Annotated in this window: 38 protein-coding genes; 17 read left to right on the plus strand and 21 right to left on the minus strand. The window is 64.5% G+C overall.

Features of this window, described 5'->3' with window-relative positions; genetic code table 11:
* Positions 1–212 precede the first annotated feature (212 nt).
* Positions 213–599 (minus strand): rhodanese-like domain-containing protein, encoded by a 387-nt coding sequence (locus ACLL97_RS05505; protein ID WP_411279477.1) that lies wholly within the window; start codon positions 597–599, stop codon positions 213–215.
* 138 nt (positions 600–737) lie between these two features.
* On the opposite strand from ACLL97_RS05505, the gene ACLL97_RS05510 reads away from it, so the two are divergent.
* The 3 genes from ACLL97_RS05510 to ACLL97_RS05520 are packed head-to-tail and all read left to right on the plus strand — an operon-like array spanning position 738 to position 4,304.
* Positions 738–1,961 carry a nucleoside permease gene (locus tag ACLL97_RS05510; RefSeq protein WP_411279513.1) on the plus strand — a complete coding sequence of 408 codons (1,224 nt, stop codon included), beginning with the start codon at positions 738–740 and terminating at the stop codon, positions 1,959–1,961.
* Between the two features lie 9 nt (positions 1,962–1,970).
* Entirely contained in the window at positions 1,971–2,645 is a 675-nt protein-coding gene (locus ACLL97_RS05515) for a copper homeostasis protein CutC (RefSeq protein WP_411279478.1), read from the plus strand.
* A gap of 36 nt (positions 2,646–2,681) precedes the next feature.
* Complete coding sequence (locus ACLL97_RS05520; RefSeq protein WP_411279479.1) at positions 2,682–4,304, plus strand: beta-N-acetylhexosaminidase; 1,623 nt, start codon at positions 2,682–2,684, stop codon at positions 4,302–4,304.
* A gap of 1 nt (position 4,305) precedes the next feature.
* On the opposite strand, the gene ACLL97_RS05525 is transcribed toward ACLL97_RS05520, so the two are convergent.
* Genes ACLL97_RS05525 through ACLL97_RS05555 form a run of 7 tightly spaced genes read right to left on the minus strand, consistent with a single transcriptional unit; the run spans position 4,306 to position 11,375 of the window.
* The gene (locus tag ACLL97_RS05525) at positions 4,306–5,544 is read right to left on the minus strand and encodes a Gfo/Idh/MocA family protein (RefSeq protein WP_411279480.1); all 1,239 of its coding nucleotides are present in this window, start codon (positions 5,542–5,544) and stop codon (positions 4,306–4,308) included.
* On the minus strand, positions 5,544–7,160 hold the full coding sequence (locus ACLL97_RS05530; protein ID WP_411279481.1) for an AMP-binding protein: 1,617 nt from the start codon (positions 7,158–7,160) through the stop codon (positions 5,544–5,546). Before ACLL97_RS05530 ends, ACLL97_RS05525 begins: the two co-directional genes overlap by 1 nt.
* A 60-nt stretch (positions 7,161–7,220) precedes the next feature.
* Positions 7,221–8,669 carry an amidohydrolase family protein gene (locus ACLL97_RS05535; RefSeq protein ID WP_411279482.1) on the minus strand — a complete coding sequence of 483 codons (1,449 nt, stop codon included), beginning with the start codon at positions 8,667–8,669 and terminating at the stop codon, positions 7,221–7,223.
* A gap of 3 nt (positions 8,670–8,672) precedes the next feature.
* Positions 8,673–9,551: a sugar phosphate isomerase/epimerase family protein gene (locus ACLL97_RS05540; RefSeq protein ID WP_411279483.1), complete on the minus strand. Its 879-nt coding sequence runs from the start codon at positions 9,549–9,551 to the stop codon at positions 8,673–8,675.
* A 2-nt stretch (positions 9,552–9,553) separates the two neighbouring features.
* Positions 9,554–10,039: a GNAT family N-acetyltransferase gene (locus tag ACLL97_RS05545; protein WP_411279484.1), complete on the minus strand. Its 486-nt coding sequence runs from the start codon at positions 10,037–10,039 to the stop codon at positions 9,554–9,556.
* Between the two features lie 14 nt (positions 10,040–10,053).
* Positions 10,054–10,503 carry a DUF1499 domain-containing protein gene (locus ACLL97_RS05550; protein WP_411279485.1) on the minus strand — a complete coding sequence of 150 codons (450 nt, stop codon included), beginning with the start codon at positions 10,501–10,503 and terminating at the stop codon, positions 10,054–10,056.
* Positions 10,500–11,375, minus strand: a complete 876-nt coding sequence (locus ACLL97_RS05555) for a hypothetical protein (protein WP_411279486.1) — start codon at positions 11,373–11,375, stop codon at positions 10,500–10,502. Before ACLL97_RS05555 ends, ACLL97_RS05550 begins: the two co-directional genes overlap by 4 nt.
* A gap of 130 nt (positions 11,376–11,505) precedes the next feature.
* Between ACLL97_RS05555 and ACLL97_RS05560 the strand changes: the two genes are divergently transcribed.
* Positions 11,506–13,860, plus strand: a complete 2,355-nt coding sequence (locus ACLL97_RS05560; protein ID WP_411279487.1) for a protein kinase domain-containing protein — start codon at positions 11,506–11,508, stop codon at positions 13,858–13,860.
* Here ACLL97_RS05560 and ACLL97_RS05565 read toward each other — a convergent pair.
* The 3 genes from ACLL97_RS05565 to ACLL97_RS05575 are packed head-to-tail and all read right to left on the minus strand — an operon-like array spanning position 13,815 to position 14,811.
* On the minus strand, positions 13,815–14,387 hold the full coding sequence (locus ACLL97_RS05565; RefSeq protein WP_411279488.1) for a hypothetical protein: 573 nt from the start codon (positions 14,385–14,387) through the stop codon (positions 13,815–13,817). The genes ACLL97_RS05560 and ACLL97_RS05565 overlap by 46 nt on opposite strands.
* A complete protein-coding gene (locus ACLL97_RS05570; RefSeq protein WP_411279489.1) occupies positions 14,321–14,629 on the minus strand; it encodes an AAA family ATPase in 309 nt (102 codons plus the stop codon). Before ACLL97_RS05570 ends, ACLL97_RS05565 begins: the two co-directional genes overlap by 67 nt.
* Positions 14,626–14,811 carry a hypothetical protein gene (locus tag ACLL97_RS05575; protein ID WP_411279490.1) on the minus strand — a complete coding sequence of 62 codons (186 nt, stop codon included), beginning with the start codon at positions 14,809–14,811 and terminating at the stop codon, positions 14,626–14,628. The genes ACLL97_RS05570 and ACLL97_RS05575 overlap by 4 nt, the downstream gene beginning before the upstream one ends.
* A 505-nt stretch (positions 14,812–15,316) precedes the next feature.
* On the opposite strand from ACLL97_RS05575, the gene ACLL97_RS05580 reads away from it, so the two are divergent.
* Complete coding sequence (locus tag ACLL97_RS05580) at positions 15,317–16,429, plus strand: AI-2E family transporter (RefSeq protein WP_411279491.1); 1,113 nt, start codon at positions 15,317–15,319, stop codon at positions 16,427–16,429.
* Between the two features lie 111 nt (positions 16,430–16,540).
* Here the strand turns inward: ACLL97_RS05580 and ACLL97_RS05585 are convergent, their stop codons facing one another.
* The 3 genes from ACLL97_RS05585 to ACLL97_RS05595 form a co-directional block, all read right to left on the minus strand.
* The gene (locus ACLL97_RS05585; protein WP_411279492.1) at positions 16,541–17,713 is read right to left on the minus strand and encodes an NAD(P)/FAD-dependent oxidoreductase; all 1,173 of its coding nucleotides are present in this window, start codon (positions 17,711–17,713) and stop codon (positions 16,541–16,543) included.
* 44 nt (positions 17,714–17,757) lie between these two features.
* A complete protein-coding gene (locus tag ACLL97_RS05590; protein WP_411279493.1) occupies positions 17,758–18,753 on the minus strand; it encodes a S41 family peptidase in 996 nt (331 codons plus the stop codon).
* A 236-nt stretch (positions 18,754–18,989) separates the two neighbouring features.
* Positions 18,990–19,466: a hypothetical protein gene (locus tag ACLL97_RS05595; protein WP_411279494.1), complete on the minus strand. Its 477-nt coding sequence runs from the start codon at positions 19,464–19,466 to the stop codon at positions 18,990–18,992.
* Positions 19,467–19,650: 184 nt separating this feature from the next.
* Here ACLL97_RS05595 and ACLL97_RS05600 point away from each other — a divergent pair, with 184 nt between their 5' ends.
* The 4 genes from ACLL97_RS05600 (at position 19,651) to ACLL97_RS05615 (ending at position 25,321) form a co-directional block, all read left to right on the plus strand.
* Positions 19,651–20,406, plus strand: a complete 756-nt coding sequence (locus ACLL97_RS05600; RefSeq protein ID WP_411279495.1) for a DUF2490 domain-containing protein — start codon at positions 19,651–19,653, stop codon at positions 20,404–20,406.
* Between the two features lie 204 nt (positions 20,407–20,610).
* Positions 20,611–21,099, plus strand: coding sequence for a hypothetical protein (locus ACLL97_RS05605; RefSeq protein WP_411279496.1), 489 nt, complete (start codon positions 20,611–20,613; stop codon positions 21,097–21,099).
* Between the two features lie 303 nt (positions 21,100–21,402).
* Entirely contained in the window at positions 21,403–24,522 is a 3,120-nt protein-coding gene (locus ACLL97_RS05610) for a prolyl oligopeptidase family serine peptidase (protein WP_411279497.1), read from the plus strand.
* 37 nt (positions 24,523–24,559) lie between these two features.
* Complete coding sequence (locus ACLL97_RS05615; protein ID WP_411279498.1) at positions 24,560–25,321, plus strand: nucleotide-binding protein; 762 nt, start codon at positions 24,560–24,562, stop codon at positions 25,319–25,321.
* Positions 25,322–25,397: 76 nt separating this feature from the next.
* On the opposite strand, the gene ACLL97_RS05620 is transcribed toward ACLL97_RS05615, so the two are convergent.
* On the minus strand, positions 25,398–27,233 hold the full coding sequence (locus tag ACLL97_RS05620) for a M28 family peptidase (RefSeq protein ID WP_411279499.1): 1,836 nt from the start codon (positions 27,231–27,233) through the stop codon (positions 25,398–25,400).
* A gap of 146 nt (positions 27,234–27,379) precedes the next feature.
* Here ACLL97_RS05620 and ACLL97_RS05625 point away from each other — a divergent pair, with 146 nt between their 5' ends.
* Positions 27,380–29,311, plus strand: coding sequence for a peptidylprolyl isomerase (locus tag ACLL97_RS05625; protein WP_411279500.1), 1,932 nt, complete (start codon positions 27,380–27,382; stop codon positions 29,309–29,311).
* A complete protein-coding gene (locus ACLL97_RS05630; protein WP_411279514.1) occupies positions 29,311–32,253 on the plus strand; it encodes a gamma-glutamyltransferase in 2,943 nt (980 codons plus the stop codon). Before ACLL97_RS05625 ends, ACLL97_RS05630 begins: the two co-directional genes overlap by 1 nt.
* Before the next feature lie 21 nt (positions 32,254–32,274).
* Here the strand turns inward: ACLL97_RS05630 and ACLL97_RS05635 are convergent, their stop codons facing one another.
* From ACLL97_RS05635 to ACLL97_RS05650, 4 genes are all read right to left on the minus strand, one after another.
* Complete coding sequence (locus tag ACLL97_RS05635) at positions 32,275–34,614, minus strand: S9 family peptidase (protein ID WP_411279501.1); 2,340 nt, start codon at positions 34,612–34,614, stop codon at positions 32,275–32,277.
* A 29-nt stretch (positions 34,615–34,643) separates the two neighbouring features.
* Positions 34,644–35,678, minus strand: a complete 1,035-nt coding sequence (locus tag ACLL97_RS05640; protein ID WP_411279502.1) for a hypothetical protein — start codon at positions 35,676–35,678, stop codon at positions 34,644–34,646.
* A gap of 126 nt (positions 35,679–35,804) precedes the next feature.
* Positions 35,805–37,373: a hypothetical protein gene (locus ACLL97_RS05645; protein WP_411279503.1), complete on the minus strand. Its 1,569-nt coding sequence runs from the start codon at positions 37,371–37,373 to the stop codon at positions 35,805–35,807.
* A gap of 26 nt (positions 37,374–37,399) precedes the next feature.
* Positions 37,400–40,525, minus strand: coding sequence for a SusC/RagA family TonB-linked outer membrane protein (locus ACLL97_RS05650; protein ID WP_411279504.1), 3,126 nt, complete (start codon positions 40,523–40,525; stop codon positions 37,400–37,402).
* A 248-nt stretch (positions 40,526–40,773) separates the two neighbouring features.
* Here ACLL97_RS05650 and ACLL97_RS05655 point away from each other — a divergent pair, with 248 nt between their 5' ends.
* From ACLL97_RS05655 to ACLL97_RS05665, 3 genes are all read left to right on the plus strand, one after another.
* Positions 40,774–41,532: a carboxypeptidase regulatory-like domain-containing protein gene (locus tag ACLL97_RS05655; protein WP_411279505.1), complete on the plus strand. Its 759-nt coding sequence runs from the start codon at positions 40,774–40,776 to the stop codon at positions 41,530–41,532.
* Positions 41,533–41,581: 49 nt separating this feature from the next.
* Positions 41,582–42,721: a hypothetical protein gene (locus tag ACLL97_RS05660; RefSeq protein WP_411279506.1), complete on the plus strand. Its 1,140-nt coding sequence runs from the start codon at positions 41,582–41,584 to the stop codon at positions 42,719–42,721.
* Between the two features lie 316 nt (positions 42,722–43,037).
* Positions 43,038–43,688: a hypothetical protein gene (locus ACLL97_RS05665; RefSeq protein ID WP_411279507.1), complete on the plus strand. Its 651-nt coding sequence runs from the start codon at positions 43,038–43,040 to the stop codon at positions 43,686–43,688.
* 157 nt (positions 43,689–43,845) lie between these two features.
* Here ACLL97_RS05665 and ACLL97_RS05670 read toward each other — a convergent pair whose 3' ends face one another.
* Both ACLL97_RS05670 and ACLL97_RS05675 read right to left on the minus strand, forming a co-directional pair.
* Entirely contained in the window at positions 43,846–45,468 is a 1,623-nt protein-coding gene (locus ACLL97_RS05670; RefSeq protein WP_411279508.1) for an ABC-F family ATP-binding cassette domain-containing protein, read from the minus strand.
* A 155-nt stretch (positions 45,469–45,623) separates the two neighbouring features.
* Entirely contained in the window at positions 45,624–46,316 is a 693-nt protein-coding gene (locus tag ACLL97_RS05675) for an SIMPL domain-containing protein (protein WP_411279509.1), read from the minus strand.
* A gap of 206 nt (positions 46,317–46,522) precedes the next feature.
* On the opposite strand from ACLL97_RS05675, the gene ACLL97_RS05680 reads away from it, so the two are divergent.
* The 3 genes from ACLL97_RS05680 to ACLL97_RS05690 form a co-directional block, all read left to right on the plus strand.
* Positions 46,523–46,864, plus strand: a complete 342-nt coding sequence (locus ACLL97_RS05680) for an ArsR/SmtB family transcription factor (protein WP_411279510.1) — start codon at positions 46,523–46,525, stop codon at positions 46,862–46,864.
* Entirely contained in the window at positions 46,861–47,349 is a 489-nt protein-coding gene (locus tag ACLL97_RS05685) for an SRPBCC family protein (RefSeq protein WP_411279511.1), read from the plus strand. Before ACLL97_RS05680 ends, ACLL97_RS05685 begins: the two co-directional genes overlap by 4 nt.
* An 85-nt stretch (positions 47,350–47,434) precedes the next feature.
* The coding region (locus tag ACLL97_RS05690) for a hypothetical protein (protein WP_411279512.1) at positions 47,435–47,635 on the plus strand (201 nt) is incomplete at its 3' end.

Below are 47,635 nucleotides of genomic sequence, written 5' to 3' on the forward strand. Positions count from 1 at the left end.
GCGCCGGCCACGCCGAGGAGCATGGTGATGATGAGGCCGCCCGGATCACGGCCCGGCATGATCGCCTTGGCGAGTGCGCCAGCAATCAGCCCGATGATAGCAGTCCACAACAGTGACATAGCGTTGGCTCCGAAACAGGATTCGTAGTGCGACGCGCGAGCGCGCCGCGTGTGATTCTTCCTCTTGCATGTCCGGTGCCACGGCCATCCAGACTACGGCGTGGCGAGGCCCGGCATCGTTACTGGTGCGCCCGCTTCCTGCCATCCGCGCCATCCACCGATCACTGAATGGACGTTGGTGTAGCCCATCTGCTGCAACGAGTCGGCTGACAGGATGGAGCGAAAACCGCCACCGCAGTACAGGTACAGCGGTGTGGCGGGGTCCGGGACGAGCTTTTCTATATCACGCTCGATCACGCCGCGCGCCACATGAATAGCCGCCGTTGCATGTCCGGCATTCCATTCGCGATCTTCACGCACATCGATCAACACGGCGGCGGTGTCGGACTGTAGCGTGGCCAGTGTCTCGGGAATCGACACTTCATGCACGTTCGGGCGACGGCCCTCGACGTGGGCGAGAAATCCGGGGGAGTGGTCCATGCCTCAAGGTGGCCTCGTACCTTCCGCATATCCAGCACCGGCCATACCATTGGGTCGCGATTGTCGCGTCTGGTCCCAGCCGGTGGACTATGGCGGCCGCGTCGCATTCCGACACACCCGCCTCCGGGAGCTGCAGTGATGGGAACGAAGGGACGCCTGTCGATCATGATGTTCCTCCAGTACTTCGTCTGGGGATCATGGTTTGTGACCATGGGCACGTATCTCGGGCAGACGCTGCACTTCACCGACACCCAAATCGGTGCCGCCTACGGCGCCACGGCAATCGCCGCCATTGTGTCGCCGTTCTTCATGGGCATCGTGGCCGATCGGTTCTTTGCCAGCGAAAAGCTGCTGGCGGCGTTGCATCTCATCGGCGCCGTGTTCATGTACCTGATGTCGCAGCAAACCGAATGGAGCGGCTTCTATCCGCTGCTCTTGGCGTACGCGTTCTGCTACATGCCCACGCTGTCACTCACGAACTCGATCTCGCTGCACAATGTGAAGGACTCGACGCGCGATTTCCCCATCATTCGCGTGTTTGGCACGATCGGCTGGATTGTGGCCTCCGGCATTCTGGTGGGCTTTGTGTTGCACGCCGACAAGCTGGCGGTGCCGATGCAGATCTCGGCCGCCGGCTCGATCGCATTAGGCCTGTTCTCGTTCCTGCTGCCGCACACCCCGCCCCGCGCTGCCGGCGCGCCATTCAGCCTGCGCGATGCCATCGGCCTTGATGCCCTGCAGCTCCTGAAGCGTCCCGACTTCGTGGTCTTCATACTCGGCTCGTTCCTGCTCTGCATCCCGCTGCAGTTCTACTACGCGTTCGCCAACCCCTTCATGAACGAGATCGGCGTGCCGAATGCGGCGGGCATCATGTCCTTCGGCCAAGCGTCGGAGGTGGGCTTCATGCTCCTCCTGCCCTTCGCGCTGCGCAAGCTCGGCATCAAGTGGATCATGCTGGTCGGCATGCTGGCGTGGGGTCTGCGGTACTTCGCCTTCAGCCGCGGCGACGCGGGCACGGGCATGTGGCTCATCTATGCGGGCATTCTGTTGCACGGCGTGTCCTACGATTTCTTCTTCGTGGCGGGGCAGATTTACACCGACGAAGTGGCCGGACCGAAAGTGCGCGCCGCCGCGCAGGGTTTCCTGAACCTCGTCACGAACGGCTTGGGCTACTTCGTCGGCGCAGCGGTGTCGGGCCGTGTCGTGAACCGCTACGCGAGCAGCACCACGGGCGTCACCTCGCACGACTGGCTGCAGGTATGGCAAGTAGCGGCAATCGGCGCCGTCGTGGTGTTCGTCATGTTCTTGCTCCTCTTCCGTCCGTCTGCCAGCGTCGAGCGCTCGGCGGCGGCGGCGTCCTGACGCCAACGCATGACTCCGCCAGCGTCCGTGCCGCCATTGGTGGAAGCCTGCTGTGATTCCGTATATACCGCACGCGCCGCCCAGCAATATGGTGCCGGCCGAGTGGAACTCTGCGGTCCTGGCACCGGTGGCACCACGCCGTCGCTCGGCCTGATCGTCCGCTGCCGGGATGAACTCCGCATCCCGTTGCACGTGATGATCCGGCCGCACACGAACAGTTTTCGGTACGACGACGACGACGTGGTCGTGATGTGCAGCGACATCGTGGCCGCGAAGTCGCTCGGGGTCGACGGCATCGTGCTCGGTCCGCTGCACAGCGACAACACGGTTGATGCGCAACAGCTCGCCGAGTTCGTGGCGGTGGCCCGCCCGATGAAGGTGGCTTTTCATCGGGCGTTTGATCATACGCCCGATGCTTTCGACGCCCTCGACCACCTACTGATGCACGGCGTCGATTACGTCCTCACGTCGGGGCATAGTCGCACAGCACTACACGGGACATCGAACCTGAAGGCGCTTCAGGCGCGGGCCGGCAGTCAGCTGGTCGTGTTGGCCGGCGGCGGCGTCCGCGCCGACAACGTGCATCGCATTATTGAACAGAGCGACGTGCGTGAGGTTCACGCACGCGCCACCGATCCCGCAATTATCCGGGACCTCGTGCGGGCGTGGGAGACAGCGAAGTAAAAGGTGAGAAGCAACTTGATCCGAGGGAACGACTCCATGCGCTTGCTGATCTTAGCCGTCCTGCTGATACGGCCCGCGACCGCGCGCGCCATGCCGGTAGACAGCAGTACGTACGCGATCATCCCGCGGCCGGTGGTGCTCACGCCGAAGCGAGGCGCGTTCACGCTGACCGCGCGAACCGTCGTGCACACCGACGCGGCATTCACGGGCGTCGCGCGACGGTTTGCGCGCGACGTAGCAAATCCAACCGGCTTCGATCTCATGGTCGTGCGCCGCGCGACGGCGGGGAGCGCGGCGGCTGGCGGAATCGCGCTCGTTCGCACACCAGCGCTTGGCCCCGAGGCCTATTCGCTCGATGTGTCACCTAGCGGGGTGGTGATCAAGGCGAGCGCGCCGGCCGGTGCGTTCTACGGGCTCGAAACACTCAAACAATTGCTGCCGGCGGCGATTTATCGCGATGCGCCACTGGGCACCACGGTGTGGCGCGCCGCGGCCGTCCATGTGGAAGACGCACCGCGCTTTTCGTGGCGGGGGTCGCACCTCGATGTGGCGCGGCATTTCGAATCGAAGGAGTTCGTCAAGAAGTACATCGACCTGCTGGCGCGTCACAAAATGAATCGCTTTCACTGGCACCTCACGGAAGATCAGGGATGGCGCCTTGAGATCAAGAAGTATCCGCTGCTAACGGCGATCGGATCCTGTCGCGAGCAGACGCTCGTTGGCCCGTATGTGTCGGACCCGACGCAGCGCGTGTTCGATGGCAAGCGCCACTGCGGCTTTTACACGCAGGACGACGTGCGCGAGGTCGTGGCGTATGCGGCCGAGCGTATGATCACGGTCGTTCCGGAGATCGAGATGCCGGGGCATGCGCAGGCGGCGATTCACGCGTACCCGCAGCTGTCGAGCAGGCCAGACTCCAGCCCTGGCGTCCTGCAGCTGTGGGGCGTCAGCGACTTCATCCTCAACCCCACCGAGAGCACGGTGACGTTCATGCAGGATGTGCTCACCGAAGTGCTGGCGCTCTTCCCTGGGCCGTTCATCCACATTGGCGGCGACGAAGCGGGCAAGGCACAGTGGAAAGCGAATCCGCAGATTCAAGCCCGAATCAAAGCACTCGGTCTCAAGGACGAGCACGAGATGCAGAGCTGGTTCATCCGGCAGATGGACACGTTCCTCACGGCGCGCGGCCGACGCCTGATCGGCTGGGATGAGATCCTCGAAGGCGGACTGGCCGAGAACGCGACGGTGATGTCCTGGCGCGGCATGGACGGCGGCATTGCCGCGGCGAAAGCCAATCACGATGTCGTGATGGCGCCGGGCAGTCATACGTACTTCGATCATTACCAGTCGCGCGACAAAACGAAGGAGCCGCTGGCGATCGGCGGCTTCACACCGATCGACAGTGTCTATGCCTTCGAGCCCGTGCCTCCGCAACTGTCGGCACGCGAGGCCAAACACATCCTTGGCGCGCAGGCGCAGCTGTGGACCGAGTACATGCCCAACGCCAAGCAGGTGGAGTACATGGCCTACCCCCGCATGGTGGCCCTGTCGGAAGTGCTGTGGAGCGCGAAGGTGCGGCGGGACTTCGCAGACTTCAGCGGGCGCCTGCCCACGCATCTCGCGCGGCTGGACGCCCTTGATGTGAATTATCGGAAGTGATTTACCGCGGCTTCCACGTGCCCTGCGCCACCTGCGGCACAAATTTGTCGATGTTGCGGGGCGGGAATGCGATGGTCTTGCCCTGCTCCGCACTCATGTAGGCCGTCATAAGCAGCTTGACGACGTCGAGTCCGTCGTGCCACGTGAGGGCTGGCTTCTCCTTGCCCAGGAAGGCGCGCACAAAGTGGCGGTCTTCTGCTTCGTAACCGTAGGCGATGGCTTCGTTCACCACCACGGGCATCTGGCCCGTTTCCGCCATCTGCTTCTCGACGATATCCTCGCCCGTCTTCCCCTTTACGGCGCGCGAGAAGAACAGGTCGAGCCCTGATTCGAGCGAGTTCCACTTCATCGAGTATTCCGGTCCAAGCAGCTCGGCGCTGAGTCGCAGACCGGGTCCGACGAAGCTCCAGCTGGTGGTGGCTTCGCCGATCGCCATCCCGCCGTCGGGCGTTTCGAATTCGATCGTCACACTGGCAAAGTCTTCGGATGGTTTCTTGAGATAATCGACGCCCATCGTCTTCTTGAGCTGCGCCGCATACTCCTTGCGCGACCATTTGAGTGACGCAATGTGGCCCGTGACGCGCTTCGGCACGAGCGTCGTGAGCGACTCGCCTGGGGGCGTGAGCAGCTGTCGCACCACGAGCACCGAATGACACATCATGTCGTTCAACACGCCGCCGCCCTGCTGCTGGCCATTCCAGAACCACGGGCCGTGCGGACCGCTATGCTCCTCGGCCGCGCGCGCGAGATACGGGCGACCCGTGTTCGCGGCCCCACGCTTCCAGATCAGGTTGTGGCCGACGCTGACCTGTGGCGAGAAGTACTGATTCTCGAGATACCCGTGCATGATGCCGGCCTTCTCCACCAACTTGAGAATGTGCTTCGCTTCGGCCACCGTGCGACCGAGCGGCTTCTCGCAGGCAATGCCCTTGAGCGTCGCCTTACCCGACGTCACGGCCGCACAGACTTCTTCGACGTTCTCGATGCGCGCGTGATTGGGTCCGTTCAACCAGATCGCGTCGATCGCGGGATCGCACACCATTTCGGTGATCGACCGGTAGGCCTTGCATTCGCCGATATCGAGTTCGCGGGCGTACTTCGCGGCTGAGGCGGCGTTCTTCGCGTTGGGACTCCACACGCCGAGCACGTCGGCATCACGCACCTGCCGAAAGCCCTGCATGTGAAAGCGCGCGTTGAATCCGGATCCGATGAAACCGATGCCAAGGCGAGGAGAAGACATTACTTGTGCGAGGGGTGAGAGGAGGGAGAAATAGCGGCCACGCGCTTGCGCTCTTGCTCTACCAGCAGCCGCCGCAGAATCTTGCCCGATGGCGACTTGGGAATCACATCGACGAACTCGACCTGGCGCACCTTCTTATACGACGACACGCGCTCGGCGATAAACACCATGACTTGGTCGGCGGTGAGCGGTGCGCGCAACACGACGAATGCCTTCGGGATCTCGCCAGCATCGGCATCCGGCACGGGAATCACTGCCGCATCCGCGATCGACGGATGCCCCAGCAGCAGCGCCTCGAGTTCGGCCGGCGCGACCTGCAGTCCCTTATACTTGATGAGTTCCTTCACGCGATCGACAATCTGATACCATCCCTGCTCATCGACCACCGCGATATCGCCGGTCTTGAACCAACCATCGCTCGTCATGCAGGCGGCCGTAGCTTCGGGCTTGTTGAAGTACCCCTTCATCACCTGCGGACCACGCATCCACAGCTCACCGGGCTCGCCGGGTGCGCAGTCGTGACCGGTGGCAGGATCGACCAACCGACATTCGGTGTTCGGCGCCGACGGGCCGACTGACTCCAGCACGACGCGGTGGTCGTCCATTGGATGGAAGTGCGTGACCGGACTGGTCTCGGTCAGACCGTACCCCTGACGTACCGTCAGTCCCAACCGCTCTTGGCACGCCGACGCGAGCTCCGCACCGAGTGGCGCCGCGCCACTGAACAGGTACTTGAGATGCGACAGGTCGTAGTTCGCCACGATTGGATGCTTGGCCAACGCCAACAGGATCGGCGGCACGATGTTCGCCATGCGGACCTTGTGGTCTTGCAGCACGCTGAGCACCTGCTCGAGATCAAAGCGCGGCAGTGAGACGATGCACGCGCCCTGTCGCAGCGCGCCGCCCATGACCACGACCATGCCGTAAATGTGAAAGAATGGCAGGACGCCGAGCACGCGACTGTCGCTGCCGATCACCTCGGTGATGGCCTGCATCTGAAGCAGATTGGCGACGATGTTCCGATGCGTCAGCATCACGCCTTTCGGGATGCCTGACGTGCCGCTGGAGTACGGCAGTGCGGCCACATCCGTCGCGGGATCGATCTCGACCACAGGAGGCGTGCGGCCGTGCGCAAACAGCTCGCGATAGGGTGTCGCGCCCTCGGCTTCACCGAACACGACGATTTCGCGGACGGTGCTGGCGAGTCGCGCCGCAGCCGAGCACTTCTCGAACAAGTCGGGTATCGTGACGATCATCAGCGCTTCACTGTCGGCAAACTGCGCACCAATTTCTTCCGCCGTCGCGATCGGATTCACCGTGGAGCAGATCGCGCCAATCGAAGCGGCCGCATAGAATACGACAGGGAAATCCGGGAGGTTCGGACTCACGAGCCCGACGACATCGCCCTTCCGGATGCCGTGCGCGTACAGACCGGCCGCCACATGATGTACCGCATCGGCCAGCTGCGCATAGGTGTAGCTCTGTCCCGTGACAGCGCACACGATCGCGAGGTGGTCGGGGAACTCCGACACACGCTCGAGCACGAAAGGCACGAGCGGCGTGTCGGGAATATCGAGGTCGGGATACGGACTGCGAATGATCGTTGCTTCGCCCATGAACGGCTCCGGCAAGCGGGGGGACGGAGGTGCGTCTGGCGAAGCTACAGCGCTACGCGACTACCACAAGCCGACCTTTCCTTTCACCGATTCGATCAGGACCGCGGGGTCATAGCCCACACCCTGGCGAAACACCAGCTGCACCTTTCGGATATCGCCGATGTTAGCGGCCGGATTTCCGTCGATGACCACGAGATCGGCCAGCTTGCCCGCCACGATCGATCCCGTCAGTGCACCGCGGCCCAAGTAGTTCGCACCGTTCAGCGTGCCGATGCGGATCGCTTCCAGCGGCGAGAATCCGGCTTCCACCAGGAGTTCGAGCGCGCGCTGATTGGAGTAGCCGGCAATCACGCCCCCACCACCGGTGGGATCGGTGCCCACGATGAGCGTACCGCCGGCTTTGGCGAACGCGCGCTCCATCGCCATCCCTTTGGGAAACGCCTTCGTATACACCGACTGCGCGTTGCGCTGCGTCGCCGCATAGCGCTGCGCAAACTGCTCACGCAGCGGCTCGATGAGCACGTCGGTGCCTGGCGGCATGGGCCGGCCCGGCGTAAACGTCTCGAAGATCGTGAGCGTACTCGTGACCGCGATGTTCTTGTGGATGAGATACGTGAACAGCGCCTGCACCTCGGCGCTCTCCGGGTCGGCCTGCGCCAGCATGCTTTGCGCGGCGCCGCCGCGACCGCTGCAGGTATCGAGCTTCTTGCCGGGCACGAAATCATTCATGGCGAAGAAGCCGTGCTCGAGATCATCGATACCGGCGTCGGCCGCTTCCCGATAGGTCACCGAACAAAGATGCCCTGTGATCTTGAGACCGCGCTGGTGCGCGGCATCAGCCGCCGCCTTGAGCTGGTCGCGCGTGATGTTCATGTACGCTTTGAACGACGTCGCGCCTTGATCGGCCCAGTACTCCACCAGCTTCCGGGCGTCGCTCGAGTCTCGCAGGATGGTGACCTGATTAAAGCCCATTCCGGGCCCTTCGAGATACGGCGCGGTGGCGTCGATCCATGGCCCCGGCTTCTCGCCCCGCGCGATCGCCTTGGCAATCAGCAGCTCGGCAAAGCCATTCATGTTGCCGCCGGTGCGCATGCTGGTGACACCGCCGGCGAGATACAGGCGCGAGAAACTCTCGGTGAGATTGCCGTAGGTGCCGGCGCCGACGGGATAGTAGAGGTGCTCGTGAACCATCACCAGACCCGGTATCACGCTCTTGCCCATGAGATCCATCACTTGCGCGCCCGCTGGCACGGCCACGGTGCCCGCCGCACCGACGGCCGCAATACGCCCATCGCGCACGATGATCGTCTGCCCGTCGCGTGCCGCGGCCCCGGTGCCGTCGATCACCCGCACGTTCGTGAGCGCCAAGACGTTCGTATCCACCTTCACGTACGAGCGCGTAGCGGGTCCCACCGGTGCGCGCTGCGCTCTCACGGGACGTGCCGCCGCGGGTTCTGCCACCGCCAAACACAACGCGGCGCACGCGATCTTCGCTGAGAACCGGGGCATTTCTCAGTACCTCAGCATCGCGGCGGCACTGGCGCGGATCGACGCCAGCGGATCGGTGGGCTGGTCGTGTTCGATGAACCAGTGCGTGAGGCCGAGCGCGCGGCCCTTCGCGAGCAGGGTCTTGAAGTCGATCGTACCGGCCCCCACGTCGAGCATCTTCCGCTCCGGCGCTGCGCTCGCGTCCTTCACGTGACAGCAGATCACGCGACCCGCGTGCTTGGTCATGATCTCCAGCGGATCGTGCCCCGCCTTCACCGCCCAGTACAGATCGAGCTCGAGTTTCACCAACGACGGATCGGTCTGCGACGTGAGGATGTCATAGCCGGTAGTGCCATCAACGGGCGCGAACTCGAAGTCGTGATTGTGATACGCGAACTGAAGCCCAGCCTCCTTGGCCTTCTGCGCGCCCGTGTTGAGCCGCTCCGTGAGACGCAGCCAATTGTCGCGTGGGCCGCGATAGTTGTTGCCGACAAAGGGCACAATCACGATGTCGTGCCCCATCCCCTTGGCGCGATCGAAGATCACCGGCCACCCGTCGTCCGTGGCGGGCAGCGCTTCGTGAGTCGCGGGGGCAATGAGTCCGTGCTGTTTCAGCAGTTCCGTCCACCACGCCGGCGATTTGTCGTAATAGCCCGCGAATTCGAGCTCGGTGATACCGGCGGCGGCAACGGCGGCTATGGTGCCTTCGATATCCTTCGACAGCGCACTGCGAACGGTATACAGCTGCAACCCGATGCGGCCGATACGACGACGATTCACGACGTCACCCGACGCCGCCTGGACCAACGCGGGCCACCCGGCGCTGCCGGCCACACCGGCGGCGAACAGCTGCAGCACCTCACGACGCGAGAGCGCCGATGGACCAGCAGAAGACGGGTGCATGATCAGACTTCTCCGTTGGCGAGATGCGTCAGGGAATCTCCCGTTACGCGGTACACGGTCCACTCATCCTGCGGACGCGCGCCGAGTTTCTCGTAGAAACCGATCGCATCCACGTTCCAGTCGAGCACCGACCACTCAAGGCGTCCGCACTCACGCGCCACGGCCTGCTGGGCGAGATACTGCAGGAGCGCTTTTCCAATGCGGTGCCCGCGAAACGCCGGACGCACAAAGAGATCCTCCAGATAGATCCCGGGGCGCGCCAGAAAAGTCGAAAAGTGGTGAAAGAACAGCGCAAAGCCCGCCGACGCGCCATCCCAGTCGGCAATGACCACTTCGGCGTAGGGGCGCGCGCCGAACAACGCGGCATCGAGCAGCGCATCCGTCGCGACGCATTCGTGGCGCAGCTTCTCGTAATCAGCCAGACCTTCAATCAGCTCGCGGATCAGGGGAACATCGGCCCGCGTGGCAGCGCGCAATACCAGCGACATCGGCGGCGTCTCCGTTATTTCGAGGTGGTCGACGGCAGCGCCTGGCGCGATGCGAGACGGGCGGCAATGCGCGCGAGGCGCTTGCGGTTCACGCCGAGATCACTCGCTCCAACACGCGACGCGGAGCGGAAGTGATACACCTGCGCAATCGGATCGACGACGATGTCGACGTCGTCGACGAAACGGAACAGAAAACTCTTGCACTCCGCGTGCAGATATCCATCGCGTTCGGCGGTGAGCGTCGTGCGAGGTTCGGCAAGGAGCGCGACTTTGGCGCGCGCCAACGCCGCCGCCGGCGCATCGGTGAAGGGCACCGTCGGCACGCGCTGCGATGCACGCGTGGCTTCACTGGAGACGCAGTTCGGCGTACTCGGACAGGGCGGCAACAACTTCTCGGCACTGATCGGCATAGGCGGTTGCCAGTAGAGCGTTGCGAGTGAGGCGATGATCAGGGAGCGGATCATCGCTTCACGAAGGTCCACTTCCTGGTGGACCGCGTAAGGATGGCATCGTACTCGCGCGTGCGCACCCGGACTTCCGGTAGCACATCGATGGCGAGGTGGGCCAACATCAGCTCCGTGAGCAGCGGCGTGGAGAGTTCACTGCTCTCGAGGGTATAGGTCGTGCCGCCCAGCGGGATGGAGACGACGCGCATTTTCGGCGTACTCGACGCGTGTCCCAGCTCGCGCAAACCGTCGGACGACATCTGAATCAGCGAGTCGCCGCCGACCACGGCGCGCTCCGGACTGTTCGCCGAGGGGACGAACCAGACCTCGGTGAAATTCTTTTGTGCCAGCGTGACCGGCACGAACTGCCCGAGACCGTTTCCGGGAGCGGTGGCGGCGAGGCCGCGCAGCAACGCGCGCGCCGTGCCGCTGGCCAACACCGTGTCCACCGGATCGCGCACCACCATGCCGCTGCGCGAGGCGGGCGTCGGGCCCGGGTTGCGGAGGGCGAACTGCACTTTCACCTGCATGCCCGGCGGTGTCTCGGTGAGTTGGCCGAAGATGCCGCGCCATTCGCTCTGCTGCTTGATGCAGGTGAGCGACCAGCCGCGGTCCACTCCGCCGAGTGCCCCGGCGCGAAGCGCATTCACGGTCGCCTCGAGACAGCGCAGGTAGCCGAGAACGTCGACCGCTCGGGAGTTTCGCTCCGCGAAGATGCCTTCGAAGGTGGTGGGCACCTTCGTGAAGTCGGGCAGCTTCTGTGCGGGCGGCGGCGGCGTGGCGGCTTTCTGCCTCGTGCTGCCAGACGCTTGCGCCGGCAACACGGAGGCCGCGGCACAAACGGCGCTCAATGCAAGCGCTTCGAACAGTCGACGGGCAACGGAGATCATGACGGCAGGCTGGAGAGTCGGCATCAACGGGGCAATCTAGCCACGTGAAGCGGTCACTGTTGTACTCCACTCGGGCCCGCGCAGCACCCGGGCCAGCCGCCGCCTACCCCGCCCCGTATATTCCCCCGCCATGCCTGTCCTCCCGGAGTTTGCCACGCGCCTTGCCGACCGCTACCGCATCGAGCGAATACTTGGTGAAGGCGGCATGGCCACGGTCTACCTCGCGGAGGACCTGCGCCACAAGCGACAGGTGGCCATCAAGGTCGTACGCCCCGAACTCGGGGCGGCCCTCGGCGCCGAGCGTTTTCTGCGCGAAATCGAGACGACCGCCAGCTTGCGGCATCCGCATATCCTTCCGCTGTTCGATTCCGGCGAGGCCGCGGGGCTGCTGTACTACGTCATGCCACTCGTCGAGGGTGAGTCACTGCGCGACCGGCTGACACGGGAACGTCAGCTGCCAATCGAGGATGCGCTCTCCATTGCGAGGGAGGTGGCGGATGCCCTCGGCTACGCCCACGCGCGTGGCGTCGTGCATCGCGACATCAAGCCCGAGAACATTCTGCTCGAGGCTGGACATGCCGTGGTTGCCGACTTCGGTATCGCGCGCGCGGTGAGTGTCGCCGGCGGCGATCGACTGACACAGACCGGTCTCGCGGTTGGCACACCGCTGTACATGAGCCCCGAACAAGCGGCGGCCGAAGGCGACCTGGACGGCCGAAGTGATTTGTACAGCCTGGGCTGCGTGTTGTTCGAGATGCTGGCCGGACAGCCACCGTTTACAGGGCCCACGGCGCACGCCATCACGCGACAGCACATGGTGGCCGACGCGCCGCTGATCACGAATTTGCGTCCGGCTGTGTCGAACGAGATTGCTGGCATTCTGCGGCGCACCTTGGCGAAAGATCCGGCCGACCGATTCAGTTCAATCGCCAGTTTTCTGCAGGCACTTACCTCGTCCACATCAGCGCCTGCGACTGAACGCCCACCGTCGCTGCGTTCACCGGCTCGCAGTGGTGGCGCGCGGTCACCGTGGCTGGTAGGTGCCGTAGTGGTTGCGCTCCTGGTCGCCGGGGCGTTCGCGGCGCGGTCGTTTTTCGGAGGCGGGGCGCGCACCTTCGAGCGCATCGCCGTGCTGCCGTTGGACAACGGAACCGGGGATACGACCCAGCTGTTCTTTGCCGACGGCATGACGCGTGAGTTGATTGGCGTGCTGAGTGATGTCGGGGTACGCGTGCTGGGACACCGCGCCGTGGCGCCGTACCGGGCTTCGACACTGTCGGGCGCCGCGATTGCCAAGGCATTGGATGTCGACGCGCTGGTGAGCGGCACCATCATGCGAGTGGGTGGCGAGGTGCAGGTGGCGGTCGAGCTCACCGACCACGCGTCAGAAAGCCTGTGGGCTCACACGTTTTCGCGGCCCGCAACGGATGTCGTCACGCTGCAACGCGAAATTGCCGGCGAGATCGCGCGTGGCATTCGCGCGCGGCTGACCCCCGATCAGGCTCAGCGGCTCGCGGCGACACGACCGGTGGAGCCACGAGCGTATGCGCAGTACTTGCTTGGTCAGGAGCAGGCGAACCTGCGCACGCCAAGCGGCTTTCAGCGCAGCTTCGGGCACTTCGAGCGGTCCATCGCCATCGATTCGACGTTCGCGCCGGCGTGGGCCGCCTTGGCCATGTCGAGTGCGTATGCCCTGATCTATCAAACCGCACCGCGTGATTCCGCCCGCGCCCTCCTCGAACGTTCGGCGGCACGGGCGATGTCGCTGGACGAACAGCTGGGGGACCCGTACTACGCGCTCGCCACGTTGCGGGCCCACGTCGACTGGCAGTTTGCCGAGGCGGATCGCCTCTTTCGTGAAGGCCGCAAGCGGACGTCGAACACGCAAGCCATGGCATTGTACGGATGGGTGGCTTGGGAGATGGGGCGTTCGGTCGAAATGGAGACCAACGCACAGGCGCTCGTGGCGCAGGAACCGACCACGTCGCAATGGCGCAGTGACATGGCGTGGGGTTACTGGTCGGCGCGCAACATGGCCAAGGCGCGGATGGCCGCGGAATCTGCGGTGGCGGTCGACTCGATGTTTTACGAAGCGCACGACGTGCTGAGTCTGATCGAAATGGACGCTCGTAACTTCGAAGCCGCCGATCGGGCGCACGCCCGCGCCACGACATTGGCCGGTGGTGACTACTGGGTTCGGCAGTTCAACACCGGCATGATCGCGGCCGCTCGCGGCGACACCGCCACCGTACGACGGATGCTTCGCGAGTTGGACGGCGATCCGCGATTGGCGCAGCGGGCGGGACTGCTCTACATGACGGGAAATACGGAGGCGATGTACACGATGTTTGATCGTGCGATAGCCGTGCGGGACCCCGACCTCCTGCAAGTGGCGAACGCGATGCCGTTCCTGTATCCGATTCGTAAGGAGCCGCGGTATCAGCGGATGCTGGAGAAGATCGGGTTACCGTCTGCGTTGCGCTGAGACGTCGTTCCCGCGTCCCGCCGTACGGCCGACGCCTCATGTCCCGTGAGCGTCTCCTGCTCGAGCAACGCGTCAGCCAGCACCTCCAGCGCTGGACGACGTTCGCGGAACATCTGCATCACGTCGTCATACCCTGACGACAGAATCGCGCCCACGTCGGTGTCCATGGGCGAGTGCATGGTCCCGCTCACCGGGCCGGAGTCCGGATCGAAAGTCATCAGCCCCGTCGATTGCCCCATCCCCAACTTGTAGACCATCTGCTTGGCGATGCGTGTGGCCTGCTGCAGGTTGCTGCTGGCCCCGCTCGTGACCGCGGCGCTGCCGTAGTTGAGTTCCTCGGCGGCGCGCCCGCCGAGTGCCTTGCGAATCTGCCCCTGGAGGTAGTGACGCGCATGAAGGTGCAACGCGGCGGCTGGCTGGAAGAACGCCACACCCATCGCAGCGCCGCGCGGCTGGATCGTCACCGCGTGCAGCGGGTCGGTGGGACAGAAGACCAGGCCGGACAGCGCGGGCTCCGCTTTGTGCAACGCAGCCTCGTTGCGCAGCCCTTCCAGATCAGCACCGCTCGCCCCCGCATGAGACGCGCCAAGCGCCCCATTTCGACATCGGCGGCGAGCGGCATTGGTCGCTGGGGGGCGTACAGCCCCGAGGTCGCACTGAAGCCGTCGAGTTCGACCAGGAACTGATTGAGCGTGCGTTCGTTCTCGGGGTGCTCGCCGGTGCGCCCACGCCGGCCGCCCAACGAGTCGATCTCGTCGATGAAGATCACCCCGCCCCCCGAGTGGTGCCCATCCCGACGCAGCGCTTCGCGCCGCGCCAGAAGTCGACGACCTCGTGCCGGTCGGTGAGCGCGGCCGTGTTGCCCGCCACATCGGCGACGGTGGTGCGCGTCCCGGAGTACTTGCCGGAGCCTAACTCGAAGTCTCCGCCGCTGCCTGGCGATTGTCGCACGTCCTACGCATAGAGGACGAAGCCGACGCCTGCCGCGACGAGGCGCGTGACGACGAGGGTCATGGCCTCGTCCCCGACGCATTCGGCGCTGCGAGCCACCCGCGCAACGCCGCACCAGACTGGATCACGATCGCATCGATCTGGTGCGCGGACAGTGCCGTCAGCAGCTCACTGTAGCGCATGGCGATCGGCCGCGGCGACCTCGACGCACGAGCGGAATACAGGCGGGCGGCACTGCCGAGGACGGCCGCCGCAACGAGCGCGGTGGCTGTCCAGCGCGTTACGGGTTAACGGAGCGAAACGCATGGGGCGACCAGCAGCGAGGAAGGGGAGAGTCAGTGGAACGACTCTCTGCTCGCGGCTCTCGCAACCGTATATTGCCAAGGCGCGTCACAAAAGCCGGAGCATTGGGTTGGTTTCGCGCGTCGCGTGGCGAAGTGCAGGAGCACCTCGTATTCATTGACGAGCCGCGAACGCGAAAAAGACTTCTCGCAGACAACGACAGATGGCCGACGACTCAGACACGCGGACAACCGGCGCCACGATTGCGATTATCGTGATTGCGTCGCTCGCGTGCGCCTACACCTTGTACTTCGCTCGATCGTTTCTCGTACCGATCGCGTTTGCGATCCTGCTTGACTTTCTGTTCAGCCCGCTGGTTCGCGGAATGCAGAAGCTGTACATCCCAGCGAGCGCAGGAGCAGCGATCATCGTCATCGGCCTGATCGCCGTTGCGGCATTTGGCTCCTACACCCTGTCGGGACCAGCACAGAAAATGCTGCGCGACGCGCCGACAACCATCGCGCGAGTGCGGAGCAAGGTCGACAAGGTCGTTCGGCCGCTTACAGAGGCGACCTCGACGGCGTCGAAGGCCGCGAAGGAAGTCGCCGTTATGAGTGATAGTACGAGTCCGGCTGAAGTCACGGTGGTGGGTCCTTCAGTCGCCTCCCAGCTGGCCGAGACGGTTCAACGCATGCTGGCCGCCGTCTTTCAGGTCGCATTTCTGTTGTTCTTCCTGCTCGCCGGCGGCGACCTGTTCCTCGAGAAGACGATTCGTGTCATTCCAGTGCTGCAGGACAAGAAAAAAGCGGTCCGCATCGCCCGCGATGTAGAATCGGCCGTCTCGGTATATCTCATCGCGAATCTCGGCATCAACTTTATGGCAGGCGTCATGGTGACGGCGGCCATGTGGTTCCTCGAGATGCCAAATCCGGTGCTGTGGGGTGTGTTGACGGTGGCGTTGGAATTCATCCCGTTTGTCGGTCCGCTGGCGCTGATGGGGTTACTCACGGTCAGCGCCCTTGGCGTGTACGACTCCGTCGGTCAAATCCTCCTCGTACCCGGCGCCTATTTCGTGGTGAATCTTATTCAGGGCAACATCGTCACCACACTCGTACTCGGCCGGCGGCTTGCTCTCAATTCTGTGGCGTTGTTCATTGGACTCGCGTTCTGGTTTTGGGTTTGGGGAGTTGCCGGTGCTTTTATCGGAGTTCCGCTCATGTCGATCATCAAGATCTGCTGCGATCACATCGAGGTATTGCATCCGATCGGCGAGTTTCTTGGTGCCCGCGACGAGCCGGCTCGCGCGGCGGCACTTCCGGATGCGTCCACGGCCTGAGTGCGCTTCGATGCGGCATCCGGAGGTAAGATGCAGGTCGTCTGGGTGCGTCACATATCGTGCGGCTGATCGTCCGATCGGTGACGGCGAAGGTTTCCATCCCCTGATCGCCTACGCGCCGGTGCCCAGCGTTACCTCCGGCGACCAGCGCTCACCAAGCAGCAGGCGCACCGCCGCGTAATTCTGATCAAGCGCCGCCGCCACCACCGCACGGCCGCTGAGCGCCCCGATCACGTTGCCAGTACCGGAGTAGCCACCCAGCGCCCACACGCCCTTACGGACCTGCTCCAGCACCGGCAAACCGCTCTCCGTGTACCCGGCGCTCGCCGCCCAGCGATGCGTGATGGGTGCTGCCACACCCAAGTGCCCGCGCACGAAGGTTTCGAGCATCTGCTGCACCGCATCGGTGGGCGTCGCATCGAGACTCCACTCGTTCGGGCCGGCCTGATCGCGGAAGCCACCAATCGCGAGCGAGCCATCCGGCAACTGTTGCCAGTACTCGTACCCTTCGCGGTAATACATCGGGCATGGCACCGTGATCTCGGTGGTCGGCGCCGTGGCCAGCATCTGCAGACGCGCGGTGCGCAGGCGGCCGACGAGTTCGGGGAGCAGCAGCTCGAGCCGGCCGTCGACGGCCACGATCACGCGATCGCAATGCACCATGCCCTGCGCGGTGTCGACCCGCGTGCCCTGCACCGCCGTGACAGGCGACCGCGAAAACAATTGCGCGCCATCGCGCACGGCCTTCTGCGCCAGCACGCGACAGCGCGCCAACGGATTGAACGACGCGTCGGAGGCGAAGGTGAGCCCGACGCCATCAGCGGCGTCGTACCATTCGCAGGCGAGGCCGTCGGCCTGCATAGCCTCCATCTGCGCCTGGCAATCGCCGATTTCCCAGGCGTCGGCCGCAATACGGCGTGAGCCCACGAAGCGCACCGTTCCGGGTGCCGCCACGGCAATCCGCTGCATTTCGACCAACGTGGCCCGATAGATCGCCAACGCACGGTCGCGACCATGCTTGCGTACCGCGTCGTGATAGAAATCGTAGGCGCCGGCCAGCAGAAACCCACCGTTTCGGCCGGCCGCCCCCGCCGCCACGTCGGCGGCGTCGAGTCCGACCACGGTCTCACCGCGAGCGAGTAATTCTTCGATCACAGTGAGTCCCGTTCCGCCGAGTCCGATCACGCAGGTGCCGGCGGTGATCTGGCCCTGCAGCGACGGGAAGGGAGTCCACGTACCGTTGTCCCAGACGGGCTGGTTCGCGGTGGGTTGGCGATCGATCACGATGACTGTGTCGGGGTACGGGAACGACAAGCTGCGTGCGGGAGCTAGCGCAGGGCGCCGCTGCCAGGCGCGCTCTCGACGCGGGCCCCGTGCGACGAGGCGGGAGCGATACGGTACAGGCCATTGCGCTCTCCCAGCAACCCCACCGCGGCATCAATGAGCGGATCACGTGTGCTGTCGTAGTTGGCTGGATCCCACGTCATTGCCAGATGCGGCGCCACACCCCGTCCCTCGATGGGGCGCCGATCGGGGCCGAACTCCAGCCAGCGCGGCACCGTGAATTGCCATCCGTTGCCCAGCGCAAACGTGGCCGGATTGCCCGATGCGCCGCCGGTCGTATCCCCCACCACCGTGACCTGCGGCAAGGTGCGCATCGCCGCCACAAAGCTTTCCGTGGCGCTCAAGCCACCGCGTCCCGACAGCACCACCACCGGTTTGGTGAACTGCCATCCCCCGCGTGGAGTGATCGTGCGCGCCAACGGCATCTCGATGCCCTTGACCATCGAGTCGGTGCGGATCTCCACGTACGACGCTGCGAAGGCGCGTGTCGTGAAGCGGCTCACGAAGGCGAGCGCGGTCTGATCGGTCCCGCCGGCGTTGGCACGCACATCGATGATCAGTCCGGGGGCGTCGCGCATTCGGGCCAGCGCCAGATCGAGCGCCTCCTGGCTCACGGGATCTTTCCAGGCGCCGATATACAGGTAGGCGTATCCCCCGACGGTGCCTTCGCCGAAGTCGCGACTGTGCGCGAGATAACTCGCGTCACGCATCGCCGACTCCCACCGCGTCCGCTCGAAGTTCGCCAGCCCCGCCGGCCGGAACGTGGGCACCACCTGCCCTCGCGGATCGACGAGCCACACGTGCAGATCACGTAACGGCGTCAGCAAGTCGACGAGCACGGCAATTAGTTCGTCCTGCGAGCGCGCCCGCTGCGCGCGAGCGCGATACGTGGCACGTTGGGCACGCCAATCGACGCGCTTGAAGGCGAACGACGGATAGACCTCATCGAATCGCGTAAAGAGCGTATCGAACTGATCCACAAACGAGCGCGTCTGTGCTGCGGAGACACTCGCATCCGCGGGCGGGCGACGCGAGGGGACAACACAGGCGACACCCGACGCGGTAGCGCCCAGCGCGAGCCACACTTTCCAGTGCCCTGCGCATCTCATACAAGGACGATGGGGTCTAGACCACTCAAGGTCCAGAGCGCCGGCGCCGTTCGTCCCTGAATTCGGAACGCATCCCGCGAGGTGGCCCCGCCGGCATTGGGCCGTCCTCAGTCCCCGGCGAGCCCTTTGGCAACCTGGCGCACCAATACCGCCAGCTCCGGCGAGCTCTGAATCGACTGGAAGAATCGCCTCTGAAAGTCGTCCCCTTCGGCATCGGCTTTGAGCAGCTTGAGCGACTGTTCAAAGAGCGCGGTGGCCTCGACGCTGCCCAGCGGCCGCTTCTTGTCGGACGTACGCTCGTCGATCAGCAGCACCATCTGACCCATTGGCCGAAGCCACTCAAACCAGGGATCGTTGATGACGATCTGCAGAAACGCGCTGTTGTTGGCGATCCGGCCGTGCTCCTTCTCGAACCGGTTTCGCTCGGCCTCGAGCAGGCCGCGATGCACCCGCAGCAGATCGTTCCGAACGCCGTCAAGGTGACGGAGTTCAGTAGCCGTGGCTACAGGCACCTCGATATGCGAGGGCGGTACAGCGAGACGCGGCCCGGCGTCAGGCGCGACCTCAGCGGTCGAATCGGTCATAAATGCCTCCGAACGCGCCCGGGGGCGCGAGTGATTCTATAGGGGTACGGCCGAAAGATATCGCGGTGCCTTCACGAACGTCGGCGCAGGTCGCGATACTTCCGGAATGCCTATCGCTTTTCCTACCCCTCCGGCGCGGCCGCGGGCCGTCGCTTGCTTATCTGTGTCACGGCGCATAGCGCTATTGAGTGCGAGCTTGACGGCGCTGTGCGCCGTATCTCCGTCGCTCGCCGTGGGGCAGACGCCCACGCCGTGGCGGACCGCGCGGCAGGAACATCTTTGGCTGGCGACCTTCGTCGATCAGCCTATTACGACGCGATGGGCGTTTCTGGGCGACGTGCAGTGGCGACGGACCAACGAAGGCGACAACCCGCAGCAGCTGCTCACGCGCGGGTCACTCACCTATCGCATCACACCGGGATTTCGACTCGGCGCCGGAATCAACTACGTCGCGACCGCCCCCTACGGCGAACTGCCGTCGGCCCGCCCGCTGCGCGATCGACAAATTTTCTACATCGCGCAGATCAACCAGAAGCTCGGTGGCGCCGACGTGATGCACCGCTATCGGTTCGAGAACCGGTGGCTGGCCGATGTGCTGGAGGATGTGTCGGGCAAAGATTCCCTGAGCGCATCACGCTTCGCTCGGCGCGCCCGCTACATGATTCGCGGATCGCGACCCGTGGGCGGACTCGCGCTGCGACGTCAGCCAGTACTTGGCATCGTGCAGAATGAACTGTTCGTCGGGCTGTCGCGAGCCGATCGCGGGGTGGCCGTGGACCAGAATCGCTTTTCGTTCGGCGCCGGATTACCGCTGTCGACCACGAAGCGGCTCGACGTGCTCTGGCTGCAGCAGTGGATCCCTGTTTCGCGCGCGCGCGCCAGCGAGAACAATGGGACGCTGTGGCTGGTGCTCAATCACACGGGCAAGGCGCGGCAGTAAACTTGGCGGGCGGGTCGTCCTACCCGGAGCGTTTCGGCGATGCGTTGCGCTTCGGATTCGGGGGCGCGTAGCATCGGCGGACTTTTGCTCGTTTGCTCTTGTCCTCTGTGTGATCAGTTCCTCGGCGGCAGCACCGCACGCCAGCAGGTAGCCGACTACCGTGTCCGTCGTTGATTCTCACCCGGTTCCAGGAGCCATTTCAGCATGTCGGAGCACGTTCGCTGCGCCACCGTAGGCGCCCGGCTCTCCGCGCTGGGCCTCACACCGGCCGCGCTCACGGCGCAGGCGTCAGCGCAGCGCCCACATGTCAGCGTCATGCTCAGCGGCGCGACCGACACCCGCACTGCGTCGCACAAAGAGCCGATCAACGGCGCGTTCCGCACCATGGCCGTTCAACTGTCGCGACCGCTGTTCACGGTTAGGGGCATGCACGTGGCATGGCTCGGTGAGATCATGCCGGCCATGCTGGTGACGGTTGGGGCGCCATCCAATCGCCTGCCCACGCCCGCCAATGACCCGGCTGAGGCGAACGACCCGCGGCGGCTCGCACGCTCTCAGGTGCGCGATGTTTTCGGCGTCGGCTTCGCACCACGGGGGGCAGAAGCCGCGTTCTCGCTGGGCGAGAAAACGCAACTGCCTGTTCAACGTCACCTCCGGCGTGGCGTGGTTCGCGCGCGTCGTGCCGTACGGTAAGGCCACGCAGGCCAACGTCACCGTGGCGCCGGGGCTCTTCCTCGAGCGTCGTATCGGACGTCGTCAGGCGCTCGCCGTGGGATAGCAACGACATCACTTGTCGAACGCGAGTATGGGCGGTGCGAACCCGGGCATGAACTCGCACATTGTTTCGATGCGTGGGTCGACGTTGCGATAACGCACGGAGGGTGTGGACACCGAAGGGCGCGATACCGCCACTCACTTCCGTCGTCACGCACTCTAGTTTGCCACGGTATGTCGATGCGCCTCCCGCCGCCCGTTCTAGCCCCGCCCGAGACTCCGATGCCGCTTCTCGCTCCGCGATCCCACTCCTCCTCCCTGCTCTTTCGCCGCGTGCTGTCGGCGGCGCTGCTGCTCGCTCTGGCACCGGTGGCCCTCGCCGCGCAGGGTGCCACACCGGCCGCGACGCCCGGAGCGAAGAAGGCGCTGACGATCGACGACTACGGCAAATGGCGCAGTATCGACGGCGCGTCGATTGCCGGCGACGGCGGCTGGGTCGTGTACGGGCTGAAGTTCGCCAATGCGCTTCCCGCTGACGGAAAGCCGGTGCTCAGACTCCGGAACCTTCGCACCAACGCGGAGATCGAACTCGCCAACGCGTCGCAGGCGCAATTCTCACCCGACTCCCGCTGGCTCGCCTACCTGGTAGAGCCGCCCGCGCCGACCCGCAGTGGCGTCCGCTCGGCCGATTCGACAGCGGCACCTGCAAGCACGCCAACTAGCACGCCACCCGTTACGCCACCCGTTACGCCACCAACCACACCGCCGCCTGGCACGCCGCCCGTCGCACCGGTGTCCATGCCGACCGGCACCCCTCCCGCGGTCCCGGCCATCACACCACCTGGAACAACACCAGCGCCACCCGCCGCCGGTGCGCACCCTGCAACGCCGCCACGCCGATATGAGCTGCGCGAACTGACCACCGGTCGGACCATCGCCTTTCAAGACATCCAGAGCGTGGCGTTCTCGCCCACCTCGACGCACGCCGTTCTCCGCCACCGTCCCGCCACGGCAGCCGGCGCTGGGGCGTCTACTTCCGCGGCCGGTGGAGCCCCTGGCGGAGGCGCTCCGGGCGGCGCGGGGGGCGCCGGCGCCGTGGCGAGCAACGCCCCTCGCGGCGTCGATGTCCTGGTGCACTCGCTCGAAACGGGCCGCACACAATTCCTCGGCAGCGTCGGTGACATCGCCTTCAACAAGACCGGCACTCTGCTCGCGTACACGGTCGACGCGAGCGTACGCGATGGCAACGGACTGTTCGTGCTCGACCTGCCGAGCGGCCGCACCGATGTGATCGACAACGATTCCCTGCGCTACACGCGCCTCACGTGGAACGATCGCGGCACCGGTGTGGCCGTCCTCAAGGGCCGCGACGTGGAGCGCCTGCGCGAGCGTGACAATCGTCTGCTGGTGGTGCCCGACGTTACCGCGCGCACGTCGGTGCTGTTCGACGCATCGAAGGCCACCGGTTTCCCGAACGGATTCATGGTGAGCGACCGCGCCCCGCTCGCCTTCAGCGACGACGGTGCCCGTGTGTTCTTCGGCACGATCGGACAATCGGCGGCGCCCGACACGGCCCGCCGTCGCAGTACCGACTCGATTGCCGACGTGGATGTGTGGCGTACACAGGACGAGCGTGTGCAGTCGCTGCAGATGAACACCGTCGACGCCGATCGCAATCGCACGTATCGGCAAGCGTTCGACGTAGCAGCGCAGCGGTTTATCCTGCTTGCCGACTCCAGCATGCGCGACCTCGAGCTCGCCGTAAACGGCCCGTGGGCCGTAGGGCGCGACGGCCGCGCGTATTTGTCGGACTACAAGCAACCCGCCTTCGACTACTATCGCGTGGACACCCGCACCGGTGCGCGCAGGCTGATGTTCAAGGGCGTGCTAGCCAACGGCGGTGGACTCACGCCGGATGGCCGTTTCTACCTGTACTGGAACAACGCGAAGTGGAACGCCTTCGACATGGCAGCGGCCACCTCGAAAATACTTGGCGGCGGTGAGGCGCCGAGCTTCGTGGACATGGAGGAAGATCATGTGGTGGTGCGTCCGGCGTACGGCATTGCCGGCTACACCACAGACAGCAGCGCCGTCGTGGTGCAGAACCGCTTCGATCTGTGGCTGCTGCCACTCGACGGCACGGCCGCGCGCAACCTCACGAACGGCGTGGGCGCGCGTGACCGGGTGGTGTATCGCTATGTGCGCACGCAGCCGCTCGACTCCACTGTCAAGCGAGGTGCCCGTGTGGCACGCGAGATCGACCTCACGCAGCCGCTCACGCTGTCGATGTACGGGGAGTTCACCAAGAAGGCCGGCTTTGCGAGGCTCTACAACGGTGCACTCAAAACGCTCGTGTATACCGACGCGGCGTACTCCAACCCCACGCGTGCTACCAACGCCGACCGCTACCTCTTCACGCGCCAGACGTTCTCCGCGTATCCCGATTTGCAGGTGGCGGGCGCGGACATGGCCGACGCAACGAAAGTCTCCAACGCCAATCCACAGCACGCCGAGTACATGTGGGGTCGCCGTGTGCTGTTCGATTACACGACGCGCCGTGGCGACAAGCTGCAGGGTATCCTTGCGCTCCCGGACGACTACGGGGCGGGGCAGAAGCGTCCGATGCTGGTCACCTTCTACGAGAAGAACTCGCAGACGATGCATCGGTATCCGATGCCGTCATACATCACGGGTATGGGTGCGATGCCGGTGGAAGCACTGAGCCGCGGGTACATCACCATGCTACCCGACGTGGCCTTCCACACGGGCTCATCGCACAGCGACATGCTCGACGCGGTGGAGGCGGCCACGAAGAAGGTGATCGCCATGGGCTATGCCGACCCCAAGCATATTGGCGTGCACGGTCACAGCTACGGTGGCGAGGGCGCGGCGTTCATCGCCACGCGTTCCAAGATGTTCGCGGCCGTGGGCATGGGTGCCGGCGTGACCGATCTGTACACCGACTTCAGCCAGAGCTGGGGCTGGACCTACCAGGTACAGGGCGGCAGCGGCGCCAACGCGCATGGCTACTACATGACCGGTCAGGGCCGCTGGGGTTTCTCGCCGTGGGACAAGCCTGACGTGTACCGTTTCGAGTCGGCGCTCACGCACGCGCCGCGCGTGTCGTCGCCGGTGCTCATCATGCATGGCACCGCCGACCCGACTGTGTCGTTTACCGAGGGTATGAACTTCTACAGCGCGCTGCGCTACCTCAAAAAGGATGCCTATATGTTGGCGTATCCGAACGAGGGGCACGGCCTGCGCGGCTTTGCGAACCGTAAGGATCTCACGACGCGGTATTTCCAGTTCTTCGATCACTATCTCAGGGGCGCCCCGGCACCGAAGTGGATGACGGATGGCGTGCCGTTTGTGGGCAAGGCGATGGCGAAGGACGCGAAGTAGCATTGATGGTTTTTCACCTCCACCCGTCACGTTGATCATGCGTTACCCCGCTCTACTGGGTTTGCTTGTTTTTTCCACCGTTGGATGCGACAAGAGCCGACCGGTCGAGGCGCCTGCGCGTGCGAACGCCACGGCAGTTTCGGCCATCACGCCGGGCGGCACGATTACCGGGACCGTGCGTGAGCAGATCCCGGTCGATCCATACGTGTATGTGCGTCTCGCGACCGCCAGCGGCGAGCGGTGGGCCGCGGTGAACCAGGCGCCGCTCACGGTGGGGTCGTCGATCACGGTGTACAACGTGCTCCCGATGGAGCAGTTCGCCTCCAAGACGCTCAACCGGACGTTTGAGCGGATCTACTTCGGGGCGCTCGAGCCCGCGCGTGGTCTTATCAGTGGGTCACCCGCCAGCGTGGGAGGCCCCAATGCGTCGGCGGCATTGCCTGAAACACCGCCGGCCCCCGACGCCAAGGTCGGCCCGATCGTGCGGGCCCGCAGCGCCGATGCGCGCACGATCAGTGAACTGTGGACGCAGAAAAGTCATCTCGCTGGAGCGACCGTGACGATCCGCGGCGTAGTCGTGAAGTACAACGCCGGCGTGATGGGCAAGAACTGGATCCACCTGCAGGACGGCAGTGGCGATGCGGCGCGCGGGACGCACGACGTGGCGGTGACAACACTGGACACCGCTGCAGTGGGCGACACCGTGACGATCACCGGCACGGTGCGCACCAACCGTGACGTTGGTGCGGGTTACACGTTTGCGGTGATCGTGGAGGAGGCGAAGGTCACGGCACGGTAGGGATTCGCGGGCATTCGTGAAATCCGTGGTCAAGCCGTTGTCGTGAGCGGGAACGTTGCGCTCCCATGCGTAGGGCTTACGGCACGATCACCCGAGGCTTCGCGGGCTTGGTCCCGTTCAGCCGCGGACGCGGGCCATTGCCCACTTCCACTACGAGGTCCTTGATGTAGTTGGCGATCTTCGCGTAGTGCGGATAGTCGATGAACTCCGGCTCGTCACTGCGCTGGTGGTAGTCGCCATGCAGCCCGGTAAAGAAGAACGCGATCGGCACGCCTTGCTGCGCGTAGTTGAAATGATCGCTGCGGCCGTAAATGTTGTTGTAGCCGCTCCACGCGATCGGCTCGTCAAACTTGTAGTCCAAGGTGAGCGGCTTCGCCTGCTTCGTGTTCACCGCCTGCACGGTCTCGCCCAGGTCTTTCGAGTCGAAAAACGAACCCACCACGCCCACGTAATCCGGTCCACCACCCGGCACGTCCTCGGCGCGGCCACGTCCGATCATGTCCACATTGAGCTGCGCCACCACGGAGTCGATCGGCACGGTGGGGTTGCGTGTGAAGAACGCTGATCCTATGAGACCGCCTTCCTCGCCGGTGTGCCAGATGAACAGCGTGGAACGCTTGGGCTTCACCGGCATGGCCATCATCGCTTCGGCGATCTCCAGCACGCCCATCGAGCCCGAGCCGTCGTCGTCGGCGCCGTTGTTGATGGAATCGAGACGCGCCTTTGGATGCACTTGGCGGATGCTGTCCATGTTGACGCGAATCGTGCTGAGGATTTCCGGGCCGAGTCCCTGCATATTGTTCGCCAGCAGCAGCTTGTTCTTCTCGATGTTGAAGGCGCGAATCGAGTCCTTGTCCACCGGTACAGTGATGCCTACGTGATCGTTGTGCGCCCCGATCGCAACGTACTGGTGCTTGAGCACGGGATCGCTGCCCGGCACCACCGCCACCACGTTGCGCGCCCATTCGGTGGGCAACTCCACGAAATCCAGCGACGCCGTGACAGTGCCGCCCTTGAGGCCGGCCGAGAGTCCGTCGATGTTACGGCGCTTGAACAGACGCGCCGCGGCATCACGCGTGAGGCGAATCGTGGCCGGCGGCTGCAGCGCGGCGAGTTGCGTCTTGAGCAACGCGATCGAGTCGACGGGAGCGGATGGACGGCTCGCTGCCGCACCAGTTGCTCCACCAACGGGCGCGCCGCGCGGGGCGGCGAGCTGCGACGCCACGATCGGCTCGTTGAGCGCCACGCGCTGCGCCGGCGTGAGGGCGTCGAGGTCGATCACCGCGATGGCCACCGCATCGTCGAACCGTGAGCGCGGGGCAGCACTACCGCCGCGCACCGCGAACGCCTGCCCCTGACCGCCACGGGCACCGTTCGGATTCGGCAGCAACACCACAAACTTGCCGACCGCATCGGCCGACGAGATCTGCGTGGTGGAGTCACCTTGCGTACCGCCAAACACCACCTCGACGCCAGCGATGGAACGCGGTGCGCGCTGTCCCGGCACCGCCACAAAGTCGGTGTTCCACTCAATCGGGTTCCCGTCGACGGTCAGCCGCGAATGGTCGGTGAACTTGCGCCGGTGATACGGCAGTGTCTGGAAATACGTGCCGTTGTCACCACCAGGCAGCAGTCCGAGGCGCTTCACCTCAGCGGCGATCATATCGGTGCCCTTCATGTTGCCGACCCGACCAACTTGGCGGCCGAGCATGGAGTCGTCGGCGAACTGGTAGAGGCGGATCTGCAGGTCGCGCACGTTGATGGCCGCCGTGGTCGGCGCCGGCTTGAGCGTGGCGGGATTGCCGTACTGGTTGGTCTTGGCAGCCCCCTGCGCGGCCAGCAGCGCGGGAAGGGTGGCCAGGCCACACACGGATGCAGCGAGGGACAAGCGGGCGAGCCCGAAGGATCGCATGGTTGCTCCAGGGGAGAGTTGAGAGATGGTGGGACTACGGGAAGAATACGTGAGGCGTCCGCACAGTGTTCAGTCGATGGCAACGGGAGAGGCGGCGCGCCTGACCACGGGCCATATTGGGCTCGACCCTTTCCCGGACATCCGTAATGTGGCTGTTAGTCCCGTTCGTCCTGCAGGCGGCTAGCGCTCAAGCGCCAGTGCCGCCCACCACCTACGAGTTACTTCGCGCCGAGCATGCGCGCGGAACCGTCATGCGCGAAATAGATGCGGCGCTGTTGAGCGGGGACTCGGTGCGCCAACGGCTGGCCGTCCGGGCCGTGGGGCGTTTCGAACAGCGTGCGCTCGCGCCCAAGGTCATTCCGCTGCTCACAGCCCGCGCCGCGTCGGTTCGACGTGAGGCGGTGAATGCGTTGGGTCAAATGCGCTCGGGCTACGATCTGGCCGCGCTCCTGACTGGCGAGAAAGACGCCTCGGTACGCGCGGTGATTTATGAAACGCTCGGACGCACGCCAACGGCGCCGGGGGCCAGTGCCACGGCGGTAGCGGCCACGAACTTCGCCGCGGCGCAGCGGCTCACCGACGGGCTGCGCCACCAGGACCCCGTGGTGCGCGCCGGTGCCGCGCGCGGCATCGAGTCGCTGCTGCGGCGTTCGGCCCGCACGACAGCGCCACGTACTACCACCCTGCGAGCAATCCGCGACGCCGTACGTAGCAACAGCGACTCGGATACGCGACAGCTACTGCTGCTTGCGCTCACGGCCGCCAACGATCGCGACTCGGCAACGGTGACCGTGGCGCTTCGCGATACGAGCGCCGAGGTCCGCCGCGTGGCCGTTGCACTTGGCCAGCGTTGGGTAACCGATGATGCCCCGATGGTGCGCTGGCAGGCGCTCCGTGTGGCGGGCACCTGCGCCCGCGCCGCCGCACACGTGCGTGACAGCAGCGAGCATGTCGCGCTACTCGCGATCGACCTCTTGGGTGAGCTCACGTGCACCAATGCCACAGCGCTTGCCGCACTCGATGCGGAAAGTGACGCGCGGCGTCCGTGGCGACATCAAGCGCATGCCGCGGTGTCGTTGGCGAAGGTCGCACCGGGCCGTGCACCGGCCGTGGTGCAACGACTTGCCGTGTCCACCACGTGGCAGGCGCGCGTGTATGCCGCCAACGCCGCCAAGCTACTGAAGGACAGCATGACGCTGCGTGCGCTGGCACTCGACGAGGAACCCAACGTGGTCATCGCGGCCATGACCACGCGCGAGCAGGCGCTCCGCGCACTAGCAAGCAATCACGCCGGGCTCGCGCTTGCGGCCGCCACGCAGCTCAAGGGTGATGCAAAGCTGGCCAGCGCTCTGCCTCAACTGCGCGCCGCCTTCGACCGTTTTACCGCCATGAATCGTGTACGCCTTCGCGATCCGCGCGCTGCGCTGCTGGAGCGTGTCGGCGAAGCGGCTGACGGGCCCAGCACCATCTGGCTGCGCGAGCGGTTGAAGGATCTCGATCCAGCCATCGCCAGTAGCGCCGCGCAGTACCTGTCGAAGCTCACGGGGGCGACCGTATTGCCCATCACGACCCGCTATGAGCCGGCCGCCTTTCCAAGCGCCGACGCGCTACGGGGGCTCGACGGCGCGACCGCCACCATGCGCATTGCGGGCATTGGCAACGTTGACCTGGCGTTTCGCTTCGACGACGCACCAATGGCGGTACACACCTTCGTGACGCTGGCGAGCGCCGGGAAGTTCAATGGCCTTACCTTCCATCGTGTCGTGCCCAACTTCGTGATTCAAGGCGGCAGTCCTGGCGCCGATGAGTACGATCCGATCACCGATACGTTCATGCGCGACGAAGTGGGACTGGCGCGCAATGCGCGCGGCAGCCTCGGCATCAGCACCCGCGGTCGCGATACCGGCGACGGGCAGATTTACGTGAATCTCGTGAACAACTTCCGGCTCGACCACGACTACACGGTGTTCGCGAATGTGGTACGTGGACTTACGCTCATCGACCGTGTACAGGAAGGCGACGTGATCGAGTCGATCGTCGTGCACCGCGCCACCACCGCTTCGCCGCGCCGTCCGTGATGCTTGCGTCGATCTTCTCTCCGCTACTGCTATCGGCCACACTCTCGGCCGCGTCGATCAGCAACGCCACGCAGCCCGATACGGCGGCCCTGCGCGGCGCCCGTCAGCCGGCCACGTCGGCAACCGGTGCGCTGGTGTTTGCGCACGACGGCCAGCTGTATCTGCAGTCAAGCCACGGTGGAGTGGTGGTACGCATTACGAACGGTTCGGCGTGGCATCGTGATCCCGCGTGGACGGCTGACGGCAGCGCCATCGTGTTCGCCTCCGACTCATTGGGCAACTACGACCTGTGGCGCATGCCGATAAACGCGGCAGCCAACGGCGGTGTGCAGTCCGGTGCGAGGGCGCGACTCACCAGCAGCGTGGCGCCTGAGACGGCGCCCAGTGTCGACCCCGATGGACGGGTGGCCTTCGTGCGAGGCAGCGGCGGTGCCACGCGAATATGGCTGCGCAATGCGGATGGAGCCGAGCAGCGCCTCACGAATACGGACCAGACGGAGCGCGCGCCGCGGCTGTCTCCCGACGGCACGCGCATCGCGTGGATTGTGATCAACGAGGCCGGCCGCCGCGTGATGGTGCGACCCGTGGGCGGGGGCGCGCAGACTACGGCCAGCAGCGATGCGACGGCGGAATCGGTGGATTGGTCGCCGGATGGACGGCTGGCGGTGTCGACGCGAAGTGGGGTGTACGCCGTGGCCACTGATGGCTCGTTCAGCGCCCTCGTGTCCAAGGCACACGGCGACGTGGACTGGTCGGCCGACGGTCGCTACATCACGATCGCCGAGTATTCGGAGGTCGTGCTCGGGTACAACGGGGATCCCGATCGCGGGCTCGATCGCAGCGCCACCGAACGATTCACCGGTGCTGCGGTTTCTGCAGCGGCGGTGAAGGGTGATGCCATAATCCGCGTGCTGGCGCCGGCCGCGCCGGACGCGGGACGGGTGGCCGCTGTTTCATCGCTGCCAGAAGGTCGCGCGGTACGCAACGCGGCGGCGTTCGATCGACTCTGGGAGCGAATGACTCGCACGTATTTCAGCGGTGCCGAGACTGCCACGCGTGGCGCGCAGTGGGATGCCGTGCGCACGTCGTACCGACCTCGCGCGCTGGCCGCCGCGAACGACAGCGTCCTGCAGCAGCTGCTGTACGACGCGCAGCAGGCGCGTCCGGCTCTTCGCGCCGATGCGAAGGGGCGCGCCGCAGTGTCGAGTGCACATCCGGTGTCTACCGAGGCGGGGCTCGAGATCATGCGACGCGGCGGCAACGTGGTCGATGCCGCCGTCGCGGTCAGCTTCGCCTTGGGTGTGGTGGAGCCAGACGCCAGCGGCATCGGCGGCTACGGTGAGATGGTGATCGCGCTCAAGGGTCGCGCCGCCCCAACGCTGATCGAGTTCATGAGCCGCGTGCCGGAAGAGGGCGGCTTGAACAACACGTCGCTGCTGGTGAACGGACGCTATCCCAGCGATGGTCCGGTGTTGGTGAATGTGCCGGGCACGGTGGCGGGGATGTATGCGGCGTGGCAGAAATACGGCAGCAAAAAGCTCCCGTGGGCCGACCTGCTGGCGCCAGCGATTCGCGCGGCGCGCAATGGCTACGAGGTCAGTCAGGGACTCGCCACCACGCTGGCCACTGAACGCGAACACTTCGCGAAGTACGATGGCAGTCGCGCCCTGTTCTTCCGGAACGGACAGCCCATGGTGGCCGGTGACACGGTAAAGAACCCCGACCTGGCGTGGGTGCTGGAACAGATCGCCGCGAAGGGAGCCAATGGCTTCTACAAGGGCGACGTGGCCACCAAGTGGGTGGCCGATCTGCGCGGCAAGGGCAATGCGATGAAGCTGTCGGACCTCGCACGCTACTTCGCGCCCGAGCGCGAGCCGATTCGCGGCACCTATCGCGACTACACGATCTACTCGAGTGCGCCACCGGTGAGTGGAGGGGCCGAACTCGTTGGGCGTCTCAATCTGCTGGAGCAGTCTCCTGCCCCATCGCGCACAGGCAAGCGCTACACCGACGACCCGGCCTCGCTGCACGCGGCGCTGTCGGCCTGGTTTCTGGTGCCCTCGTCGCGCAATCGCATCGCCGATCCCGCCATGTGGCCAATCGAGGTGGCGCCGATCGTGAACAAGGACACGGCGCGCCTGCGCTGGCGCTGCTTCGATGCCAACAAGGCCCTCACACCGGCATCAGTGCGCGGTGACACGTTGACGTGTCTCCCGAAAGCAGCAGCGCCGGCGGCGGCACCGGCCAAGCCGGCTGATGCGCTCAACGCCGACACGTCGCGCCACACGGCAGAGTCGCCGTGCGGCGACGAACATGCCGCTGAAATGACCGTCTGCCATGCGGCCGGCACGACCGCGTTCACGGTGGCCGACAACGACGGCAACGCGGTCGCCGTCACGCAGACTCTTGGCACCTGGGGTGGCAACTTCTACGTCACACCCGGACTCGGCTTTCTCAGCAACGACAAGCTCACCAGTTACGGCACCGACGCCACGCAGTACGGTTCGCGATTGCCGTTCGCGCGTCATGGCAGCACACTCGCCCCCACGATCGCCTACAAGAACGGCAAGCCATTCTTTGCGGTGGGCGCCGCCGGCAACGCGTGGATCACGTCGGCGGTGTATCAGACGTTGCTCGGTGCGCTCGACTACAACCTGGGTCCGCAAGCGGCGCTCGAGCTGCCGCGCTACTTGCCGAGTGGTGGCTTCGGCGTCGCACCGACTGCCGCGGCCGGAACACCGGTACCGTACACGCTGCAACTGGAAAACGGGTTCTCGCCCACGGTCATCAGGCGCCTTCGCGCCCTCGGCTACGACATCAATTTCGTATCGCTGCCGGGTGAACTGCGCGAAGGCTATGGATCGGCGGTGCGCATAGACGGCAAGGTGGTGACCGCCGGCGCCGACCCGAGACGGGCCGGCGCGGCGGGCGCCATCAAGTAGCGCGCCGCCTGCGGCATCATCCTACTGCTTCATGCTCGGTGCCTTCTCCTTGTTCCAGACGAACCGCTTGAGGAACGCGCCCATGCGGTCGAAGGTGTCGATCCAGTTCGCGTGCAGCATGGACTCGTGCAAATCATCCGGCACCACAATCAGCTCGTGATAGATGTCGCGGGCGCGGAGCAACTGCACGAGTCCCACGGTCTGCGCAAAGTCCACGTTGCGATCGTCGTCGCCGTGCACCAGAAACACCGGCGACTTCCAGCTGTCGATAGCGCCAACGGCGGACGACGTGAATGCCAGGTTTGCCGTATCAATCACGTTGCCGTACAGGTGTACGCCGGCCAAGTCGGCACCGGCCACGAAGATATCGGAGTTACGCGCCAACGCCTGCGACGTGAGCAGGCCACCGTACGATAGTCCCCAGATGCCAACACGCGTGGGATCGACATCGGCGCGCGCCTGCAGATACTTCGCGCCGGCCACGACATCCTGATACTCGGAGTTGCCGCGCGCCTGCGTGTTCGGCGCATTCGTGAAGCTCCGGCCGTACCCCACGCCACTGCGGTAGTTGATGGAGAGCACTACGTACCCCTGATCGGCGAGCCACTGATTCACGGCGTACGCCCAGTGATAGAACTGCATGTAGTGGTACCCGGGCATCATCTGCCGGCGCGGACCACCGTGCACAAAGATCAACGCCGGCCGCTTCTCGCCGGGCTTCATGTCCTTGGGCAAGAACAGCGTATTGCTTAACTCGAGGCCGTCGGCGGCTTTCGTTTTCACGATCTCCGGCACCACATGCGACGCCGTGGGAAAGCTCGCGGCGAGCGTGGGGAACACGCGCTTCGGTGCGCCGCCCGACGTGGGCACGATCGCGATCGACGCGGGCGTTTTCGCATCGAAGTAGATCACCGCCAGCGACTTGCCACTGGCCAGCGGCTGCGGATAGGTCTCAATGCCGTCGCCCGTAGACACGCGGCGCGGCGTGCCGCCCGACGTGGACACCGCCCAGATATGGCGACGCTCGATATCGGTGGCGTTCGTGCAGTAGTACAGCGTGCTCCCGCCATCCTTCGACAACGCCACCGACGTCGCATTCTCAATCATGCCATCGGTGGTCGTGAGCAACGTGGGCTCGCCACCGCCTACCGGAATGCTGTACCACCGATCCCACTCGTCGTTCGGCACGTTCACGGGAAAGATCACGCTGTTCCCGGCCCACGCCATGTTGTTGAGCGATGTAAATACGCTGTCGCGCGGCGCGTTGCGCCACACGCGCTTGGTATCGCCCGTGGCCACGTCGGCAATCATCAATTCAAGCGTGTGTCCCGCAGCAAACGTGGCGGTGTAAAAGCCAGGTGAACGCCGAAGGCTTGTGCGGGCTGAATCCGGACGGCCCTCTGGTGCCGTGCGCACCGCACCGCCGACCAATCCAGCCGCACAGCCTCCCGAGGGGTTTCCCGCAACGGGTGCGGCGTTGGCGTTCGTGGCGGCTCCCGCCGGATTGCCGATGCCACTGGTGCCACGTTGCTGCTGGTTGCCGAACGGTGTGCCCGGGCGACGATAAAATGCCAGTCGTTTGCTGTCGGGTGACCAAGTTGGACCACCGTCGCAATCGACACTCGGCGCGATGTACTTCACCGTGTGCGTGGGCACGTCGTACACCGCGATGAAGGCGTGATTCTCACGATCACTCACGAAGGCGACGCGCTTGCCATCGGGCGACCATGTGGGCGTTCCGTTGCGACCCCACGCTTGAATGAACGGGACGCCGCCGGTATCCATCGCGGCAACCGGTGCACCACGCATCACGCGGGCGCGATAGATCTGTCCATCGCGCGTGAAAAGCACCGTGCGCCCGTCGGGCGACAACTCGGGTGACGCGCCTGCCGCCACGCGCCACGCCGGACCACCCGTGGAGCGCACCGCCCAGATCGCGCGTTCGGCACCATTCGGGTCGTGCGACGGGTTCGCCACCCACCCGTACCGATTGGGCGCCGACCCACGCACGAATACGATGATGCTGCCGTCGTCGGATAGCTCGACATCGGTCAGGTCGGTGCCGTCATCCTTGAGAAAGCTGGTCACGCGCACCGCGCGAAAGTCGGGCCCGGCGGCGGTGTACACGTTGCGGAGTCCGCGGTCGTACACCATCCACGCAATGCGATCCGCCTTCCGGGCGGAAGCGAGCGTGAGTGGCGAGGCCGGCGACATGAACTGTTCGATGGTCGCCTTGCCGGCTCGCTGGGCGTGAGCCAGTTCGGGCCACACTGTCGCGCTGACGGCCGACGCGCACACGGCCGTCGCTCCGAGTGTCAACGCAGAACGAACCGTGCGAACGTGCAAACGCGCGAATGTCATGGACGGGTGGGTAAGAGGTCTACCCGAAACTACGTGCCGCCGTGGCGCCTCGCTGACGTCCGGCCCACCGAGATCACGAGGCTTTGCTCTGCTGGCTGCACACGCGGCACCACCTGCACCCGCACCCGCAGTGTCACGCGTCCATCGCGTTGAGACGTGAACGACGCCTCGGGAATGGCCTCACGCACGGCGGGTCGTGTGGCCGCGGGTGGCGCCTCGTCGAACGAGAGCTGCACGGTCCCTTCGCCTTGCAGCGCCCGCGCGTGCACGCGATCTCCCGCGCGCACCGAAACCCGCAGCTTCTGATCGATGCGGGCCAGCACGGGCAGCAGGATCGTGGCCTGCGGGCAGGCATCGCTCAACAGGACCGGCTGATCTGGGTAGTCGCGAACGAGCGGCATCGCCATCGCACGCGCCGAGTCGGCTGGTGGCAACGCGCCGAGCTCCCGATCGATCGCTCCCCTACCGGGCCGCATGGCCTGCATAGCGCTGTCGAGCATGTACGGATTGGGCGTCACCGCTGCCTCAATGAGCGAATCGGCAGCGCCAGCCGGAATGGGTCGCGTGGGGTCGGACGTTACGGGCCAGCGCACGCTGATGCGGCGTGACCCGTCCCGACTCACCCCTTCGAACAGGTAGTACCCCTGGGCGCCCGGCACGAGATAGCGTAGCCCGCTCACGCTGTCCCCGTTTACCAGTCGGATGGCCAGCGGCGGCATGGTCGTGTCGATCGGCAAACCGAACGGAATCGCCGATGCAGCGACGCTGCGCGTGACCAGGTGCCCACACAAGCGCGCCGTCATGCGGTCGTCGCGACGCGTCGTGACAAGAATGCGCACCGTGCTGTCACTATCGGCCCGCGCTTCCCAGCGTCCATCAGTTTCGACCACCGTGAGCGCGAGCGCGGCCGGCATGATCGGCGCTGACGACGCGCCTGCCTCGAGACGCGAGGTGGACGGCGCGCCCTCTCGGCAGCTGCCGAGCGCCGTACAGCAAACGAGCGCCGAACCAACGACGAGTGCCGCGCGAGGGGAGACGGCGCGAGAGCGACAACGAACTGGCATCAGCGTAAGAAACCAAGAAGGCATCAGAATAACCAGAGAAACACCAGAAAGGCCGAACGCGTGTGCGCTCGGCCTCTCGGTACTTACCACCTGATCACGACAACAGCACGTGGCCCAGCCGAAGCATCACGGCGGAGTCGGACTGTTGGCGATACCGGTGCCACCGAAGGTGTAGAACTCCTGATTCTTCACCGCGAGTTCCTTGGCTGGCACCGGCATCTCACGCGGCGTACCGACGAGCAGTCCACCGGTGACACGACGACGCTGGTAGTACGACACCGGGCCAAGACCGAGTAGTTCAATTTCCTGCTCGTAAATCAGCTTCTGCAGCAGCGCAGCCTGGCCTTCGCCGGCGGTAGCCGCCGAAAGACCGCCGCGATCGACCCGCGTGGTGTTGATCAGGTTCGCGGCCGTGGTGAGGTTGCCGCCCGAACGACGCAGCTCGGCTTCCGCCCAGAGCAGATCGTTTTGGTTGCGGCTGATGACCGGCGCCACACCGAAGCCGCCGTAGATCGCGTTCGGTGACTGCTCGCCCGACTTATCGTAGCGGATATGGCCGATGTTCGACTGGTGGTACATACCGCGATCAGGACGGAAAATCTCTTCCGTGGAGTACACGAAGTCCGTGCCACCGCTCGCCGTTTTGGGCCTGACGCCGAAATTGCTGGAAAAATCAGGGTCATTTGGACCAAACGTACCGTCGCCCATCCGCTTGTCGGCGGAATTCGGGCGCGCATTGCCGCCGTTCGGATACGGCGTGCGCTGCGTGGCCGGATCGAGCAGGTTGGCCACGCGCGTGTGCACTCGACCGCCGTCGAACGCGTTGAACCAATACAAGATCTCGTGGCACCACGAGCTGCAGCCGTCACCGGTGAAGTTGAAATCGAACTTCGCGCCCGACGAAATACCGCCTGCCGCGAGCGCCGACACGGCCGCCCAATCTACCGCCGCATTTTCTTCCGGCGTGCGCGGGTAGTAGGCGAGCGTCATCGCCGCCATCGTCTTGGCGAGCTGCGCAATCTGCACGTTGGTGTACGACGTGCCGTTGGTCCAGCCGCTGGGCGTAGTGAACGAGTTGGCCGTGGCCAGCGTCGTCGCTTCGGCGAATGAGGCGACGGCCGCATCCCGCACCTGCTTGCGCGTCTTGTACTCGAGCGTGATGAGGTCCGTGTTCTCGTCGATCACGTACCCCTTGTCGTAGTTGAGTGCGATGCCCATGAGCGAGGCACCACGCATCAGCTGCGCAATCGTTTCCGCCCGCTTCGTGTTGGCGGCGTTGGTGATCACGAGGTTGTTCTTGCGGATGGCCGTGAGCACATCCACCGCTGACGACAGCGTGCTGTAGTACCCCTGCCAATAGCCGATCATCGTGGTACGGGCGGCCGACGCCAGATCGTTCTTATAAGCGCGCGTGTTGCGCGTGCCGTCGGCATCGATCGACGAGTAGAAGTTCATGTTGTAGTTGTTCCACGAGGCCGCGTAGGTCTGGGCCATCGTGACGAGCGGTCCGCCCCCTTCCATGCCGTCGTAGGTGTTGAACCACGAGCGCATGGTGCCGCCCGCGACGGCTTCGATGGCAGCAGGATCCGCCAGCGCGCGCTTGGAATCGGGCGCGTTGGGGTTCTCGACGTCGAGCGTATTGCAGGCGGCGAGGAGCAGCGCCCCCATGCCGACCGCGAGTGTGCGATTTCGCATGAATGTAGAACTCCGGTTGGCGGCGCTCACAGTCCGAGCTCCAGCATGAACGTGAACGTCTTGAAAATTGGATACGTGAAGTAGTCGACGCGATACGCGAACGGGTTGGATGACCCCGATCCGCCCGATCCGCCCGCTCCGCGCGGGACACTCGAGACACCCGAGACATCCGGATCGTAACCGGAGTACTTGGTGGACGTGAACAGGTTTCGGCCAACCACGCCAAGGCGCGCCGTGCGTCCTTCGCCCATGCCGATGCGCTTCACGAGCGACGCCGGCAGCTCGTAGTTCACGGCGAGTTCGCGCAGACGCACGTAGCTGCCACTTTCCACAAAGTAGTCGTTGGCGTCGAAGTTGTTGTAGAACGTCGCGTAGTACGGCGTCGGCTTCTTCTCGACTTCCGGCTTGCTGCGCTGGTCGAACGCCGGGTCGCGCTGGTCGAAGAACGGCCACTGACGCGTGTAGTTGTAGATGTCGCCGCCCTGCACCCAGTTCACCACCGCCGTGACGGCGAACTTCTTCCAGTTCATCTGGGTGTTGAAGTTCAGATTGAAGTCGGGGTTCACATCGCCGATCTCGAACAGCGTGTTGCCGGTCGCGTCGGCGAACTTGATCGGACGCTCGGCGCCGGTGCGGTAGCCGCTCTTGGCTACGTAGAAGCCTTCTTCATTCTGCACGTAGTCGGCAGCGGTTCCGGCGAGCCGTTTCGAGGCCACCATCTCGCTGACCTGACTGGCCGAGCGGAGCCACTTGCTGCCGTACACGATGCCGAACGGCTGTCCGGACGCGAGGCGGAAGATGGTGGTATTGGCCACCGGTCCCACGAGATACGGTGGCACGTCGAGGCTACGAACCACCTGGCGCGTGCGGTCACCCGCGATGTTCACACGCCACAGGAAATCCTTTTTGTTGGCCAGCACCGCGCCGAGCAGGACTTCGTGTGTTTTGCCGCCCAGCGAGCCGGCGTTGAGCCACTGCGACTCGAAGCCGGTCGCGGCCGACACCGGAACATTAAGGATCTGGTCGTCGGTGATCTTGCTGGAGTAGCTGTACTCGAACGTGAAGTTCTTGAGGAAGTTGACGTTCAAGCCGGCTTCGATTTCGCGAGAGAACGCCGGACGGAGATTCGGGTTGCCTAGTGTGATCTTGACCGGGCTGCCGCCGCGAATCGCGAACTGCTCGTACTGCGCATCGAACACCGGACGGAGCCCCGCCTCGCCGTAAGACATGCGGAGCTTGAATTCGTCAACGCCGGGGAGCTTGAAGTCTTCCGACACGCGGTACGCGCCCGAGAGACGCTTGAAGAGCTTCGAGCGCTGATCGGCGCCGAACAGCGAGGACTCGTCGCGACGAATGAGTCCGTCAACAATGATCTTGTCCTTGATGTCGAACGTGGTGATGGCGAAGAAGTTCTGGTTGCGGATCGGCTGCGTGTAGGAGTTCGGAATGATCGGGCTCTCGGGATCGCGCGAGGCGGCGGAGAACTCGGTCACACGAGGCACGGTAAGCGACGAGGCGAAGATGCTCGTGCCGGTATTGTTCTGATCCTCGTACACCCACGCCAGCTTGGTGGTATTCGTAAACCACGACGTCGTTTTGGTGGCCGTCAGCGTGCTGCCGAGGTTGTAGGCCTTCGTCTGATCGACGTCGCTGGAGATGTTGCCCTTGTTCACCGTGCCGGTGGAGCCGATGTACCCGAGCGGCGTGTACGAGCGCAGTTCGCGCGAGCCGCGATCGAAGTTCGTATTGGCTTCGTAGGTGAGCCACTGGAACGGGCGATAGCGCACCTTGAGTGTGCCGGTGAAGCGGCTACGGTCGTTCAGGTTCTGGACGTTTGACCAGTTGTACAGTGGGTTGCTCACATTACCCGACGCCGGCGTCTGACGGATAGCCGCCTTGTACGGCGAGCCATTCGGATTCTTCTCCAGCAGGTCGATGTTCGGCTCGAGGAAGCGGAGACCGAAAAAGGCGTCGCCTGAGCTGTCGTCGGACGCGTCGGCCTTCGACTGCCCGTAGAACGCACCCGTCTGGAGGTCGAGCTTGGGGTGCAGCTCGAGATCGAGGTTCATGCGGAAATTCTGACGGTTGTAGCCGCTCAGCAAATTCGCGATGCCCTGATCCTTCGAATTCTGGAAGGAGGCGTTGAAGTTCGACTTCTCGTTGCGCTGGCCGACGGAGATGTAGTTCGTCATGAACTGTCCCGAGCGGAACACCTCACCCAGCTGGTCAAAGACCTTCGGGTATGAGTTGTCGGAAATCCGATCGTCTTCCTGCACGCGGTTGCCGTTGGCATCTCGCAGGAACTCGCCCGTGGCCGTGACCTTGTACGGATGCGAGAAGTTGTTCGGGATCGTTTTCCGGAGATCGTTGCTGCCGATCTCGTTGCGGACCGTCACGCTGGTCTGGCCGGCGGCGAGTGCCGCGCCACGCTTCGTGAAGATCTGCACCACGCCGTTGGCGGCGTCGGAGCCGTACAGCGAGCTCGCGGCCGCCCCCTTGATGACTTCGATACGCTCGATGTCTTCGGAGTTGATGTCGGCGAGCGACAGGCGCGAGATCGTGCCATCGACGATGATGAGCGGATCCTGACTGCCCGTGAGCGACGTCGGACCGCGGAGACGGATGCGCGGCGCCGATCCGGGCTCACCGTTGACGGCCGTCACACTGGCACCGGCCACACGGCCACTGAGGGCGCCGAGCGGAGAAGAGGCCGGCGCTTCCTTGATCTGCGCGTTGTCGACTGCTGCGACCGAGAAGGTCGTCTTCTTCTGCGAGGTCGCGTCCGACACACCCGTGGTGACGATCGTTTCGAGATTGAGGACGTCCTTCTCGAGCTCAAAGTTTTGCTCGCTGCGTCCGGCGGTCAGCGTGATCGAGCGGCGGATCGGGCGATAGCCGATCGTGCGCGCGAGCAGACTCACCGGCCGGCTGGCCCGCGACGGATCGACGGTAAACGAGTAGCGACCCTGCTGGTCGGTAACGGCACCGGCCGACAGTTCGATGAGGCCGATCTGTGTTCCACCCAACGGCTGCCCGTTCGAAGTGACGCGACCGGTAATGGTCATCGTCGCCTGCGCTTGCGCGGCGTCGGGTTGCAGTAGGAAGATCAATGAGGCGGCAGCGGCGTATAACCGCCGCGAGACGTGATGCATTCGTGCTCCGGGCCTGGGGAGTTCGTCCCTGTGGAGTGCGGCTTGTCGCAGGTACAAGCCGTCTGGAACCATGTTGCAATGTTAACCGCCAACGTCACACATCCGTCACTGGTTGTCGATCTTTTTGTGGGATCAGGTGTATATCTGGGGTTCGACCTTCCAAATTGGGATTAACCATGTCGGCTTTACGATCCGTCTCTGATCGCCCGTATTTACGGTCGGGCCCGCCATTTCGTCGACGGGTAGCCATGCTCTGTGTGGCCTTCCTGATCGTTCTCAAGCCGCTCGCCGCCCAGAGCGGATCTCAAGTCGCCCTGCTCCGCGGTCGGATCCTCGACGCCGTCTCCGGTGCACCATTGATCGGCGCCACCGTGGCCGCCACCACCACCGGGGCGAGTGTGCAAACCGACTCCGCAGGCCGGTACCGCATCGATGGTCTCAAAGTCGGCATCCACCGCTTCTTGGTGAGTGCCGCCGGTTATAACAGGGGCTCGGTCACGCTGGCCTTTGCCGCGCGCGAAGTGATGGAGCGGGATCTCGAGCTCGACCCGGTGGGGCGCACACTGTCCGCCGAGGACAGCGCCAAAGCTCAGGTCTTGCCCACTATGCCCGTTACCGCGCCCATGTCGGCGGGGCGGCGATTTGATGACTTCGAGCGGCGACGGACCACTGGCCGCGGGCAGTACCTCACTCGTACCCAGCTCGAAGAGGGACATTTTGGCACGTTGCAGGATGCCATGCGCCCGCTACGTGGCGTACGCTACTCCTGCGCGGGCTCCACCTGCTTGGTGCAGATGGCACGCGCACCGTTAGGCTGCTCGCCCGACTACGTGGTAGACGAGCGCGTGGACAACATGTTCGGTCCACTTGTTCCAGTGCGCGATATCCAAGCGATCGAGGTGTACACCGGCGCCAGTGATGTGCCGGGAGAGTTCGCCGGCACCAACGCCGGCTGCGGCGTGATCGTCATCTGGACCGCCAACGGTCGTGCAGCAAAGCGCAAATAGCGTGAGACCGCGTGTGGCGCGCCGTATGGCCTTCCGACTGAGGGTCCTGTTGGTCGCGATATTCGCACCCAGCGCGCTGGTTGTCACGGCCACGCCGGCGCCGCCGGTCACGAAAGCGCATGCGTTTGTGCATGCGACGACGTCCGTTGCCGCCGACAGCCTCAGCGTCGAGCAGTTCGCCGTGCTCGTACGCGGACTCTCGGACAACGGCGGCTACTTCGACACCGATAACCTGATCTCGAACGAGTCGAGCTATCTGCATCCGCTCACGACGCTCGACAAGCTCGGTGTGCGCGGTGGCGCTTACATCGGTGTGGGACCCGACCAAAACTTCAGTCTGATCGCTCGTGTGAATCCGTCGATCGCCTTCATCACGGATATCCGCCGCGACAATCAGTTACACCATCTGTTGTTCAAAGCACTGTTCGAGCGCGCGCGTAACCGCACCGAGTACGTGGCGCTCTGGCTCGGACGCACCGTGCCGTCCAACATCGAGTCGCTCCGCGACCAGCCCATCGACTCCATTGTGGCGTGGGCCGCCCGTACGCCTGCGACACCGGCGAGTGCGGATGCCGCCGTACGCGACGTCCGCGCGCGCGTCATGCGATATGGTCTCTCCATGTCGGAACGCGATCTCGCGACGATCGAGCGATTCCATCGCACGTTCATGGCGCAAGGTCCCACGTTGCGTTTCACGAGCACCGGTCGCGCGCCCCGCGACTACTATCCCACGCTCGGACAGTTGATGACCGAGAAGGATCTCGCCGGTCGGCAAGCCAGCTATCTGGCGCGGGATCGCGACTTCCAGGTGGTGAAGTCGCTCGAGCGACGCAATCTCGTCATTCCCGTGGTCGGCGATCTCTCGGGCCCCAGCACGTTGCTCCGCATCGGCACCGTGCTGCGTGAGCGACGGGAAGCGCTGTCGGTGCTGTATGCGTCGAATGTGGAAGACTATCTCATCCGCGACGGTCGCTTCTCGGCGTATGCACGGTACGTAGCTCGCCTTCCACGCCAAGCACAGAGTGTCATCGTGCGCAGCTGGTTCGGAGGCCCGGGATCGCATCCGGCGTCGGTAGCGGGCTACTACACCACGCAGCTCGTGCAAACCGTGGCGTCGTTCGCGGCCGACAGTGCCGTGTCGCGTGTACGCAGCTATCGGGAGCTCGTGCAGCGGCAATGGGAACGCTAGAGCGGCGCGTCTTCAGGTGATCGACGCGCAATGAACAGTACGCGAAGGGCATGTCTATGCGGGTCCGTCGTAGGGCTTCAAGGCCAACTGCTCGTTGGACCCGGGCGCGGAATCGCGTGATCTCACGGTAGGGATCGGTGGAGTTCGGTCGCCGGTAAACGCGGGGCGTCGCCGCACAGTCCGTCACCACACGCCGGGCTCAGGTTTAGGCCATGCGAACGTTGCATACACGGATCTTGCGGCTTCGAAAATCGTGGCGTAGCGTCAAAGGTCCCGCTCCTTGGCACACCCACCTTGTGGATGCAGTGGAGAACTCATGTCGACCAGCACTCGCTCCCCGACTCACTGGTTCCTGATTTTCGGAGCCGCCCTCTCGATCACCACGGCGTGTTCAGCGGCGGATCCGGTGGCGCCGCGCGTAGCCGACGCCACCGCTGCCACCGAGCTCGCGCCAGCTGCCACGCGCCTCGGGTCCGACGTGTCCAAGGCGCTCGCATCACTGCGTAGCTCCACCGCAGCGTTTCACAACGTGGGCGCCGCCATGGCCGCTGGATATGCCAATCCGGCCGGTCTTCCGTGCGTATCCAGCCCGGCGGGAACGATGGGCGTGCATGTCGTGAAGGCGTCACTGCTGGACCAGGCAGTGGTACCAAACGAGCCGGAGCTCCTGCTCTACCTTCCAAAGGCCAATGGCAAATTCAAGCTCGTCGCCGTCGAATACCTGGTGCCGGTGCTGGTCCGCAACAACGCGACCAACGACGTGTATCCGTGGTTTGGGATGACTCCATGGGGCGCTGGCTACACGCAAATAACGCAGCGGCCCTCGGTGTTCGGTGAGCTGTTCGAGGGACCGATGCCCGGCCACGATGCCGGAATGCCGTGGCACTACGACAAGCACGTGTGGGCGTGGGACACGAATCCCAGCGGGATGTTCAGCCAGTGGAATCCGTCCATCAGCTGCCCCTGACGAACGATCCCCTGCGCTACCGTCGTGAGGCGAGCGCGGGGGTTGAACGTGCGAAGAAACGCCGTGTCGTCCTGAGCGGCGCTCAGGACGACACGGCGTTGTGGCGCGCGCTCAGGGATGTCGGAAGGCCACCATCATTGCCCGCCGAGCGTGATATTCAACGCTGCGCGTGACGGGGACGCTGTCGATTGGCTTCCCACTCGATGAAGGGGCCGTCGAAGTCCACTAGGCGTGACCCGTCGAACCACCACACGCGCGTGGCGACCTCGCGCAGGAATGCGCGGTCGTGGCTCACGAGCAGCACGGTACCCTCGTACTCGTCCAGTGCGTCCTCCAGCACCTCGATGTTCTCGACGTCGAGATGATTCGTGGGCTCGTCGAGCACCAGCAGATTGGCCCCCGACAGCGTGATCAGCGCGAGCGCCACGCGGGCGCGCTCGCCACCGCTCAGCGTATGAATTTCGCGGAACACCTCATCGCCGGTGAAACCGAACGCGCCGAGGTGGTTCTGCACGTTCCCTCGATTCCAGAGCGGCCGCTGGGCTTGAATCGCGTCCGACAACGACATGCGGAGCGGCAGGTCGGCCAAGTCCTGCCTGAAATAGGCGGGCGTGATTGAACTTCCCACTTTCGCCTCGCCACTCGCCGGCGTGCGATCACCGAGGAGCGTGGAGATGAACGAAGATTTCCCCGCACCGTTGGGGCCCACGAGCGCGACAAAGTCGTTGCGTCGCAGTACCGCCGTGAACGCTTCCACCAACACGCGTCCGGGTACTTCTACACGGAGCTCGTTGATCGACACGACCTGATCGCCGCCGCGTTCCGCGATTTTGAACTCGAGCGACATCGCCGCCGGATCGCCTGGAGGCGGCGCCAGACGCGGCAAGCGCTCCAGACGTTTGCGCTTGCCCTTCGCCTGGAACGAGTTCACACCCGCGAGATTGCGCATGATGTAGTCCTGTTCCTTCTTCACGTACGCGCGCTGCTTCTCCAGCTCACGCTCGCGTGTAAGACGGCGTTCGGCCCGCTGCGGCACGAACTGGCTGTAGTTGCCCTTGTACGACTCGCTCGACTTCGCTTCGATGTGCAGGATGTTCGTGCAGATCGCGTCGAGGAAGGCACGATCATGCGACACGACGATCACCGTTTCATCGGCCTCCGTAAGCCACTCCTGCAGCCAGGTCGTGGTATCGAGGTCGAGATGATTGGTGGGCTCGTCGAGCAGTAGCAGATCGGCGGGCGCGATGAGTTGCGCCGCGAGACCGACTCGCCCTCGCTCGCCGCCGGAAAGCGTCGACACCAACCGCCCTCTCGACTCCTCGGCGTCGAAGCCGAGCCCTTGGAGCACCGCATCGACGCGGGCGTGATAGATGTAGCCCCCGAGGTCGGCGAAGCGCTCCTGGTCGTGCCCGAACCGTTCGAGCATCTCGTCGGTGACCTTGTCGCCCAGTTCCCCCAGCGCCATTGCTTGGTCGGCGATCCGCTGTTCGAGGGCCATGACATCACGCCAAGCCGCCGCACCCGCCTGCCACACGGTGGTGGCACCTTCGAAGGCCCGGTGTTGGTCGAGCAGCGCGTGCCGAAGTCCCGGCTGGCGTGCGACGGCTCCCGTTGTGGGATGGAGGTCGCCGGTGATGACGCTGAAGATCGACGTCTTGCCGGCACCATTCCGTCCGATGATTCCCCACCGCTCGCCCTCGGCCACGGTGAACGTGATGTTCTTGAGGAGTTCGGTGGCGCCGAACGAGATGCCGATATTGGAGCAGGAAAGAAGGGTCACGCGGCGATCGAGGAAACGGGAAGTAGGCGACGAAAGGACCGCGACGAGATCTCGCGAGTCTCATCCACGGCCACTCATATTCTAGCGCAGTTCCCGCCTGGCACGAATTCTCCCTGCTGAACGAAGTCCCCCAGAAGGGCGTGCGACTCAGCGCGTCATGGCTGTCGCGACATGCGGAATGTGACGCTGACGCTGGTGGACATCTGTATCTCGGGTGCTTGGGCCTGCTGCCCGAAGCGCGAATCGAAGTACAGCGCGGTCGGCTGCTGGAATCCGAAATTCCCGGTCGAATTCACGGACACGATGGCGCCCAGTTTCGCGCCGAGCGCGGAGGCTATGACCTCCGCATCGCGTCGCGCTGCGTCAAGTGTTTCGCCGATGCGGGAGCGGCGGACGGAATCCGCCGTACTGGCTTCGAAGGTGAGCGACGAGCTGGTCCCGGCGCCGGCACTGACGGCGGCCGCGACGATCTGTCCCAATTGGTCGAGCCGATCGATCTGCACCCGCAGGACCGACCGCGAAAGACTCGTGGCCGGCGCTGTATTCCCGGGAAATCCGTTCGGCTGCGGCGACGGACCCACACCGTATGAGATGGGCGCTTCGACTCGCACGCGACTGCCGAATTTGCTTAACGCGTCCGACACGGTCTTCAGCTTGATGTCGACACGCGCAATGGCATCGGCCGGGGTTTCGGCTGTTCCTTCTACGATAAGATACAGCGACGCACGATCGGGAAGGACTTTGCTGTTCCGCACCGCCGATACCGTGACGAGCGTGTCTCGCGCTGGTTGTGCGGTGAGCGAGAGGGGCAACAACAGAGCGGCGAAGAGAGAGAGCGAAGAGCGCATCGATTGATGGATTGATTGTGAAGACAGGTGACGCAATGATTGGCCGTGCAGTAGTAAGATGCGCGTACATGCGCGACTCCGCCACTGCGGCGTACGCGCGCCACCATAAAGATCACCGAACACAATACTTAGGTATTGACCTTAGTATAATCCTGTGATAGGATCTATCCATCCGATCAGGGAATTACCCATCGAATGGTGAGGAGATGGTTCGATCCGCCGTCGTTGACGAAGTTTTTCATGCCTTGTCCAATTCGACTCGGCGGAAAGTCCTGGAGCATCTGTCTGTCGGACGAGCCACGGTCGGCGAGCTGGCCGCACCGTTCGCCATGACGCTCCCCGCGTTCGTGCAGCACCTCTCGGTACTCGAGCAGAGCCGACTGGTGACGTCGAAGAAGCGAGGGCGAGTGCGGACGTATGAGATCGCTCCTGAACGGTTCACGGTCGTTGACGACTGGCTGACCGAGCGGCGTCAGTTGTGGGAGGCCCGATTAAATCGGTTCGACGCATACATCCAACAGCTCAACGAGAAGGAGTCACAGCGATGAGCAGGCCCTTCACGATCAATCCGAAACTTGATTTCGCGCTCGAACGGTTCATCGATGCGCCCACGCGTCTCGTGTGGGAGGCGTTGACGAAGCCGGAACATCTCAAGGAGTGGTATATGCCCAAGCCGTGGGGTCGCGTTTCGCGTTGCGAAATGGACGTGCGACCGGGCGGCATATTCAGCATCGACATTGCTACGTCAGACGGTCAAGAGATGCCGAACGTCGGCTGTTTCCTGGACGTCATTCCGATGCAGCGACTTGTCTGGACGTCGATGTTGTTTCCCGACTATCGCCCGGCAGTGTTCGACGACATTCCGATCACCGCCATTGTCTCGCTGGAAGCCGTGGGCACCGGAACACGCTACGTGTTCACCGCACTGCATCGGGATGAGGCCGACTGTGCGAAGAATAAAGCGTCTGGTTTTCTTCAGGGAACCGAGATCGCGCTCGATCAGCTGGTGGCACACGTGCAGTCGTTGAAATAGGTCAAGGCGATGGAGGACCCAATGCTGTTCGGTTGCTGACGAGGCCGCAACGTCGTGCGTGGTGCCGTCAGGCGGCGTAGGGCACGTGCGTCTCGTGGAACAGGTGCTGAATGAATTGCCGTGGCGTCTGGCGGCGGAAGAGCGGTCGGCGCACGGCGGCGCGCCGAACCACCACTGCTGCTGTGGCGGTTCTTCGCGGGCCTTCGCGGCCGTCGCGTACTTCGCGCGACCGGCGGTGCTTTCGGTTGCCTCGGTGCGCTCGGACCGCCAGCTGGTTCGCGCGACG

Origin of the sequence: Gemmatimonas sp., assembly GCF_046594945.1 — a bacterium.
Taxonomy (GTDB): Bacteria; Gemmatimonadota; Gemmatimonadetes; order Gemmatimonadales; family Gemmatimonadaceae; genus Gemmatimonas.

What these genes read in the sequence shown, in the direction of transcription:
- ACLL97_RS05580 (WP_411279491.1), top strand. Translation starts at nt 15,317, where the DNA reads ATGGCCGACGACTCAGACACGCGGACAACCGGCGCCACGATTGCGATT.
- ACLL97_RS05645 (WP_411279503.1), bottom strand. Translation starts at nt 37,373, where the DNA reads ATGCGAAATCGCACACTCGCGGTCGGCATGGGGGCGCTGCTCCTCGCC.
- ACLL97_RS05665 (WP_411279507.1), top strand. Translation starts at nt 43,038, where the DNA reads ATGTCGACCAGCACTCGCTCCCCGACTCACTGGTTCCTGATTTTCGGA.
- ACLL97_RS05545 (WP_411279484.1), bottom strand. Translation starts at nt 10,039, where the DNA reads ATGTCGCTGGTATTGCGCGCTGCCACGCGGGCCGATGTTCCCCTGATC.
- ACLL97_RS05675 (WP_411279509.1), bottom strand. Translation starts at nt 46,316, where the DNA reads ATGCGCTCTTCGCTCTCTCTCTTCGCCGCTCTGTTGTTGCCCCTCTCG.
- ACLL97_RS05535 (WP_411279482.1), bottom strand. Translation starts at nt 8,669, where the DNA reads ATGCCCCGGTTCTCAGCGAAGATCGCGTGCGCCGCGTTGTGTTTGGCG.
- ACLL97_RS05620 (WP_411279499.1), bottom strand. Translation starts at nt 27,233, where the DNA reads ATGCGATCCTTCGGGCTCGCCCGCTTGTCCCTCGCTGCATCCGTGTGT.
- ACLL97_RS05630 (WP_411279514.1), top strand. Translation starts at nt 29,311, where the DNA reads ATGCTTGCGTCGATCTTCTCTCCGCTACTGCTATCGGCCACACTCTCG.
- ACLL97_RS05520 (WP_411279479.1), top strand. Translation starts at nt 2,682, where the DNA reads ATGCGCTTGCTGATCTTAGCCGTCCTGCTGATACGGCCCGCGACCGCG.
- ACLL97_RS05510 (WP_411279513.1), top strand. Translation starts at nt 738, where the DNA reads ATGGGAACGAAGGGACGCCTGTCGATCATGATGTTCCTCCAGTACTTC.
- ACLL97_RS05540 (WP_411279483.1), bottom strand. Translation starts at nt 9,551, where the DNA reads ATGCACCCGTCTTCTGCTGGTCCATCGGCGCTCTCGCGTCGTGAGGTG.
- ACLL97_RS05635 (WP_411279501.1), bottom strand. Translation starts at nt 34,614, where the DNA reads ATGACATTCGCGCGTTTGCACGTTCGCACGGTTCGTTCTGCGTTGACA.
- ACLL97_RS05680 (WP_411279510.1), top strand. Translation starts at nt 46,523, where the DNA reads ATGGTTCGATCCGCCGTCGTTGACGAAGTTTTTCATGCCTTGTCCAAT.
- ACLL97_RS05525 (WP_411279480.1), bottom strand. Translation starts at nt 5,544, where the DNA reads ATGTCTTCTCCTCGCCTTGGCATCGGTTTCATCGGATCCGGATTCAAC.
- ACLL97_RS05560 (WP_411279487.1), top strand. Translation starts at nt 11,506, where the DNA reads ATGCCTGTCCTCCCGGAGTTTGCCACGCGCCTTGCCGACCGCTACCGC.
- ACLL97_RS05650 (WP_411279504.1), bottom strand. Translation starts at nt 40,525, where the DNA reads ATGCATCACGTCTCGCGGCGGTTATACGCCGCTGCCGCCTCATTGATC.
- ACLL97_RS05515 (WP_411279478.1), top strand. Translation starts at nt 1,971, where the DNA reads ATGACTCCGCCAGCGTCCGTGCCGCCATTGGTGGAAGCCTGCTGTGAT.
- ACLL97_RS05505 (WP_411279477.1), bottom strand. Translation starts at nt 599, where the DNA reads ATGGACCACTCCCCCGGATTTCTCGCCCACGTCGAGGGCCGTCGCCCG.
- ACLL97_RS05610 (WP_411279497.1), top strand. Translation starts at nt 21,403, where the DNA reads ATGCCGCTTCTCGCTCCGCGATCCCACTCCTCCTCCCTGCTCTTTCGC.
- ACLL97_RS05615 (WP_411279498.1), top strand. Translation starts at nt 24,560, where the DNA reads ATGCGTTACCCCGCTCTACTGGGTTTGCTTGTTTTTTCCACCGTTGGA.
- ACLL97_RS05605 (WP_411279496.1), top strand. Translation starts at nt 20,611, where the DNA reads ATGTCGGAGCACGTTCGCTGCGCCACCGTAGGCGCCCGGCTCTCCGCG.
- ACLL97_RS05550 (WP_411279485.1), bottom strand. Translation starts at nt 10,503, where the DNA reads ATGATCCGCTCCCTGATCATCGCCTCACTCGCAACGCTCTACTGGCAA.
- ACLL97_RS05685 (WP_411279511.1), top strand. Translation starts at nt 46,861, where the DNA reads ATGAGCAGGCCCTTCACGATCAATCCGAAACTTGATTTCGCGCTCGAA.
- ACLL97_RS05640 (WP_411279502.1), bottom strand. Translation starts at nt 35,678, where the DNA reads ATGCCAGTTCGTTGTCGCTCTCGCGCCGTCTCCCCTCGCGCGGCACTC.
- ACLL97_RS05595 (WP_411279494.1), bottom strand. Translation starts at nt 19,466, where the DNA reads ATGACCGATTCGACCGCTGAGGTCGCGCCTGACGCCGGGCCGCGTCTC.
- ACLL97_RS05530 (WP_411279481.1), bottom strand. Translation starts at nt 7,160, where the DNA reads ATGGGCGAAGCAACGATCATTCGCAGTCCGTATCCCGACCTCGATATT.
- ACLL97_RS05625 (WP_411279500.1), top strand. Translation starts at nt 27,380, where the DNA reads ATGTGGCTGTTAGTCCCGTTCGTCCTGCAGGCGGCTAGCGCTCAAGCG.
- ACLL97_RS05555 (WP_411279486.1), bottom strand. Translation starts at nt 11,375, where the DNA reads ATGATCTCCGTTGCCCGTCGACTGTTCGAAGCGCTTGCATTGAGCGCC.
- ACLL97_RS05655 (WP_411279505.1), top strand. Translation starts at nt 40,774, where the DNA reads ATGCTCTGTGTGGCCTTCCTGATCGTTCTCAAGCCGCTCGCCGCCCAG.